This is a genomic window from Nitrosomonas sp. TNE100 (assembly GCF_055387135.1).
Map to the genome: position 1 here is coordinate 698,530 of NZ_AP040997.1, position 57,671 is coordinate 756,200.

Below are 57,671 nucleotides of genomic sequence, written 5' to 3' on the forward strand. Positions count from 1 at the left end.
CTATAGAAACCATAAATTCCGGCAGCATGTGGTGGTAGGAAATGTGCGAGCTATTGCAAGTGTGGATGCTTCTGTTTGACAGCAGATCAGTTTCTGCCTTTCGTATGTGAAAATTTCTATCTTTGTTTGTAGTATCCAGAAGGGTGCTGTAAGACAGAATTAGTTTAAAAATTATCTAACCTCGTGCGAGTGAAGATGAGTAGAGAGGCCAATAGTTAAAACGTGGAATAGAGCTGGTATTGTAGATTATTAATCTGGGATTCTGAATACGTTTACTGATAAATAGAGCGTTTTATCTTTGAATGGATCTTTTTGCAGGATGTACGAAAAAGCCCACCAGATTTGGTGGGCTTTTTGGCAGTGGAGCCTAACTTCTAATTATAGCAGCGGAATAATCAGTAGTGCTACGATATTGATAATTTTGATGAGTGGGTTAATAGCCGGGCCCGCAGTATCCTTGTAAGGATCACCAACCGTATCACCCGTTACAGCAGCTTTGTGGGCATCACTGCCTTTGCCACCATAATTTCCGTCTTCGATATATTTCTTTGCATTATCCCATGCTCCGCCACCAGCAGTCATGGAGATAGCAAGGAACAAGCCCGTAATGATTGAGCCCATCAATACACCTCCCAAAGCCTGCGGGCCGAGGAAAACTCCGACCAGCACTGGTATCAGTACAGGCAGCAAGGATGGAATGATCATTTCCCGAATCGCTGCCTTGGTCAGCATATCGACCGCACGGGAGTAATCAGGTTTACTCGTACCATCCATGATTCCCGGGATTTCTTTGAATTGGCGACGTACTTCAATCACAACGGAGCTTGCTGCACGACCAACCGCTTCCATCGACATTGCACCAAACAAGAAAGGGACCATGCCGCCAATAAATAACCCAATAATCACCAGGTGATTAGATAAATCAAAGGTAAGCAGTTTGTCAGCATGTTCTAGTCCGTGAGTATAATCGGCGAACAGCACCAGTGCAGCCAGGCCGGCCGAGCCAATCGCGTAGCCTTTGGTAACAGCCTTGGTGGTGTTGCCTACCGCATCCAGCGGGTCGGTAATGGCACGGACGGATTCGGGCATACCCGACATTTCAGCAATACCGCCAGCGTTGTCAGTAATCGGACCATAGGCATCCAGTGCTACGATGATCCCGGTCATGGATAACATGGCGGTTGCAGCGATCGCAATTCCATAAAGACCGGCGAGTGAATAGGCAATGATGATACTTGCACAGATTGCTAGCACAGGAGCTGCAGTAGCACGCATGCCCACGCCGAGCCCGGCGATGATATTGGTAGCGTGCCCGGTGGTGGAAGCATTGGCGATATGCTGTACTGGTGGATATTCGGTAGAAGTGTAGTATTCGGTGATGATAACTAATAGACCGGTTAGAGCCAGGCCAACGGCTGTACTGGCAAACAGACGCATGATCAACTCGCCGCCTCCGACTTCGACACCGCCCAGTGACAAGGTTGCTCCCCCCATAAACCATACGGTTATCGGCAAATAAGCGAAGAAAGCAATTCCACCGGCAACTGCCAGTCCGCGATACAGGGCGTTCATGATCTTGCCACCTTCACGCATCTTGACAAAATAGCAGCCGATAATTGAAGCAATGATGGATACTGCACCCAGTGCGAGTGGGTAGACTACTGCATTGCCAGTTTCGGTCTGGAACAATAAAGCACCCAACAACATTGTTGCAATGATTGTGACTGCATAGGTTTCAAAAAGATCAGCTGCCATCCCGGCACAGTCACCTACATTGTCGCCTACGTTGTCTGCAATCACTGCCGGATTGCGCGGATCATCTTCAGGGATTCCGGCTTCGACTTTACCGACCAGATCAGCGCCAACATCCGCGCCTTTCGTGAAAATACCACCACCCAGCCGTGCGAAAATTGAAATGAGTGAGCCACCAAAAGCAAAACCGATCAGTGGGTGGATGAGGTTGCTGATATTGCTACTTACATCTGCACCATTGACTAGCAACGCTGTATAACCGGCTACACCAAGCAAGCCGAGCCCCACAACCAGCATCCCGGTTACAGCACCGCCACGGAAGGCGATGGCCAACGCTTCGCTCAATCCGCTGCGTGCGGCTTCAGCTGTCCGAACGTTGGACTGAACCGAGACATTCATTCCCATGAAACCGGCCAGGCCGGAAAGTATAGCTCCCAGCGCAAAACCAAAGGCTGTATCCCAGGAAAGTGTCAAGCCGATAATTAGGAATAAAACCATACCTACCATACCAATGGTTAGATATTGTCGCTTGAGGTAAGCCGACGCACCTTCCTGTATGGCGGCTGCAATTTCCTGCATGTGCGCATTGCCCGCGGGTTGTGCGTAGATACGCCGAATCCACAGGCCACTAAAAATCAGGGCAAGTATCGCGCTGCAGATTGCAATCGTTAAACCGTTTGCCATAAAGAACTCCAGTTAAAATCAGACCATCCTAAATATGTACGGAGCCAGGCCTGATAGCCCCGCATCAATCTACAATCAAAATCGTGAACAGCTTGAGCATATATAGCTTAAACACATATTTTATATGCTCTTACTGCTAAAAAACAAAACAGATTAAATTTTGAACTCAGCCAGCTTTTTAGCAACTGCCGTATTTTTAAGCCGAATATAGTCGGGCAGTCCATTCTTGTAGGGTGGATAGTCTTCCCCCTCGATTAAAGGGCTGAGATATTCGCGGCATTTGTCGGTAATGCCAAAGCCATCTTCACTGATAAAGTCTGCTGGCATCATTTTTTCTACATTGGCAACTTTGAAAAGTTCAACCATACCGATTTTCCAGGTATAGGGCGAATTGGAGGTGCGTTCGATAGTCGGCATCACCGAATTGTATCCGGCAATTGCATATTCCACGGCAGCTTTGCCTGTGGCGTAGGCTTGCTCCACGTCTGTTCGGGAAGCAATATGCCGGGCAGCACGCTGCAGATAATCCGCGACTCCCCAATGATATTTTAATCCCAGGCCATTTCTGACCATATTTGCGATTACTGGCGCCACACCACCCAGCTGCGCATGTCCAAACGCATCGCGCAATCCCTGATCGGACAGAAATTTGCCGTCAGCTCCTTTCACTCCCTCTGATACCACCACCGTACAATAACCGTATTCCTTGACGTAACGATCCGTTTTGGCCAGGAATTTCTCTTCATCGAATGTAACTTCTGGAAACAGGATGATAATTGGGACATGGCGATCCTTGCTGGACGCCAACCCGCCTGCGGCTGCAATCCATCCAGCATGACGCCCCATCACTTCCAGAATGAACACTTTGGTTGAAGTCTTGGCCATACTGGCGACATCAAAACTGGCTTCCAGCATGGAAACAGCTACATATTTGGCAACTGAACCAAACCCTGGGCAACAATCTGTGACAGGCAGATCATTGTCAACTGTCTTGGGTATGTGAATTGCCTGGATTGGATAGCCGAGTGTATCGGCCAGCTGTGAGACTTTTAGGCAGGTATCGGCCGAATCGCCGCCACCGTTATAGAAAAAGTAGCCGATATTATGGGCCTTGAATACTTCTATCAGACGTTCGTATTCCCGTCGGTTATCTTCCAGACTTTTCAGTTTGTAGCGACAAGAGCCAAAAGCGCCGGATGGTGTGTGGCGCAATGCCCGGATTGCTTCGGGGGGCTCTGCGCCGGTATCAATTAAGTCTTCAGTGAGTGCCCCGATAATGCCATTGCGACCGGCATAAACGTTTCCAATTTTATCCGGGTGTGCACGTGCTGTTTCCAGTAAACCTGCCGCTGAAGCATTGATTACAGCCGTTACACCGCCAGATTGGGCATAGAATGCATTTTTTATAGTCATACTCCACTCCTGGTTGATCAAAACCTGTTTCTCGTCCGCGTATCGTGTAAATAAATGTCACGCAGCAGAAGTCTTTGAAAAACCAGCTGCCTGATCAGGTAGTTACAATCTGCCCGACGTTTACTTTAGTCATTTTTCAGCAAATGATCTGGTCTGGAACAGGGAACGGTTCAAAGAAGCGCTTGTCCTGTTTGTTTGAGCGCTGCGAGAATATTTTCCTGTATGGTTTCCACGCTGCCGGTTCCGGCAATTTTGACGTAACCTGGTGCATCGGGATCGCTACTGTTTGACCATTCAAGGTAGTATCCAGCCAATGGCTGAGTCTGCTCATGGTAGACCTGCAGACGTTTGCGCACGGTTTCTTCCCGGTCATCATCACGTAGAACCAGCGCTTCGCCAGTCACATCATCCCGATCAGCAACTGCTGGCGGGTTAAATTCAATATGGTAAATCCGACCCGAGGACGGGTGTACGCGGCGGCCTGATAAACGTTTTATGATCTCAGCATCAGGCACATCGATTTCGATGACATAGTCTATATGCACATTGGCCGTTCTAAGTGCATCGGCCTGAGGAATGGTGCGGGGGAAGCCATCAAACAAAAAGCCGTTAGTGCAATCAGGTTCTTTAATTCGGTGGCGGACCAGATCAATAATGATTTCATCCGAAACCAGGCCGCCAGATTCCATGATTTTTTTTGCCATTATGCCTAACTCGGTTCCTGCTTTTACAGCATTGCGGAGTATGTCGCCGGTGGAAATCTGTGGAATTGAAAAATGTTCGCGGATAAAACCTGCCTGTGTGCCTTTGCCCGCGCCTGGTGCGCCTAGTAAGATGATACGAATGATTGGCCTCCTTTATTTTTATCTGGATGTTAACCATCCTGAAGCTACGCGTGCCATAGATATCCTGTGAGTAATCGGTGTTAGACAAATCGGCATTCTGCTCTGTAGATTTTGCTGTGAATTATATCTCAGGCCAGCCAGTGGCTTGAAGTTTTTGGGGACATTTAGCGCGTCGGCATAGCAGTTGATGCTGGATGGCGTTTTTTACAGATTGAATATGCGATAATTTCAGCTGTCTTTTTCGGGGATAGCTATGGACGAAAACAAAAATAAGGCACTTACGGCTGCACTGGCGCAGATTGAAAAACAGTATGGCAAGGGCTCAATCATGCGGCTTGGTGATAGCGATGTGGCTAAAGATATCCAGGTGGTATCTACCGGTTCGCTGAGTTTGGATATTGCACTGGGTGTGGGCGGACTTCCGCGCGGGCGTATTATCGAGATTTACGGTCCGGAATCTTCAGGTAAAACTACTCTGACGCTGCAGGTGATAGCAGAAATGCAAAAGCTTGGTGGAACAGCCGCTTTTATTGATGCAGAACATGCACTGGATCCACAGTATGCTCAAAAAATCGGCGTTAACGTACAGGAATTGCTGATTTCCCAGCCAGATAACGGTGAACAGGCGCTGGAGATCACGGATATGCTGGTTCGATCCGGATCGGTTGATATTGTTGTAATCGATTCGGTTGCGGCACTGACGCCCCGCGCTGAAATAGAAGGAGAAATGGGCGAGCCGCAGATGGGGTTGCAGGCAAGGTTAATGTCGCAGGCCTTGCGTAAGCTGACCGCCAATATCAAGCGCACCAACACCACGGTAATTTTTATCAATCAGATACGCATGAAAATTGGTGTGATGTTTGGTAATCCGGAAACAACCACGGGTGGTAATGCGCTGAAATTTTATGCTTCCGTTCGCCTGGATATTCGTCGTACCGGATCAATTAAACGTGGTGAAGAAATAGTTGGTAATGAGACCCGTGTCAAGGTCGTTAAAAACAAGGTTGCCCCTCCCTTCAAACAGGCAGATTTCGCTATTTTGTACGGCGAAGGCATCTCGCGCGAGAGCGAGATTATAGAACTGGGTGTGTTGCATAAACTGATCGAGAAAGCCGGCGCTTGGTATTCCTATAATGGTGAGAAAATCGGGCAGGGCAGAGATAATGTGCGTGACTACCTGAAAGAGCACAAGGATCTTGCACATGAGATTGAACAGAAAATACGTGCGGCAGTTGACCTTGCTGAAACAAATAACCGGACTGTTCCACCTTCTCCTAGCGAATAAAGATGAATTTATATACGCGCGCGCTGGGATATCTTGCTCGACGGGAGTATTCGCGGCAGGAGCTGGAAAGAAAGCTATCGCGCCATGAGTGCACACTTGCAGAAATAAAAAATATTCTTGACAGACTTGAGCAGCAAAAACTACTGTCAGATGAAAGGGCAGCTGAGCAGATTCTCCATACGCGCAGTCGTAAATATGGAAGCAGGCGAATACGCTATGAGTTGCAAATGAAGGGAATTACCGATCATCTGATTGAAGCTGCCATGAAAGATTTTGAGCAAACAGAATTTTGCTGTGCACGAGCGCTTTGGTACAAAAAATTTGGCGGGGTTCCGTCTACTCCGGCGGAACGAGGGAAGCAAATTCGTTATTTGGCAGGAAAAGGCTTTCCTTCCGAAGTGATAAGCAGGGTTTTGTGTGATGCTCGGGAAATAGAGAATTGAGTCATGAGGTTTTCAGGATGAAAAGCAGTGAAATCAGGCAGAAATTTCTTGATTTTTTTGAGACACATGGGCATGTCGTCGTGCCATCCAGTCCGCTGGTGCCAGGGAATGACCCCACCTTGCTGTTTACCAATGCAGGTATGGTGCAATTCAAGGACGTGTTTCTTGGTCAGGATAAACGCCCTTACGTTCGTGCCGTCAGTGCCCAGCGTTGCGTGCGTGCAGGTGGCAAGCATAATGATCTGGAAAATGTAGGTTATACCGCGCGGCATCATACTTTTTTTGAAATGCTCGGTAATTTCAGCTTTGGAGATTATTTTAAGCGTAATGCTATTTTGTTTGCCTGGGAATTTCTGACCGGTCCGTTAAATATTCCCAAGGATAAGCTATGGGCAACTGTATATGCGGAGGATGATGAAGCAGCGGATATCTGGCTGAATGAGGTGAAGATTGCTCCTTCCCGGCTGGTGCGTATTGCAACATCAGATAATTTCTGGCAGATGGGGGAGACAGGGCCTTGTGGCCCCTGTTCCGAAATTTTTTATGATCATGGCCCGGAAGTGGCGGGTGGCCCACCCGGATCCGAGGATGCAGATGGTGATCGTTATGTCGAAATCTGGAATCTGGTATTCATGCAATATAACCGCGATACCAGTGGCGAGCTGCATCCTTTACCCAAACCATCGGTGGATACTGGCATGGGTCTGGAGCGTATTGCAGCTGTTATGCAACAGGTTCACAGCAATTATGAAATCGACCTGTTTCGCTGTTTGATTGAAGCGGCTGCCAGAGTGACCGGTGAACAGGATTTGTCAAACAACTCGCTCAAGGTTATTGCTGATCATATCCGTGCCTGTGCTTTCCTGATTACGGATGGTGTGATTCCAGGCAACGAAGGACGAGGTTATGTGTTGCGGCGTATCCTGCGTCGCGCCATTCGGCATGGATACCGGCTCGGACAGAAACAGTCCTTTTTTCATTTGCTGGTGGATGATCTGGTTGATGTCATGGGGCAGGCCTATCCGGAATTGATGACTGCCAAGAAGCATGTGATCGCTGTTATCAGGCAGGAAGAAGAACGTTTTGCTGAAACACTGGAGAATGGCATGGGAGTGCTGGAAGCAGCATTGGCTCGGGAAAGTAATATGCTTCCGGGCGATGTTGTTTTCCGTCTGTACGATACCTTCGGTTTTCCGGTTGATTTGACTGCGGATATTGCTCGTGAACGGGGAGGTGGAATTGATCTGGCCGGATTTGAGATGTGTATGGCCCAACAACGGGATCGCGCACGTGCCAGCGGCAAATTCACTATGCAGGCGGGTCTTGAATATGTTGGATTACCAACCGAGTTTCACGGCTATGAAACGTTGCAGCATGAAGCGCATATTTTGGTGTTGTATAAGGAAGGCAGCCATGTGGATTTCATAGAGGCCGGTGATGAAGCTGTGGTTGTGCTGGATCAGACTCCTTTTTATGCAGAATCAGGTGGCCAAGCCGGCGACAGCGGAGAACTTCTGTCAGGTAGCGGCACTTTTACCGTAAAAGATACTCAGAAAATTCAGGCCAAGGTATTTGGCCATGCCGGAATGCTGAGTAGTGGTCGGCTGGTGACAGGTGATCGGGTGATCGCCAGGGTTAATCCGATTGCTCGAATCAATACTGCCTACAATCATTCCGCGACACATTTGCTGCATGCTGCATTACGCCAGATATTGGGTAATCATGTCACGCAAAAAGGATCACTGGTTGATGCTGATAGGTTGCGCTTCGATTTTTCCCATAACAGCGCTATGCAGGCAAACGAGATTCGCCAGGTTGAAAATCTCGTCAATGCGCAAATCCGTAAGAACCATGAGGTGGCGACACAGTTGATGGCCTATGATGAGGCCGTCAAGCAAGGTGCCATGGCATTATTCGGTGAAAAATACAGTGATACGGTACGTGTTGTATCAATGGGCGATTTTTCAACCGAGCTATGTGGTGGTACTCATGTGCAACACAGTGGCGATATCGGTTTCTTCCGGATTGTTGCTGAATCTGGCGTGGCAGCGGGTATTCGCCGGATTGAAGCATTGACGGGTGAGGCTGCATTGGCTTACACACAGCAACAGGAGCAACAGTTGCAACAGGTTTCTGATGTGCTCAAGGCAGCACCACACGAAGCTGCTCTGAAGTTATCCCAAGTGCTGGATCATGTCAGACAAGTAGAGAAGGAAATCACAGTTTTGCGATCGAAGCTTGCTGGCATGCAAAGTTCTTCCCTGATTGAGCAGGCGCAGGAAATCAAGGGAATACGAGTGTTGGCGGCAGCGCTGGAAAATGTGAACGTTAGAACATTGCGTGAAACACTGGATAATTTCAAGAGTCGGTTGAAATCGTGTGTTGTCGTGCTGGGTACCATCGAAGACGATAAAGTAATGCTTATTGCCGGTGTAACCAATGATCTGACAGCAAAGCTCAAAGCAGGTGACCTGATCAACTTTGTTGCGCAACAGGTGGGCGGGAAAGGCGGCGGGCGTGCGGATATGGCGCAGGCCGGCGGGACGCTGCCAGACAAGCTACCGCAAGCTCTGACAAGTGTGGCGGGCTGGGTAGAACGCAATCTTTAACCTGTAATTAAAAATTATTCAAATACCTCTTATTCAATATGACAACAACCAGACATTGCAAATTACTCATTCTCGGATCCGGCCCAGCCGGCTATACAGCAGCCATTTATGCTGCACGGGCGAATCTCAATCCGGTGCTGATTACCGGGATGGCGCAAGGTGGGCAACTCACGACGACGACGGATGTGGATAACTGGCCGGCGGATGTTGCCGGGGTGCAGGGTCCAGAGTTGATGGAGCGCTTTCTGAAGCATGCTGAGCGTTTTCAGACTGAAATCATATTTGATCATATCCATACCGCCAAATTGTCAGGAAAGTCGTTTGAACTGACAGGCGACCAAGGAACCTACACCTGTGATGCACTGATTATTGCGACAGGCGCTTCGGCGAAATATCTCGGGCTGCCTTCAGAGGAAGCTTTTATGGGGAAAGGGGTTTCAGCCTGTGCAACTTGTGATGGGTTTTTCTATAAAAATCAGGATGTGGCTGTCATTGGGGGAGGGAATACCGCAGTAGAGGAAGCGTTGTATCTTTCTAATATTGCTCGTAAGGTAACTGTGGTACATCGTCGTGACAAGTTCCGTTCAGAAAAAATTCTGATCGACAAATTGATGGAAAAGGTACAAAGCGGCAAGATTGAGCTAGCGCTTGATCACGTTCTGGAAGAGGTGAAGGGTGATGACAGTGGCGTTACCGGAGTTCGCATTCGTCATGTCCGGGACGATACGGCACGTGATCTTGATTTGCAGGGTGTGTTCATCGCTATCGGGCATCATCCCAATACTGATCTATTCCAGGGACAGCTGGAAATGAAAAATGGCTACATTATTACGCAAGGTGGGAACGAGGGTAATGCAACAGCGACCAGTATCCCGGGTGTATTCGCGGCTGGTGACGTGCAGGATCATATTTATCGCCAGGCGGTTACCAGTGCCGGCAGTGGCTGTATGGCTGCTCTGGATGCGGAAAGATATCTTGAAAAATCCAGCTGAGTGCCATGAATTTTCTGTCCGCATATTTACGTATAGAGAAGGATAACCCGTCATCCAGTCAGGAGACTATCCATGATGCTGCTGCCTTGTTCCGCGAGGCTATGCAGGGAGTTAAACCGCTTGCCAAGACTGGGAGGAAAGTGATGCTTTCTCAATCAAAACGCCGGCTGTTTATTCAACCTCATGTACCAATCCTGCCTTGTGTTGACCATGACTTGCCCGGCGGTCATCAGCAAGAGATAGGAGAGGGTGATGAATGGTCGTTTGCCCGTCCTGGTCTGCAGCGATATACCTTGCGCAAGCTACGGCGTGGATATTGGTCTATTCAGGATGAACTTGATCTGCATGGATTAAATCGGGATGAGGCGTATCGGGTATTGATAACATTTCTGGAGGCTGTTATTTTGCAGGGATATCGCTGTGTACGTGTTATTCATGGCAGAGGACTCAGTTCAAAGAACCGCAGACCGGTACTAAAAATTCTGACAGGCAACTGGCTGATGCGCCATGATGATGTGCTCGCTTTTTGCCAGGCGCTGCCTGAACATGGGGGAAGTGGCGCTGTACTGGTTCTTTTGAGAAATGCGGATAAGTCACCCTGAAAATTGCAGTTGATCGTTTATCTGTTTCTGGAAGCCTGGAAATAACTCTGCCGCTTCGTCGCCCTTTGCCCGACATGCATCCAACATACAGAAATTTTTTACCTGTTTTTATAAAGTATTGAACCCTCCCCGAGCCTTGTATCGAACGATTCACAAATGGCTATCATCGTTTTTCTACATGCAGGAGTGATATTGAGAAACAGGTGAATTCCAAATGTGGTGCAGTCAAGGGCGCGTGCCACGGTATCAAACTGGGCAATCTGACTACTTTGCTGGATAACAAGGAAATTGCTTTGGAAGGTGGAATGTACGATGTGGATACAGGGATAGTTACGTTTTATGACAAGTAATCATCTTTAAGACGTAACTATCCCCCATTAGTTAGAAACTGCTTTTGTAATAATGATTTTAGAATCCCAATTTTGCCAGCAGATCATTAACCTGTGCCTGGTTGACGTAAACATCTTCTTGTTTTTTGGGTTAATTTCCGGGCCGTTTAATAGATTGTTACTCGGTTTGGTTGCTATTTCTTTGCTGGCCGGAGTATCTCCCAACAATTGTTGAGTTTCCCCTCTCAATTGTTTCAATTGTTTGCAAGATTCTCTGGACAAACTGGCCTGTCAGATCATGAAAGTTTTGTGCTGCCAGAATTTCTGTCAGATAGATTTGTGTGGCAGCCGTTTGATCCGGAACTTCATTCAGAAAATCAAGAGTCTGCTTGAGTGCACGATGTATAACAGGTTCGTTTGCTATGGTGGTTACGGTTTCTTCAGGTATCTGCTTCTATAATTTATGTAAACTTTCGGCGTTTGCAGACAGATTCTCAAGGATGGGCTTGGCATCCTCTACCGCGAACGGAGTAGATTTGGCAGATTGAGTTGTTTTGCTAATAATGTAATTTGTTGCAAACGCTGATCATGTCCAAGCTCGGCCAATCAACTGTATATCACTCTCGTAACCCATTTCAGATGATCTACAATTTTTTCATTAGTATCCAAGCTGCTGTTCATTTTTTGGCAATACCTATTGACTAATCAATAAAAACTCCAGGTTTACGCATGTACCGCCATATTCTGAAGAATTTTGTTCAGTTTCTCGTCGAGTGTGGCTGCAGTAAAAGGTTTGGCGATATACCTGCTTGCGCCGGCTTGAGCCGCGACAATAATGTTTTCTTTCTTGGCTTCGGCGGTGATCATTAGCACGGGGATGTCTTTCAATGCATCATCCGCACGGACATTTTGTAACATGGCTAATCCATCCATATTGGGTATGTTCCAGTCGGAAACAACAAAATCAAAACCACCATCGCGAAGTTTTTAGATAGTGTAGTCATGAGATTAAAAATTTGAGATTCTTTTAAAAAACAAAAGGATTTCATATGACACAATCACATCGCAGACATGATATTTCGGATAAGGTATGGACATTGCTGGAGGGTCATTTACCGGGGCGCGAAGGAGTATAGGGAGAGGTGGCTGCAGATAATCGTCGATTTTCAATGCTGTTTTCTGGATATAAGAACAGGCGCTCCATGGAGGGATTTACCGCCGGACTACGGAGGCTGGAGCAACACCCATCGCTGCTTTATTCGCTGGCGTGATAAGGGTATCTGGGAAAAGTTGCTGGAAATTCTGATTGATGACCCAGATTATGAATAGCTGATGATTGATGCCAGCCACTGCAAGGTTCACCCCCATGCCAGTGGAGCCAGAGGTGGTAATCAGGATATGAGTCGGACAAAAGGAAGCTCAACACCAAAATATATCTGGCTGTGGATGCGCATGGTATGCCGATCAGAATCCTTGTCACGCAAGATGCCACTGCTGATTGCACGCAAGCTGGCCACCTGATGAAGGAATCGATGTCGATTATCTATTGGCTGATTACGGTTATGACAGTAATGTTCATTATTGAACAGGCGAAAAAACAGAAGATGAACGTTGTTATTTCACCAAAAAAATAGGAAAATGCAAAGATCATTATGATAATGAATTGTATAAACTGAGGTATCTCTTTGAAAATACTTTCCTTCATCTAAAAAGATGGCGTGGTATTGCTACACGATATGCTAAAAATACCTCTTCCTTTCTTACTGCCGTGCAAATCAGGTGTATCGCTCTTGGGGCAAATATCTTGTGACTACACTGCCCGGGTAAAGCATAATTTTTTCTTATGTTCTAAATAAGAATTTCAAATTTTCATTATCCTTTGACTGCCTTTAGGATGGCATTGCCGATGCGAATGGATGGATAGGGTTCGCCTCGGTTCAGAAACGGGCGTCCAGTGCAATCCGGAAGAGCGGGTCCACATCTTGACGCATTTCTCTTTCCCTTTATCGAGGACATATCTGTCGTGAACGATTGGGTCGCGTTTTGTCTAGTGGCTTTGCCGGCCCTGCCGGTTCTTTCTGCCGTCGTCGCACCGTTGCTGTCTCGCTCCGCCAAGCATCTGGCGGCGCGGATCAGCACAGGTTTCATGGGATTGACTCTGCTGCTGGCGCTGGCCCTCTTGATTGCGGTACTGCAAATGCCGGCTGAACAGGTCCTGGTGTTGCGCGCCGGGCCGCTGGCCTTAATCCTTGATCACTTAGCCGTAGTCATGGCGATACTGGTCTCGGGCATTAGTTTGATCGTGCATATGTACGCGGTGCAGTATATGGCTGACGAGCCCAGCTATGCGCGGTTCTTCGCGTTGCTGGATCTGATGACGGCGAACATTTTGCTGCTGGTGTGCGCATCCGACTTGCTCACGCTGGTCATGTCCTGGTTCCTGGTGGGGGTGCTACTGTACTTCCTGCTGGGACACGACACCACGCGCGCGGCCAGCGGACGCTATGCGTTCTGGACTTTCATCACCTATCGCGCCGGCGACCTGCCTTTGCTCGGTGCGGCTCTTGTGCTTGGACACGCTTACGGCACGATGCAGTTGTCCGAACTGTTCGCGCGCATCGCGGCCAATCCCGACGTGACAGTCGCCGGCTGGCCGGCGACAAGCACTGCAGCGATGCTGGTGGCGTTGGCTGCGTTTGCGCGTTCCGCGCAGTTTCCGCTGCATTCCTGGTTGCCGTACACAATGGAGGGGCCAACCCCGGTGTCGGCACTGATGCATGCTGGTATCGTCAACGCCGGCGGCTTTTTGCTCAACCGTTTTGCCCCCTTGTTCGTACACACGTCGGACGTGCTGCACGTGGTGTTCACGGTTGGATTGTTGACCGCGCTGATTGGATCGGCACTGATGCTCACGCAAAACGATATCAAGAAATCGCTGGGTTACTCAACGATGGGTCAGATGGGTTTCATGGTGATGGAGTGCGGGCTCGGAGCGTTTTCGCTCGCAGTGTACCATCTTGTTGCCCACGGTCTGTTCAAGGCTACGCTGTTTCTCGGGTCGGGTGGTGTGATCAGCGATGCGCGCCGCAACGATGGCGTGCCTCCTGACGATATCTACACCTCGGTAGTCGAACGTAAGCCGTTGCGCTTGGTGCGCCTGCCCTGGTTGGTCGCATTGGCAGTGACAGTGCTAGTTCCGGCCTTCGTGCTCGGCTTTTCGCATCTGCTGGTGGCAGCTGATTTCGTGCATAAGCAAGGGGCGGTCATTCTGCTGTTTTTCGGCTGGATCACGGGTGCCCAGGTCTTTTTCTCGATTCACCGTTTGTCTACCGAGAATCCATGGCGGTTGATGGGAATGATCTTCCTGTCGTTTGTCATCGTCGTTGTGGGTTATACGATAATAGGGCATCTGTTCGAGCAGTTCCTCTATCCCGACGCAACTCTGGTAAATGCGATATATGCCGCAGCAGGAGTCGATCTGATTGTTTTCGATATCATCGTGGTGGTGCTGACCTTGATCTTGGTGGCAGCATGGCTCGTCATTTTGTACGCTGACTCATCGAATATGGGTGGACGTTCGAGGGTCAGGAATATCGTTTACCTCAATCTTTACGCTTTGTTCTCGCGCGAGTTCTACGTGGTTGATGTGTTTGCGCGTCTGGGGCGCATGCTACAAGACGGCTCCAAGCGCGTGAACGTATGGCTGCGCTGGGTTTGATTCATGGAGACGACACCGATGATGATCTCACTGATGGCATTGTTGGCAGTTTTTTTTCTGCCACTATTCCCGTTTAGCATGGTTTTCAACACCGTATTGCGTGCGGTGCGCTTGGTGTGGTTGCGCGCAGCCTTGCTGCTGATTTGGCCGCAAATCGGCGTGTGGCTGATTTCCGGAGCCAGCATGCATCTTTCACAGGCATGGACATCTGCCGTGCTTGCGTGGGCAACCGGCACATCTCTTTTCTACGCTTGGCGTATGCTGTCGACTCGCGATCTCGACATCTGGATCGGATTTTATGCGAGCTCGGCCTGGGCGCTGGCTTGGATCGGCGTCATTGGCGGGGCCGGCGCAATAGAGCTGAGCGCGGTAATGGCATGCCTATCTGTGACCGTGCTGGCGCTAGCTCTGGTCAGTCATTGCTTGTGCAACCGCTGGGGTGATGCCTACGTCGGCCTGCGGCCGGGCTTGGCGCGGGCGATGCCGCGTCTGGGTGCGGCAACCACGCTCTCAGTTCTCGCCGCCCTCGGCGCGCCGGTATTTCCTGTATTTTTCGCGATGATCTATTTGTTGAGCCTGAGTAATGCTGCGACCGTTGTCAGTGTTCTCATCGTTTGGCTGCTGTGGAGTTGGGCGGGAGCGCAGATATGGCAGGGATTTCTGTTTGGAGTGCCGCACGCTGAATATGTTTTCAAATCTGCAGTGCACGACATCCCGGTATTCTGGACTGTTCTGGCCGCGTTGCTGGCCGTGGCCGTGATTGTGGCCGCTTCTCTTTGGAGCATGACATGGTTGATGCATTGAACTTAGGCAAGATCTTGCGCGTGCATGCCACGGTCTATGTGGCTGCCGAGCCTGTACCGTTGTTCTGGCCGATGCGCACATTTATTTACAATAATCCCCTGCATGGGCTGGAAGGCTTGCCGTTCACAGAGGCGGTTCAGGCTGCGCGCGGGCTTTTCCATGCCCGCGTGTACCTTCCACGCACTACCTATCAGCATTATCTGCGCGAAGGCAAGGGCGATGTGCGCATGCTCGACGCGATTACCGCGCAGTTCGCGCAGACCGCACCCAGTATCGATGGCATCGACTGGCAGCGCTGGCTGAGCGCGGTGCGCAAAGCGCCGACCGACGCCTCGCCCTATGTGCCGCATGCCTCAGCCGAAGACGTCGCTGCAGTGCTGGCTGGCCAGGCTATCCCAAATGACGGCGCCATCGCAGCCGGTCTGGATGCTGCGATGCTTGCCGATCTGCCTCCTTGGCGGCCGCTGACCGAGTGTATCGATTCGCTGTGGGGAACCAATCTTGCTGCTGAGCTTGACGAGCTGGTGGTCAAAAGCTGTTTGGATTTTTTCGACGAAGATCAGTCATCGTGGCGCATGCCCGGTCGGAAGCAGGGTTTTTACGCTGCCTGGGCTGATGTTGCTCGGCGCAACGGCCGCATGTTTTTGCGCGGGTTGGCGATCAAGCGTATCCTCGATCAGGCGCCACGTGCAGATGCCGCGATTGTTCACGTCATGCAATCGTTAGGCATTGCCGAAGAGCATTGGCAAGCGTATTTTTCGCGCGAACTGTTACGGCTGCATGGTTGGGCCGGCTTTATCCGCTGGCGCTCGGGAGCCGAGCATTATCATTGGGGACGCAAGCACCCGGCCGATCTGGTCGATTTCCTTGCCGTGCGCTTGGTATTCGCGCTGGCGCTGATCGAGGAAAGCGCGCGGCATCGCAAAACACCCGCGAACCGACCTGCGTTCGACGCCTTTTTGCGCGAGCAGCGCGACTGTGCCCTATTGCGCTACGCGTTGCACGCAGGAGAGCTTTTACCTGGGTGGGCCCAACGTATCGATGATGCGCTGGAGCGATCCAGCGGGAATCGCATAGCTCGACTGGCCGAGGACTACGCGAAAGAATGGCGACGCGTACATGCGCAGCGGCAGGGCCAGATACTGCAAAAAATCGCGATGGAGGCTGGAACACCGGTGCAGACGCTGGCCGCGCTCGGAGCGCAGGGCGCCGCCGAAGTCCTTGAGGTGCTGCAGCGCTTTGCCGTGCAGGAAGGGTCGATGTGGCTGCGTGCACTTGAAGCGCGCGCCATCGACCATCTGCTGAGCCAGATCGTGACCCCGGACGAGCCGGCGGTGCCGAAGCGCGCTTTTGCACAGGCGCTGTTTTGCATTGATGCGCGTTCTGAGCGACTGCGGCGCAATCTGGAGAACGTCGGAGATTTCCTGACGTTCGGCATTGTTGGGTTCTTTGGCGTTCCCGTGGGCTTTTTGGGTTACGGCAAAGGAAGTGAAACCCATTTGTGTCCGGCGATAGTCACGCCAAAAAATCTCGTGCTCGAGATTTCCGCTGCAATCGACTTCGACGAAGAGGATTTTGTCTCGACCCTTGGCCATGTGCTGCACGATCTGAAGAGTTCGGTGATCTCTCCCTTTGTCACGGTTGAGGCCATTGGCGCGCTGTTCGGCTTCGATTTGATTGGCAAGACCATGGCGCCGTTGGCCTATCACCGTTGGCGCAGCCGGCTGGATGCACCGCATCCGTTCACCCATTTGCTGCTGGACAAGCTCAGCCGCGAACAAGCGGACTCCATTGTGCGTGCTCTGCAGAGAGCGATGATCGTCAATGCTTTGCGTATTGAGCTGGGCATCGAGCGGGAGCGCGTCAACGACGACATGATTCGCGAGCTGCGCGAAACGGCGCTGGGCCATTGCAGCGGCACCACGATACTGGTGCGCGAGTTTGGTCTTTCCTTGGAACGCGAAGCGCGATTCATCGAGCAAGTGCGCGAGGTTTACCGTGTCAATTCGTCATATGCGAATTACCAGATGCTGCGTTTGGGGCGGATTGGTTTTTCGCTCGACGAGCAGGTCAACTATGTCTGGACTGCGCTGACTTCGATTGGCCTGACCCGCAATTTCTCGCGTTTCGTGTTGCTCATCGGACACGGCAGCCATTCGGAAAACAATCCCTACGAATCGGCGCTCGATTGCGGCGCCTGCGGCGGCAGCAACGGGCTGGTCAGCGCCAGGGTGCTGGCGCAAATGGCCAATAAAGCCGAAGTACGGGCGAAACTTCGGACCATTGGGGTAGATATTCCCGCCGACACCTGGTTCGTTCCCGGGCTGCACACGACTACCACCGATACCGTTGAGTTATGCAATCTGGAGCTTTTGCCGCCGCGGTTACTGGTGTATCTGGAGCGTTTGCGGAACGGTCTGTATGCAGCGTCGCGGCTTTCTGCAGCCGAACGCGTTCCGACGCTGCTGCCGCAAGCAAAAACCTTGAAACCGGCTCAGGCTCATCGCATAGTACGTGTCATGTCGCACGACTGGTCGCAGGTGCGACCTGAGTGGGGATTGTCGGGCAATCTGTATTTCGTCGTGGGACGACGCGGTTTAACGCAGAAGGCCAATTTGCATGGACGTTCCTTTCTGCAATCCTATGACTGGCAGCTCGATCCCAAGGGACGCCTGCTGGAAAATATTCTTGCCGGCCCGGTGGTAGTGGGGCAGTGGATCAATATGGAGCACTACTTCTCCACCGTCGACAACACTCATTTTGGCAGCGGCAGCAAGGTTTATCACAACGTTGCCGGGCGCTTTGGCGTGATGACCGGCAATCTGTCCGATCTGCGCACCGGGCTGCCGGCGCAGACTGTGATGCGCCATGGTCAGCCTTATCACGAGCCCCTGCGCCTGATCGTGATGATTGAAGCGCCGCTGGACTTCGCGCGCCGCGCCATCGAGGCCGTAGCCAAGGTCAAGAGTCTGGTGCAGGGGCAATGGGTCCGTACCATTATCCTCGATCCGACGCAGGATATGCAGGCCTATGTTTTCGACGATGGCGAGTGGCAAGTACATTTCGTATCCGCATCCCAATCGACATACACCGAGGAGGTCGTCACAGCATGAGCACGTTCAAACTCTCTCCCCTGAAAAAACTAGAAATCATCCTCGCAGGCGAGCATCGCGAATTCGCTACCAGCTTGCTTGATCGCGCTGACGTAAAAGGTTACACCATTGTTGGCAATCTTTCGGGCAAGGGTAGCCAAGGTTTTTACGGAGGACACTTGATGTTCAACGAGGACGATGCGCTGATCATGATCATCGTCGCGGTGTCACCGAATCTTGTCGATGCATTGCTCGAAGGCTTTCAGCCGTTTTTCGAGGCTCATTCCGGAGTGATTTTCGTAAGCGATATCCAGGTTGGCCGTCCGGTCAAGTTCATGGCCTGAATTAGAATGTGTTAAGCACTTTGTCCAAGAGTTAGTTACTCTATTGAGATGATCAAACGTAAGCCCTATCCGACAGATGTATCAGATGAAGAATGGAACTTTGCCGTATAATCGGAAAGTGTGCGACGTTGAGCGCGATTTGCTGGGCCTGAGTAATGCTGCGACCGTTGTCAGCGTTCTCATCGTTTGGCTACTGTAGAGTTGGATGGGAGCGCAGATATGGCAGGGATTTCTGTTTGGAGTGCCGCACGCTGAATATGTTTTCAAATCTGCAGTGCACGACATCCCGGTATTCTGGACTGTTCTGGCCGCGTTGCTGGCCGTGGCCGTGATTGTGGCCGCTTCTCTTTGGAGCATGACATAGTTGATGCATTGAACTTAGGCAAGATCTTGCGCGTGCATGCCACGGTCTATGTGGCTGCCGAGCCTGTACCGTTGTTCTGGCCGATGCGCACATTTATTCACAACAATCCCCTGCATGGGCTGGAAGGCTTGCCGTTCACAGAGGCGGTTCAGGCTGCGCGCGGGCTTTTCCATGCCCGCGTGTACCTTCCACGCACTACCTATCAGCATTATCTGCGCGAAGGCAAGGGCGATGTGCGCATGCTCGACGCGATTACCGCGCAGTTCGCGCAGACCGCACCCAGTATCGATGGCATCGACTGGCAGCGCTGGCTGAGCGCGGTGCGCAAAGCGCCGACCGACGCCTCGCCCTATGTGCCGCATGCCTCAGCCGAAGACGTCGCTGCAGTGCTGGCTGGCCAGGCTATCCCAAATGACGGCGCCATCGCAGCCGGTCTGGATGCTGCGATGCTTGCCGATCTGCCTCCTTGGCGGCCGCTGACCGAGTGTATCGATTCGCTGTGGGGAACCAATCTTGCTGCTGAGCTTGACGAGCTGGTGGTCAAAAGCTGTTTGGATTTTTTCGACGAAGATCAGTCATCGTGGCGCATGCCCGGTCGGAAGCAGGGTTTTTACGCTGCCTGGGCTGATGTTGCTCGGCGCAACGGCCGCATGTTTTTGCGCGGGTTGGCGATCAAGCGTATCCTCGATCAGGCGCCACGTGCAGATGCCGCGATTGTTCACGTCATGCAATCGTTAGGCATTGCCGAAGAGCATTGGCAAGCGTATTTTTCGCGCGAACTGTTACGGCTGCATGGTTGGGCCGGCTTTATCCGCTGGCGCTCGGGAGCCGAGCATTATCATTGGGGACGCAAGCACCCGGCCGATCTGGTCGATTTCCTTGCCGTGCGCTTGGTATTCGCGCTGGCGCTGATCGAGGAAAGCGCGCGGCATCGCAAAACACCCGCGAACCGACCTGCGTTCGACGCCTTTTTGCGCGAGCAGCGCGACTGTGCCCTATTGCGCTACGCGTTGCACGCAGGAGAGCTTTTACCTGGGTGGGCCCAACGTATCGATGATGCGCTGGAGCGATCCAGCGGGAATCGCATAGCTCGACTGGCCGAGGACTACGCGAAAGAATGGCGACGCGTACATGCGCAGCGGCAGGGCCAGATACTGCAAAAAATCGCGATGGAGGCTGGAACACCGGTGCAGACGCTGGCCGCGCTCGGAGCGCAGGGCGCCGCCGAAGTCCTTGAGGTGCTGCAGCGCTTTGCCGTGCAGGAAGGGTCGATGTGGCTGCGTGCACTTGAAGCGCGCGCCATCGACCATCTGCTGAGCCAGATCGTGACCCCGGACGAGCCGGCGGTGCCGAAGCGCGCTTTTGCACAGGCGCTGTTTTGCATTGATGCGCGTTCTGAGCGACTGCGGCGCAATCTGGAGAACGTCGGAGATTTCCTGACGTTCGGCATTGTTGGGTTCTTTGGCGTTCCCGTGGGCTTTTTGGGTTACGGCAAAGGAAGTGAAACCCATTTGTGTCCGGCGATAGTCACGCCAAAAAATCTCGTGCTCGAGATTTCCGCTGCAATCGACTTCGACGAAGAGGATTTTGTCTCGACCCTTGGCCATGTGCTGCACGATCTGAAGAGTTCGGTGATCTCTCCCTTTGTCACGGTTGAGGCCATTGGCGCGCTGTTCGGCTTCGATTTGATTGGCAAGACCATGGCGCCGTTGGCCTATCACCGTTGGCGCAGCCGGCTGGATGCACCGCATCCGTTCACCCATTTGCTGCTGGACAAGCTCAGCCGCGAACAAGCGGACTCCATTGTGCGTGCTCTGCAGAGAGCGATGATCGTCAATGCTTTGCGTATTGAGCTGGGCATCGAGCGGGAGCGCGTCAACGACGACATGATTCGCGAGCTGCGCGAAACGGCGCTGGGCCATTGCAGCGGCACCACGATACTGGTGCGCGAGTTTGGTCTTTCCTTGGAACGCGAAGCGCGATTCATCGAGCAAGTGCGCGAGGTTTACCGTGTCAATTCGTCATATGCGAATTACCAGATGCTGCGTTTGGGGCGGATTGGTTTTTCGCTCGACGAGCAGGTCAACTATGTCTGGACTGCGCTGACTTCGATTGGCCTGACCCGCAATTTCTCGCGTTTCGTGTTGCTCATCGGACACGGCAGCCATTCGGAAAACAATCCCTACGAATCGGCGCTCGATTGCGGCGCCTGCGGCGGCAGCAACGGGCTGGTCAGCGCCAGGGTGCTGGCGCAAATGGCCAATAAAGCCGAAGTACGGGCGAAACTTCGGACCATTGGGGTAGATATTCCCGCCGACACCTGGTTCGTTCCCGGGCTGCACACGACTACCACCGATACCGTTGAGTTATGCAATCTGGAGCTTTTGCCGCCGCGGTTACTGGTGTATCTGGAGCGTTTGCGGAACGGTCTGTATGCAGCGTCGCGGCTTTCTGCAGCCGAACGCGTTCCGACGCTGCTGCCGCAAGCAAAAACCTTGAAACCGGCTCAGGCTCATCGCATAGTACGTGTCATGTCGCACGACTGGTCGCAGGTGCGACCTGAGTGGGGATTGTCGGGCAATCTGTATTTCGTCGTGGGACGACGCGGTTTAACGCAGAAGGCCAATTTGCATGGACGTTCCTTTCTGCAATCCTATGACTGGCAGCTCGATCCCAAGGGACGCCTGCTGGAAAATATTCTTGCCGGCCCGGTGGTAGTGGGGCAGTGGATCAATATGGAGCACTACTTCTCCACCGTCGACAACACTCATTTTGGCAGCGGCAGCAAGGTTTATCACAACGTTGCCGGGCGCTTTGGCGTGATGACCGGCAATCTGTCCGATCTGCGCACCGGGCTGCCGGCGCAGACTGTGATGCGCCATGGTCAGCCTTATCACGAGCCCCTGCGCCTGATCGTGATGATTGAAGCGCCGCTGGACTTCGCGCGCCGCGCCATCGAGGCCGTAGCCAAGGTCAAGAGTCTGGTGCAGGGGCAATGGGTCCGTACCATTATCCTCGATCCGACGCAGGATATGCAGGCCTATGTTTTCGACGATGGCGAGTGGCAAGTACATTTCGTATCCGCATCCCAATCGACATACACCGAGGAGGTCGTCACAGCATGAGCACGTTCAAACTCTCTCCCCTGAAAAAACTAGAAATCATCCTCGCAGGCGAGCATCGCGAATTCGCTACCAGCTTGCTTGATCGCGCTGACGTAAAAGGTTACACCATTGTTGGCAATCTTTCGGGCAAGGGTAGCCAAGGTTTTTACGGAGGACACTTGATGTTCAACGAGGACGATGCGCTGATCATGATCATCGTCGCGGTGTCACCGAATCTTGTCGATGCATTGCTCGAAGGCTTTCAGCCGTTTTTCGAGGCTCATTCCGGAGTGATTTTCGTAAGCGATATCCAGGTTGGCCGTCCGGTCAAGTTCATGGCCTGAATTAGGTGGTAGCAGGATCCTGGAGCGAAGCCAGATGTCTTGCCTCTCGAATCAGAAAGTCAAGAAAGGCTTGCGCTACGGTCGACAGCCGCTTGCCTTTGCGATGCACGATGAACCACTGCCGCATAATCGGAAAGCGTTCGACGTTGAGCATGGCCAGTCGCTGCATCGCCAGTTCGAGTTCGAGTGTATGCAAGGATAGGATGCCCAGGCCTAATTCGGCTTGCACCGCCTGCTTGATCGCCTCGTTGCTACTCATTTCCATTACCGAATGAAACTCTACTCCGTACCGGGAGAAATGCCGCTCAGCCGCTTTGCGCGTTCCTGAGCCAGGCTCGCGGGTGATGAAGGTTTCGCGCTCCAGGTGTTTGAGTGCGACCCGACTCTTGGCAGCTAGCGGATGGGTCGGTGCGGCAATTATGACCAGTGGATTGTCAAGAAAGGCTTGAGCGACTAATTCTGAGTTCTTCGGTGGCTGTCCCATGATCGCCAGATCCATGTTCGACGTGGTCAGCATGTCCAGAATCTGTTCCTGGTTCGACACTCGCAGTCGCACCTGCACTTTAGCGTGCTGTCTGCAGAATGCGGCAATCAACTTGGGCGCGAAGTAATTCGCGGTACTCGCCACCACTAGATCCAATTCGCCTCGGCGCAGGCCACTGAATTCTTCCATTGCGGCGCTGAGGTCCTGCATTTTCGCCGCAATGATAATCGCGTGGCGGTGCAGCTCGCGTCCGGCGTCGGTGGGTTGGATTTGTTTGCCGACCTGGTCGAACAAGGGTACACCGACTTGCTCTTCGAGCTGCCGCATCTGCATTGATACGGCAGGTTGCGTCAGATGTAGCACGTCAGCCGCGCGCGTGAAGCTCTGGCGACGCATGACAGCGTCGAAAATTTGTAGTTGGCGAAAAGTCAGATACATAATTTTCACATAAGTTTATCTAATGCATTCTATCAGAAGATTGAGTTGTATTTTATGATTACATTCGATACTATGTTTGCAAGCAAATCGATGAATCCATCCCTAAGACCAGGATTGATGCCTTGGTCGATTGTGCTGAACAAATTTTCCTTCGTCGTTTAGTTCTCGCGAGCAGCGAGCTTTAAGGAGTCGTCAAAACATGGCAATCAAAACCTATCAGGCCGGTGTCAAGGAGTACCGACAAACTTACTGGCAACCGGATTACGTGCCGCTAGACACTGACATTCTAGCGTGTTTTAAAATTACCCCACAGTCTGGCGTCGATCGCGAGGAGGCGGCGGCGGCGGTAGCCGCAGAGTCGTCCTGCGGTACTTGGACCACAGTGTGGACCGACCTGCTGACCGATCTCGATTACTACAAGGGTCGCGCCTATCGCATCGAGGATGTTCCCGGTGACGATGCTCGCTTCTATGCTTTCGTCGCGTACCCCATCGACTTGTTCGAAGAGGGTTCTGTGGTCAACGTGTTCACCTCTCTGGTGGGCAATGTATTCGGTTTCAAGGCGATTCGCGCCTTGCGTCTGGAAGACGTGCGTTTCCCGATCGCATACGTGAAGACCTGCGGCGGCCCTCCGAGCGGCATCCAGGTGGAGCGTGACAAGATGAACAAGTATGGTCGGCCGCTGCTGGGCTGCACCATCAAACCTAAGCTGGGCCTGTCGGCCAAGAACTACGGTCGTGCGGTGTATGAGTGTTTGCGCGGCAGCTTGGACTTCACCAAAGACGACGAGAACATTAATTCTCAGCCGTTCATGCGCTGGCGCGATCGTTTCGAGTTCGTGCAGGAGGCCACTCTGAAGGCTGAGGCCGAGACCGGCGAGCGTAAGGGTCACTATCTGAACGTCACCGCGCCAACGCCTGAAGAAATGTACAAGCGCGCAGAATTCGCCAAAGAGATCGGTGCGCCGATCATCATGCACGATTACCTCGCCGGTGGCCTTTGCGCTAACGCAGGTCTGGCGAACTGGTGCCGTAACAACGGGATGTTGCTGCACGTTCACCGCGCCATGCACGCCGTGCTCGACCGCAACCCGCATCACGGTATCCACTTCCGCGTGCTAACCAAGATTCTGCGCCTGTCCGGCGGAGATCACTTGCATACCGGTACCGTGGTGGGCAAGCTGGAAGGTGATCGCGCCTCCACTCTTGGTTGGATCGATCTGCTGCGCGAATCCTTCGTACCGGAAGACCGTTCGCGCGGTATCTTCTTTGATCAGGATTGGGGTTCGATGCCCGGCGCTTTCGCCGTCGCGTCCGGCGGTATCCACGTGTGGCACATGCCTGCGCTGGTTGCCATTTTCGGTGACGATTCGGTGTTGCAGTTCGGCGGCGGCACGCTCGGTCATCCTTGGGGCAACGCTGCAGGTGCACACGCTAACCGCGTTGCGCTCGAAGCCTGCGTACAGGCGCGTAATGAAGGCCGTCAGATCGAGAAAGAAGGTCGCGAGATCCTTACCGCCGCGGCTCAGCATTCGCCCGAACTGAAGATCGCCATGGAAACGTGGAAAGAGATCAAGTTCGAGTTTGACACGGTTGACAAGCTCGACATTGCCCACAAGTAATGTTTCAAACCAAATTCGATCGATCTGCGTTCCAGTGAGACTGCGGCGATCGGATTCGATTCCTAATTTTGAAAGGATATAGCTATGGCCATTCAAGCCTATCACTTAACAAAAAAATACGAAACCTTTTCGTATCTTCCCCAGATGACGCCCGAGCAGGTGCGCCGTCAGATCGCCTATGCCCTTGCTCAAGGCTGGAATCCTGCGGTTGAGCACGCTGTCAAAGGAACGTCTGCCAAGGAGAGTTTTTGGCATATGTGGAAGCTGCCGATGTTCGGCGAGCAATCGGTCGATGCTGTGCTGGCCGAGATTGAGGCCTGCCATCGCGAATTTCCTGATCAAATGGTACGTTTCATCGCTTATGATAACTACTCGCAAAGTCAGGGCGTGGCTTTTGTTGTTTACCGCTAAAACGAGCGGATCCATCCCAGGGGCGGGTTCTGGTTGCATGAAATCAAACTACTCAGTGCGACCAGCGGCCGCCTAAAATGAACTCAAGTGCTGAGGTTCTTATGACAATCGCTGAATCAAGTTATGCCAATGCGAACATGTCCGGGCGCGCACTGGCGCTCCAGCGTCGCCAGGCGATGGCCCGTCAAGGCAAAACCGCCATTACCAAAACGTCTGTGCTGCGCAGCAGGGCAGACGTCGCCATGAATGCAGATAAGGTTGCTACTGCCTGGCACGGTTCGCAGGCTCCTGTTGCTGCGGCAGTATCGGCTGCGCAGGTCTTGACGCGCACTGAGCCTTTGTCGGCAGCAGTCGTATCGGCTGCGCGAGCGCGGCGACAAGCGCTTGCCAGCGTTGGCAAGGCAGCGTTGCAAACTGCTTCAAAAAATTATACTCGTCCGAGTGCACATTTGCGTCCAGCTGTACAGCCGTTTGCCACAATCAGGTGCGATTGCGATGCGCAGTGCGAATGCCAGACTCGGCACAGGGCAGTCGCCGAAATGCCGGTGGCCGGGGTTGCGGTGCAAGAAAGCGTTCAGCGTGCGACAATCGTCGCCGAGCAGGCGACCGGGCGCGCGCTGGCCAAGATGCGTCGCGCAGCGTTGACACAAGATGGCAAAGCCGGGCTCAAGCGGGTTGCCCAGGCGACCAAGATTGCTGCTGCGATGCCGGGGCAGGATTGGCAAGCTGCGATGGTCAAAGGCGCTACCGGAAGACAGATCGCGGAGCAGCATCGTCGCGTGCAGTCACTCGCGGGGCGCGCCGGTCTGTCGAACAGCGCTGCTTCTGCTTCCAGGCCAAGCGGACGGGTCAAGACGCGCGATGCCAAGCAAGTGCCGATGAAGGTCGAGGAAGGGCATACTTTGTCCGGTCAAGCCGTGACTGGTACCATGGTCGAGCGCAGCATCAAAGTCACCGGCAACGAATCGGGATCCTGCCGCAGTATCACCGGCACCGAATATATTGGCGCGGAACAGTTTCAAACTATCTGCGGTGTACGCGCCGAACCAGGCGTGTCCAAGGTTGAGATGAGCCACACCTTGCGCGAGCAAAAGATCACAGGCATAGCGCTCGGTCGCTCGACCAAGGCCACGGGTGACGAAGCGGGTGTTTGTCATCCCGTGACCGGCACCGAATATCTGTCCGCCGAGCGCTTCCAGCAGTTTTGCGGCACACGCCCGGCGCCCTCGCCGGAGAAAGTCGCACTGGCTTTCACCAACAAGGACATGGCCGTGTCTGGCTCCCTGGTCGATCGGCCGCGCAAAATCACCGGCGCAGAGTACGGTGCTGATCGATCGATCACCGGTACCTGCTACGGCCGTCCGCCAGAAAACGACAATGCACCGGACAAGGTTGCAATTACGCACACCGGTTCGGGCAAGACTATCACGGGCACCCTGGTAGGCCGTAGCGAACACCTCACTGGCGACGAAGCCGGTAGCTGCCGTGCGATCACAGGCACCGAATATCTCTCCGCCGAACAGTTTCGCGACTTGTGCCATACCAATGCGCCGGCAGCGCCGCGCAAGGTCAGCGTGATGTCAACACGCGGTGCGCAAGCCATCTCGGGTGCTGCCGTCGACCGTTCGTCCAAGGTAACCGGCAACGAGACAGGTTCCTGCCGAGCGATCACCGGAAGCCAGTATTACACTACGGCCGATTTTGCGGGGCTTTGCGATGCGTCCGGGCCGAACAAAGTCAATACGATGCATACCCTCGCTGGTCATACCATTACTGGTTCGGAGGTTGCTCCCGGCCCAAAGTTGACGGGTGACGAATCTTACGGGTGCAAATCCGTCACCGGCACCGACTATATCGGCACCCAACAACTTGCAGCTGTTTGCCCGCCAGGGCAATCATCTACAGTACAACCCGTGAATAAGGTCGTCTTCGACAGTACATTGCAAGGCCAACCAGTTTCCGGCAGCTATCCGGGCCGTGCTGCCAACGTCACCGGCAACGAAGCCGGCACCTGCGCCCCCATCAGCGGCGTACAGTATGCAGGAATGTCGCAAATTCAGGAATTTTGCCCGGCTCCGAGCCTCGATGCTCAGGCGGCGCGCGTACGCGACAGCGCCGTGATTCCAGCCAGCGTCGTGACCGGTGACCGTCCAGGTGCAGGCGGGTCGCGCATGACCGGCGATGAGCGCGGCGCTTGCGAGCCGATTTCGGGCACACCATATCTTGGGCTGGATAATATGCCTGACCAATGCGCAACTAGCAGTCGTTTCGTTGCGCGCGGACGCACTTTTGATGTCGCGCCACGGCCGCCTGCACCGAAGGATTTCAGCATTGTGCCGCCGTCGCGTCAGCGCCAGATCCAGAGTCCGGGGCGTGAGTGCCAGGGAGATAATCTCACCGGCAGTGTGCTGAGCAATTTACGCATAACCGGGACGATCAACAAGGCCGATGGTCTGATTACCGGAACGCCGGAGTTCCGGCATAGCGACACGTCTCGTAGCCAGGTGCAACTGGATGAAGTCGTCGCTGCTGCGCAGCGACTGAGCGGTGAAGGTAGTCAGCAGGGAGTGCGTATTTCGGGTGATGCTTGGAATGCAAACCCTCGAGTTACCGGTACCGAGGGCTCGTCCAGTCTGGTACGCAACCCTTCGATGCGCGGCCAACCGCGTGGCGTCGGTGTCAACGCAGTGAAATTCCGCGAGCTCGAGCGTCTTGAAGTGCCTGAATCGGTCATTACTGGTTCGTCCGGCAATACCGATAGAGGCGCAACCATTACCATTTCGGGCGGAGCGCGCGGCTGAGGATACGAAGATGAATACACGACAACGTATGCAGGCATTGCGACGCAGTAGCGTTGGGCCGATCGATGTGGCCAATGAGAGCGGTATCGCAGAGGTGCTCGAACATCCTGCTTGCGTGATCAGTAGCGGGCAGATCTGCGAACACTCGCTTGTCGACCGCGACCTTAATCGCCTATTGTTCGACTATGAGCGGACGGTACGCTCGCGCTTCACCCGTATCGTCGAGGTGCTCAAACGCATCTCCATGCATCAGCACGACGAGGATTTCACCGAGCGCGCGCAGCAGCTCGCCCACGAACAACTCGGTTTTGATCTGCCGTCGAAGATGTTTGAGGATGCTTGGGTGTGCGGGTTGGATTTATCGGCCCTGCATTCGCACTGCATATTCAGCGTCCTGAAGTCGTGCGTCGATAATGCGCGAACCGAGCAGGCTGGCTGGCGTCAGCGCATACCGCTCGATGAAAACTTCTTGCGATCCTGCGGTTATCACACAGTGGATATCAGCCCCTGTTCGGATGGTCGGTTGCAGGGTATGAGCCCTTATGTGTTGCGCATTTTACCTGGGCCTAATGTGCAGGTGAAGGCTTATGCGGGCGCGCTGTTCGACATTGAAGCCGATGTATGCGATTGGGCGCAGCGCGAAGTCGAGCGACTGTCAGGCGCGATGGTCGATGGCGAGCGTCTGGACTATCTCAAGATCGCCGTCTACCACTTCAGCAGCTCCTCGCATAACGGTGACGGTTGCGCCGCGCATGGCAGCAACGATCGCCAAGCCACCGAGGCGGCACTCGGCCGCCTGGATGAACTACGTGAGGCGATCGATCGCAGTTTCGGCATCGGCGCCGCGCCCGACGTGCTGTTGATCGGAGTCGATACCGATCTAGACGCTTTGCGCATTCATCTTCCCGATGCGTACGGCGACGTCAATTCGCATCGCTACATCGAAACCGTGAAGATCTACCGCGAGACGCTTGGGCTATCCGCCGAGGTGGCGCGCGCGCGCGTCGCCGAGATAATCGCCGACGTCGAGAATACCGGCGGTTGGGGCCAAGGCCAAGGGCGGATGAATGATGGCATGCGCCGTTTGGTGTCTGCGCTGGCCGAAGCTAATCTGTCGCAGATCGAATACGTCATCAAGCATCATACCGGTCGCTACGCGACTATCGGGCACGACGAGGAGTGCATCGTCGCTGGCGACGCGGTTCGGTCGTTAAAATTGCGCAACCTGTTTTATTTCGCCCATCTCGACACCATCGAGGAAGGGGCGCCCGATATGGATGTCGGGATCGATATCTTCGCCAAGCTCAATGTCGCACACGGTCTGCCGGTCCCAGTGCTGGTGCATTTCGAATATGATGCCCGGATTCCCGAATCGCGCGCGCGCGCGGTTGAGCGCGGTCGGCGGGTGCGTGATGCGATCGAGGCGCGCTATCCCGATCTGGTTGCCAAGGGTCTACTTAATTGCGCGATCGCGGTGAGTGAGCGCGCTGGCGACGAGCGCTGCGACTTTGTGGCTGACGAAGTTGCAGCGAACCATTGAGTATTGAGGACTAAAACGCTATGCGAATCATGCGAGTCGAAAAAACCCTGGTGTCGACCAACCGCATCGACGGCTTTGGACATCGCCCGTTGCTGGTCGTGCAGGACAAACCCGGCGGAACGCGCAGTGTAGCCGTCGATGCGGTGGGCTGCATCCCGGGAGACTGGGTAATCTGTGTCGGTTCTTCAGCAGCTAGAGATGCGGCTGGTGCCAAGGATTTTCCCTCCGATCTAACGATCGTTGGCATCATCGACCACTGGAATCCGGAGGCGATCTGATGGAGATCTGGCGCGTCGTCGGTGAACTGGTTTGCACTCGGCGTGTTCCGGGACTCGGTTCGACATCGCTGCGCGTACTAAAAGGGCAGAAGGGTGAAATCATGGTGGCGTCCGACGCGGTCGGCGCCCCACCGGGAAAATGGGTGTTTACTACGCTGGGCAGCGCCGCTAGGTATGCGATGCCAGACCAGAGGACGACGACTGATCTCACGATCTGCGGCATCATCGAAGGCTGGGACGAAGCGTGAACAGACGTGTATATATTACGCGTATAGAGCAAAAGGCGCACGCATGGCGGGCGCTTGAGTGCAGAGAAGTGGCAGTTTAACCAATTTTTTGACTAAAGGAGTAAGAAAATGGCAGAAATAATGGGCATTGCCCTGGGAATGATTGAAACCCGCGGTCTGGTTCCCGCGATTGAAGCGGCCGATGCGATGACCAAGGCTGCTGAAGTACGTCTGATCTCGCGTCAGTTCGTCGGCGGCGGCTACGTTACCGTGATGGTGCGTGGCGAAACCGGCGCGGTCAACGCCGCAGTTCGTGCAGGCGCTGATGCTTGCGAGCGTGTGGGTGACGGCTTAGTGGCTGCGCACATTATTGCTCGCGTGCACAGTGAAGTTGAGGGCATATTGCCCAGGACTCCGAGTGCCTAAGAACCCCCTACCTTTTTTGAAACAACTACGAGGACAGTAACATGGCTAACGTAAACGGCATTGCCCTGGGAATGATTGAAACCCGCGGTTTGGTTCCCGCGATCGAAGCGGCCGATGCGATGACCAAGGCAGCGGAGGTGCGTCTGATTGGCCGGCAGTTCGTCGGCGGCGGCTACGTCACTGTGCTGGTGCGTGGCGAAACCGGCGCGGTCAACGCCGCAGTTCGTGCAGGCGCTGATGCTTGCGAACGTGTGGGTGACGGCTTGGTGGCTGCGCACATTATTGCTCGCGTGCACAGTGAAGTTGAAGGCATACTGCCGACCAAGCCAGACGTCAGCGGTGGCGGTGGCGGCGGCCGCGATGCCGAGATCACTTCCACGCTTAGTTGATCGACGAATCGTTTCCTGCCATGGCTGTCGATCCGAGAACCTTAGGGTGGCTGGCACGCGCTCTCAACCACGAGATGGGAGCAGTCCAGCAATACCTCGCACAAAGCGTGCTCGCGCGTCTTTGGGGAGATGTGGAACTTGCAGCACACCTGCGCGCCGAAGCCATGGAAGAGCTGGAACACGCTGAACTTTTGATTGAGCGTCAGATCCTACTTGGCGTGGCTCCTTGTGGTGGACAGTTACCCGTTGTGCGCTTGGGCCACAATGCACAGGAACTATTCGCTCACGATCAACAAATGGAAGTGCAGGCCGTCCAACTCTATGTCAATGCGCTAATGCATGCACAGCGCTTGCGTGATCAGGATTCGATAGCACTGTTCCAATCGTTGTTAGCGCAGGAGCAGGAGCATCTAGAACACATTACGCATACTAAATCCGGATGAACTTCGACATGAGTGACGAATTGCAAGGCTGGGAGCGGCGCGACAAGCCGCCGACGTTGTATAGGCGCTTTTCCTTCGAGCGTTATGCCCAGACGCGCGCATTTCTCGATGCCTTGTCGGTTCTGTGCGATGAGTTCAAGCGACATCCACAGAATATCAGTTTCGGTACCACCTACGTTAACGTCACGCTCGAACCAACCGACGACAAGGTCTTCGCGTCGCAGGATGAAACTTTTGCCGCACGCATCTCAGCGCTGGCTGAACAGGGGAAGTGATCGTGGTTGACATGCGTGTCATCGCGATCACCAACCAAAAGGGTGGTGTCGGTAAGACTACGGTGGCGATGAACCTCGCCGCTGGGCTGGCGCGGCGGGCATCAGTAGTAGTGGTCGATCTTGACCCGCAGTCCTCGGCCACGCAATGGGCGACGGCCGGCACTAAGGCCTTTCCTGCTACGGTCAAGCAGCTTCGGCTAGGCGTTGTCCTGCCTGATTTGCGCAAGGAATTCCGCGCCTTCGACTATATCGTGCTTGACTGCCCGCCATCGGTCGACACCCGCGCCGCTATGTTTGCGCTCCTGACTTGTGATATCGCGCTGATTCCGATCCTGCCTTCGCCTGTGGACCTGTGGGCCAGCTTGCGCTTGCCGCAGGAGATCGACGAGGTGCGCAAACGCTGTTCAAATCTGCGAGCCTTTCTGCTACTCAATCAAATTGAAGCGCGCAGCGCGCTATCGGCGGCGATGCAAGAAGCTCTGGCTGAGTTCGGACTGCCAGTGCTGCAAACCTCGGTACGTCGGCGTAGCATCTACAAAACGGCTGCGCTCGAAGGCGTATCTGTGTTTCAAATGGGTGCGCGCGGGCAGGCTGCCGCCGCAGAAATTGAAGCCATCATTCAGGAGATTGTTACATCATGACCAACATAAAAGACAAGCTTACCAGCAGTGTGCGCCAGGCAAAGTCTACCACGCCTACCAAGGCTGTTGCGCCGCGTGTGGCAGCTGAAGACACCAAGCAAACAAATATACAAGCCAAGCCGGTTCGCCAAACTGCTGAGCCGGTTTCGAGCGCTCAGGCGCTTTTTCCCGATCGCGTGTGGCCGGACTAAACCCGGTCGAACCGAAGAATTCTGGATATCATTATGAGTAACGAAAACCTGACGCGAACCTATATGCCCCGGTGGAATGCATCCTACCGTTCCACGACTTCAACCCAGGAGGCGCAAGCGATGTCGTTGCCGGCAACGGCCGTCGTTGCGCCGACATCGAGTTCACTCGACAGCTATCGTGTGACCCGCGAACCGTACTATCGCGCCACCGGCGATGAAGTTGCGCTGTACGAGGCAGCGTACTCGGTGCGTATGCCCATGATGCTCAAAGGACCCACCGGCTGCGGCAAGACCCGTTTTGTCGAATACATGGCGTGGAAGCTCGGCAAACCGTTGATCACTGTGGCATGCAACGAAGACATGACTGCCTCCGACTTGGTCGGCCGCTTCTTGCTCGACACCAGCGGTACGCGCTGGCAGGACGGACCGCTGGCGCTGGCGGCGCGTTATGGTGCGATCTGCTATCTAGACGAGGTGGTCGAGGCACGGCAAGATACCACGGTTGTGATTCATCCACTGACCGATACGCGGCGCATTCTGCCATTGGAGAAAAAAGGTGAGATCATCGAGGCGCACCCCGATTTCCAAGTCGTTATCTCGTATAACCCGGGTTACCAGTCCCTGATGAAAGATCTCAAACAATCAACCAAGCAGCGTTTCGGCGCCTTAGATTTTAACTATCCGGAACATGAAGTTGAGGCCGAGATCATTGCGCATGAAAGCGGCGTGAGTATGGACGTGGCGAAAAACCTGGTGCATATTGCTGAGCGTGCGCGCAACCTGAAAGGACACGGGCTCGACGAAGGCATTTCTACCCGCATGCTGATCTATGCCGGCCGTTTGATCGCGCAGGGCGTGGCGCCGCTGGCAGCGTGCCGCGTCGCCCTGGTGCGACCGATCACCGACGACCCTGACATGCGCGATGCGCTTGATGCGGCTGTAACCACCTACTTCTGATGGGCGACATGGGTCTCGCATTATGGCTATTCATCTTGAAGAATTCCAGAGTTTGCTCGACGAGCTACCCGGCAGTGCGCAGGAACTGCTGCGCGCGTCTTGGAACGAGGCGGCGCGCGCACTCACGCCGCGTGGCTTAGATAACTACCTCAAAGGAGCGGTCGCGTTGCATCACCTCGGCCGTGGGGAGGACCTTGTGGTCGGTTTCATCCAATCCATGCCCGAGTTGGCGCGCGGAGTGGGTGAGGAAGTACTACCTGACCTAGTCAACTTCCTTCTTGGCATGGCATCCAAGACCTCGGGCCATGTGCTTGCGCTGATCGTCGGCACTGCGCCATTAGCGGCACAGCGCTTGAGCGATGCCGGCCTATTCGTCAGTTATCTGAAGGTGCTCGAGATCATGCTGGCCCAGGCACCTCGCGGCCTGCGACCGATGCTAGAAAACTTGGACCGTCTGCTTACCCAGCTCACTCTGGGCGGCTTGCGGCGCTGGGTGCAGTGGGGTGCACAGGCGTATCGCAGCGATTTAGACGGTCAGGTCGCGTACTTTTCTCTGCAAAGCGCCGACGCGCTGGCTGTGCTGCAGCAGGAGCGCAAGGGCACGCTGTTCGTCGACATTCAGCGTCGTTTGAACATCTATCAGCGCGCAATGTGGGGACGTGATTTTTTCCTGCGCCCTACTTCCGGCGATTACGAAAGCCGTGAAGAGTTGAAGCCCTACATTGAGCATTATGTCATTCATATTGCCGATGCCTACGACGATTACAAGCCACTGGGCCCCGATACGCCGCCCGAGCAATGCGTGCCGGCACTAGAGATCTACCGCGCCGCAGTTAACCATTGTGCTGCGCATCTGGTGTTCACTCAACAGCCGCTGTCCATGCAGATGTTGCATCCAGCGCAAATGGCGGTGATTGAGGTATTCGAAGATGCGCGGGTCGAGGAGCTGTCAATCCGGCAGTTTCCGAACATGCGCGAAGCTTGGCTGATGCTGCATCCGGTGTTCGATTACTCTCGTGAGCCGCAGAGCATCGGCGAACTGCTCGACCGCCTGGGCCGCGCCCTGCTTGAAGAGCAGAGCCACGATCCTCATCCGTGGGTGCGTAAGGCCGTGGTGGCGTTTCGCGCGCAGGCCGATCTTTCGACCAATCAGACAAGCTGGAACCTCGGCATAGACTTGTCGCACAAGCTGTTCGAGTTGCCGCTGCCCGAGTTCAACAACCGTACCGACCACCGCTTGAGCGCGATCTACCGAGACGACAACCGAGCGGTATGGCAGCTTGAAGAGTACGATGAGGCACAGGCATTGGAAGCTACTTGGCAGACGCGGCAGCAGGTACGCAAAAAAGTCAACCTGATGGAAATGGTCAACGAGGTGGATAACGAGTTTGCCGGTGATGACGCGCAGGAAGTCTGGGAACTGCCGACCGAATATCTGTTCGATGACGGCGTCAGCATCAACGAACTCGAAGGTCGACCACCGATTTCCGAGCCTTTCCATTATCCCGAGTGGGACTATAAGATTCAACTCGAACGCCCGAACTGGGTCACCGTGCTCGAACACCATCCACCCGTGGGCGAACTCGCAATTATCGAGAACATCATCATCGAAAATAAGCCAGTGATCTCACGGCTGAAATTCCTGATCGAATCGATGGTGCCACAAGGCATGCAGCGCATCAGGCACGTCGAGGACGGCGACGATCTCGATATCAACGCCGCAGTGCGCGCGATGATCGACATCCGCATGGGCCAACCACCGGACCCGCGCATCATGATGCGGTACAAGCGCACGCTGCGCGAGCTTGCAGTGATGGTACTGCTGGATATGTCCGAATCGTCCAACGACAAGGTGCGCGGACACGACTACACGATAATGGATCTCACCCGCGCAGCCACAGTGTTATTCGCCGACGCACTCGATCGCATCGGCGACCCATTTGCGATCCATGGCTTTTGCTCCGATGGACGGCACGACGTGCATTATCATCGTTTCAAAGATTTCGACCAGCCGTATGGTGACATCGCCAAGGCTCGCTTAGCCGGCATGAAGGGCCATTTTTCTACACGCATGGGCGCAGCGCTGCGTCACGCTGGATATTATCTGGCGCAGCAGCCCAAATCCAAGCGGGTAATTTTTGTCATCACCGACGGCGAACCGGCCGACAACGACGTGCACGACCCGCAATATCTGCGCTATGATACTAAACATGCAGTCGAAGAACTCGCGCGTAAGGGCATTACGGTGTATGCGTTATCCCTCGATCCGCATGCTGACCAATATGTGTCGCGTATTTTTGGAGCTAAGAACTTCACCGTCATTGACGAAGTCGAGCGCCTGCCGGAGAAATTGCCGATGCTCTACATGAGCCTCACACGTTAAGGGCGCCATGCAATGAAAATCAGCTTGCGTACCTTCGTATTTCTCGACGCACTGCAACCGCAGCTCGCATCTTATCTCGCCACCTCGTCGCAAGGCTTTCTGCCGGTGTCGGGCGACGCCTGCATGTGGATCGAAGTTGCTCCCGGCATGGCGGTCCATCACCTTTCAGATATCGCGCTGAAAAAAACCAATGTGCGCATGGGCGAGCAGGTGGTGGAGCGCGCGTTCGGATCGATGGAACTCCATTACCGTAATCAAAGCGAAGTGCTTGCCGCCGGAGATGCGGTCCTGCAGCAACTTGGCATTACAATGGAATCGCGGCTGCGCTGCAAAATCGCCTGGAACGAGATCATCCGCGCCATCACTCCTGATCACGCTACGCTGATCAATCGTCAGCTGCGCAAGGGCTCGATGCTGTTACCGGGAAAGAGCATGTTCATCCTAGAAGTAGAGCCAGCTGGATACATCATTTATGCCGCGAATGAAGCTGAAAAGGCTGCGCATGTCACATTGGTGGATGTCAAACCCTTCGGCAGCTTCGGCCGACTGACCATGATGGGGTCTGAGGCTGAGGCCGAGGCTGCGCAGCATGCCGCAGTAGCGGCGATAGAGCAACTGAACCAGCGCGCCGCCGCCCATCCCTGAGTCGGCGCGACGCTACCGAACCACCTATATAGTGTATATGTATTATGGAAATCGACTCAATCGCCAAGCGTCTGCTGTTTTGCACAGTGCGCGTGGACTCCGAACTCGAAGACGGCAGCGCTGGCTCGGGAACCGCGTTCATTATCACCCACAGTCATGCCAATGGCACGACGCCGTTCATCGTTACCAACCGGCATCTGGTCGAGGGAGTGCGCCGGGGTGGGCTGGTGTTCACGCAGGCGCGTGACGGCAAACCTGCGTTCGGCGAGCGTTTTCAACTCAACATCGACGACTTTACAGCAGCCTGGTTTTTCCACCCCGACCCCGAGGTCGACCTGGCCATCGTGCCGTTGCGCCCATTAGAGCGCGCTGCGCGGGAGCTGGGTATAGAGCTGTACTACCACGCCATCGACAGCGCCAGCATTCCCGATGCCGCCGCCACACGTGGCTTCGACGCACTTGAGGAAGTGCTATTCGTCGGCTATCCTAGCGGCATGTGGGATGTGGTCAACCTGATGCCTATTTTGCGCAGAGGTACCACTGCTACGCCGCTGGAACTCAATTTTGAGGGCCAGAAACAATTTTTGATCGATGCCGCAGTGTACCCGGGATCGAGCGGCAGTCCGGTATTTGTGGTGCGCGACGATCCGTTGCGCCCGCGCGGAGACGGCGCACGCTCGATTTGGTTTGCAGGCGTCGTCGCTGCAGTGTTTTTCCACGAAGAAACCAACCAGATCATCCCCGGCCCGGTGCCGGCGCACAATACGGGGCAATCGGTAGCTTCCGAGATGATCGACTTGGGCCTGGTGGTCAAGTCCGAGTCAGTGCGCGAAGTCATCGACGCTTTTGTGCAGCGCTGGCTTAGCTGATTAGAACTCGTTTCACCAATAGCAGCGTGTGCGAAAGATCTCATTAGGATGCAGCCAAGGTATCGTCGCGCCGCACAGCCGCATTACTGGAGCAAGTATAGAAAAGATTATCTATTCCGGATCAAACCGGATTCGCATGGCATCACTCAGCTCGATCACACACAGGTCCCAATGCTGATCAATGTAGGCGTTTCTTTCTTCAGTTCGTGGTCGAGCGGCGCCGCCTGGGCGAAAAAAGCATTGGCTGTCTTTAGAATCTCATTGGCACGGCGCAGCTCCTTGATCTCACGCTCCATGGCTTTGATACGTTCACGTTCACCGGATGTTACACCGTCACGCTACATCACTACGCTTGACCCAATCCAGCAATGTAGATGGCACACAGCCAATCCTGGGTGGAATCGATTCAACCGCTGCCTACAGTGAGGAATATTCCTGACGATGCTCCTGCACCAACCGGACTGCCCGTTCTTTTACTTCCAGGGAAAGCTGATTTTGTTTATTCATGGCTCTATTCTCTCAAAGGTTAGAGCATCCTCAAAACCCGAGGTGATTCAGGATGATAACCAGATATACCAGTATATTGGTGTAGTTTGCTCATGAAATCATGGCCAAGAAGATACCGTTCAATCAGAACGGATGTGCTGACAGCTTCTTATCGTGACGATAGAGTGGGATTACAAGATTCGGTTAGAACGACTTGAATGGTCAACGATTCAGGAAAAACGTCCAAAGCCAGGAGATATTCAGGTTATTGACGACATTGCTACTCAGTATAAAAAGGAAATTCATCGCATGAAATTCTTGCTTGATGCGATGCAACCTCAAGGTGTACAACGTATTTGCAAGCTGGAGGATGGGGATGAAATCGATATTAATGCAGCGATTTCTTTGTTCACCGATATACGTATGGGATAGCATCCAGATCCGTGCGTCATGATGCGTGCCGTGGTAAAGTGCGTGATATATCAGTATTAGTATTGCTAGATTTGTCGGAATCCACTAACAACAAGGTGAATGGTCATGAATATTCCGTACTGGATTTGACTAGACAGGCAACCGTGCTATTGGCAGGTGCCATTAACCGGTCGGGGGATCCTTTCGCAATCCATGGTTTTTGTTCGGATGGCCGACATGATGTTCAGTATTACCGTTTCAAGGATTTTGATCAGCCATACGATCAAATTCCCAAGATGCGGATTGCCGGCATGACCGGCCAGCTATCTACCCGTATGGGAGCGGCTATACACCACGCGAGCTATTTCTTAAAAATGCAGCACTCTGCCAAGAAGTTACTGTTCGTTATTACTGATGGTGAACTGGCGGACGTCGATGTGCGTGCCCCGCAATATCTGCGGTTCGATACCAAAAAGGCAGTAGAGGAAGCAGGGCGTTCTGGGATATTAGCCTTTTGCATGAGCCTTGATTCGCATGCTGATCAATATGTATCCAGAATATTTGGGATGCGCAACTATATGGTAGTGGATCATGTTATACGGTTGCCGGAGAGGCTGCCTATGTTGTATGCGGGATTGACTCGTTAATCTGACTGAGGATAGTTTATGAGAGAGAAAGGTTACTCGGGAGTGGATCAGGATGCAGCTGGAGGACTGACTCCCTTGGGGCGTATCGTAATTGATGCGTGGGTTTTTGGTATATTGCCCGAGAGTGAAACCTGTACGGGATGGAATATGTCTCGGATGCAGGTTCTTTATGAAGAAGTTTACGCTGCATGGGAGCCTTACTCACATCTTCCCAGCCTCTTGCCGCCAGAATTGCAGCAGCGACATTCTGTTTTATATGAACAGAGAATAGCTATTGCAAGGAATAGCGGATGGGATACGGATCTTAGTGATGAATCTTGATCGGGTTATTGGGTATGTTCTGCGGGAGGAAGGCATTGGAGTTTTTCTGAAACCGAGCCCTTTTACTCGTGATGTCTGCTAGAAATATTCCAGGGATACACTGTTTTTTATCTCTTTGTATCTATCAAGTATTGATTTTGAACAGATACCGTGAGTGTTGTATAACCTTTATCGTTTGGAAACGATTCAGTAAATGGCCAAATTGTGCAATTTTTTGTTCGATTTGGGCGACTGAAATTTCAGGGAAACGATGGTTGTGATAAGAAAGCCGGTTTGGTCCCGGGCGGCGCATATATAACTGGGTTAATGTTGTTTTCAGATTGGCAAGCGCCCAACCCACCATGTATTTTGCAATAGAGCTTGCTGCTGGCTGAGATCGAGCATAGCCACTGTCCTCCAGTACATCCACGATACGCTCGCATGCCAGGCGATCTTGTTGTGCTGTCAAATAATAATCAATAAGTTTCTTGCGTTCTTCTCCATCTGCAACACCCAATTCACCACGCAAAATCCGGGATAAGGTCTCTTCAAGTTCGTCGAAGTTAAACGACGGATAACTAAGTTTGGTAGGCAATCCCTGGAAATCATAGTCGTAGTATTATTCATTGAAAGCAGCCAGATAAGAAATGGCAGGTACACCTAGGGCATAAGCTTCTAGTCCGGTTGTACAGCCATTGTGTATCATTGTTTTCGAAGCCAGAAGCCAGGGGATGACATTACCTTTATTTGCAACCTTTACCCGGCGACATTGGGCAGCAATATTGTGATAAACCTGTAAATTTTCACTTGGGTGAGGGCGGACAACAATAGTTACATCAGGAAAAGCGCGCTCCAATGCTGGGATAAGCTGCTTGAAACTCTCCAGTATGGCTTTCTTGTGGTGCCACAACCCTTCGGCAAATTCGTCACTTAAGCCGATCCCACCCTGTCCGCGCCGGGATGTTTTTTCTCCATTTTTACCCGAAATGAACATTCCGATACTGGGGATAAAAGGATTAACACTGGAAAAATTGGTATTGATCAGGATAAAGTTGCCATAAGTTTCACGTAAGTGCTCTACCTTTGCTGAAAAATAGGCGCGTATTTCTGGTCGCAAGATGTCGCCTCGCGGATTCCCGGTTATGTGAATGGGTAAATTTTCCGGAAGTTGCGGATATTGTTTGATGAGATCAGAATTCTCCTGACCCCAGGCAAAGAAATGAGAAACATTTTTCATCGTAACGGGAGATAACCGTAGCGAGAAATAGGTATCTGCCGGAGGATGAACCAGTGCTTCCTCTTCCCAAGCAACAATTTCGTGGCCAAGCATGCGAAGGATCCGGAATATGGAATTACTCAACCTGCGCATACTTTTTGCAAGATATATGCCGCGTGGTAGCGAAGCAACTTCAAAATGAATGTAGGCACGAGAACCGATAACAACCGGGAATCCGCGTTCGGCAGCCACGCAAGATAACAGGAGTTTTGCATCCAGTTCACGAACCTGGTTCTCAACAGGTATGATCAGTGTCGACGCGGTAGTAGCCATGTTCCGAAGTTTCTATTAAAAAACCATTATTTAATAATCATACATTAGTCGCGCGCCTAATGTTTTTATGTCATCTGCCTTTTGTTCAAGCACATGCCAGGGATGATGCAGCAACCGCTGCGGCACATAGTAAAATACGCAACTGACAAGTTGTAGTTTTATATGCTTGACGGCATGAATATATATTTTAGGAATACTTTCTCACTGTAAATATTCCCTGCTTTTATCACTAAGCGTTATCTGTAGAAACTTTGGGTCGGAACTTGATTATTTTTGCCGGGTTGTGAGGGGTTTGTTTTGCCATCATTGCATACAAAGCAAGTGGAAATTCTCTTTGCAGGCGGCGCATAACCGCTGTTTGATCTTCCTGATAATAAACTGCTTCATATTCAATGGGTTGATCAAGTGATTCACGTTCATGTGAATGGAAATTTTGCCAAGCAATATCTACCCAGCATTTGCGCTGGCCATCAATAAATACAAATTCCTCACGATCAATAATAGCTAAATATTGCATACTTCGGATAGGTATGAATAGATTTTTTGCTCCGCAGCGAGCAAATAACTGGATAGCCAGGTTATAGGTGGTTGCTGGTAACGTCCTTTTTTCCCGTTTGATTTCAGGATCGCGATAACAAGTGATTTCCATTTCCAATATCCTCAATTAAATAGTTAATCGTCACCTAATTAATTTAGGGATGGTGACAATTCTTCAGCGGATATCGTGGAATTCCTAAATATGCCGGACAAAAATCCGCGTTTACTTTTTGAGTTTTAACCCCTTATCTGTTTGTTTTGCAGAAGATAATCAGGTGGGAGATTCTTCTACTAAAACCTTAATAGTCAATGTCAATGCCTTTAACAATTATCAGATCTTCAAAAAATTGTATCGCGATTTCAGATTGTTTTGGCAGAGACTTGTTTTGGCAGAGACTTGTTTTGGAAGGAATCATTTAAACGCAAGCGCCAAACCTTATATTGTGCAAATCACGTATGAAAGATTTGGCGTGCTGTGGCGTTGACGACATTTTTGCTGCTTTCACGACTTGCAAGGCATATTTGATTTACTCAGGAACCTGATAACGATACTGTGGATCATGTCAACATTGCGTCTGGTAGTAAACTGTGATTTTCGGGTCGAGTTGCAAGCTTATTTGGTCGGGGTGAGAGGATTTGAACCTCCGGCTCCTGCGTCCCGAACGCAGTACTCTACCAGGCTGAGCTACACCCCGAATGAAATAGTTTATCGAAAACAGCACTAGCAAGGAAATATTTAGGATTTCCAGTGATAATTGCTGAAGCTGGCAATTCTGGTAAAAATTAGTAATTTCTCGAAACAGCGAACTCCGCCAATTCTAGCAAACATTGTTTATAGATAGAATCACGGAGCGTAGAGATTACGGAAGTGGCCATGTTGGCTTCTTTCTGCGCGCATTGCTTTGCGTAATCCAGCGCACCAGTTTTCTGGATGATTTCGAGTACTGGTCCAAACCCGTCTTTTCCACCAGATTCAATAGCATGACGGACCGTATTTGCTTGGTCGGTCGTGCCAGCCCGCATGGCGAAGATCAGTGGCAGAGTCGGCTTTCCTTCTGCCAGATCGTCACCCAGATTTTTACCAGTGTCATGATCATTACCCGAATAATCCAGCAAATCATCCACCAGCTGGAATGCTGTGCCCAGATGCATGCCATAAGCAGCCAGTGCTTCTTCTTCAGCCGGAGTGGCTCCGCCCAGTATCGCTCCCAGCCGGCCAGCAGCTTCAAAAAGCTTGGCGGTTTTGAAACGGATAACCTGCAGGTAATTTTCCTCTTCAACGTCTGGGTCACGGCAGTTAAGTAATTGCAGTACCTCACCCTCGGCAATGGTGTTGGTTGCGTCGGCCAGCACCTCCATAACTCGCATGTTATCGACTTCCACCATCATCTGGAAAGCACGCGAGTACAGAAAATCACCCACCAACACACTGGCAGCGTTGCCAAATAAAGCATTGGCTGTGGCCTGATTGCGGCGCAGTTGGGATTCATCCACTACGTCATCGTGTAATAGTGTTGCGGTATGGATAAATTCGACAACAGCAGCGAGATTATAGTGATGCGTACCCTTGTAATCGTATAACCCTGCGGCAAGGATGACTAATGCTGGCCGTAACCTTTTTCCGCCGCTATGGATGATGTATTCGCTGACCTGTCGAACAAGAACAACTTGAGAATGAAGCTTTTGCTGGATAACGTTATCCACCTCGCCCATATCTTTGGCGATAACGTTTCTGATTGACTCGATTGACACAATGACTCCCTGAAGAAACCGCTATGGTAGAAATGTCCCTGCCCGGGTGTCAAGGATTCCTGCAGGCAAAACAGCCGAGATACATATTGTGCGGCGTATCGCCATGGAACTTCCATTGATTGGGGCGGTATAACTTCCGTTATAATTAGCCAATTTTGAATTGGCGTCATCAGGATATTTTTCATGCAACTTTTTGCCTTTGGTGTTAACCATCATACTGCACCTTTAGATATACGCGAACATGTGGCTTTTACGGAAGAGTCGATGCAACATGCGCTTCATGATCTGGTGGGTCACCAGCTGGTTAAAGAAGCGGCTATAATCTCAACGTGCAATCGTACTGAAATATACTGCAATACTGATACACCCGATAAAGCTGTCGGGTGGCTAGCTGATTTTCATCATCTCCATTCTGGAGATCTTGAGCCCTACCTTTACAAATTGTTGCGGGAGCAGGCTGTAAAGCATGCATTTCGCGTTGCCAGCGGACTGGATTCCATGGTGTTGGGTGAGGCACAGATACTGGGGCAGATGAAGAACGCAGTGAAATCAGCTGAACAAGCGGGAACGCTGGGATTGTTATTACATAAAATGTTTCAGCATACATTTTTTGTAGCGAAGGAAGTGCGTACCTCTACAGAAATAGGTGCCTGTTCAGTTTCAATGGCTGCTGCTGCTGCACGTCTTGCCGAAAGAATTTTTGGCAATATTAGTGAACAAAAAGTGCTGTTTATCGGTGCCGGCGAAATGATTGAGTTGTGCGCTGCTCATTTCGTTGCCAAACGCCCCGTGCATGTAACGGTTGCAAATCGTACTGTAGAGCGAGCGGAAGCGCTGTCGCGACGTTTTAATGCGCACCCCATCTCTTTGGGTGAATTGCCGGATCAACTGGCATTGCATGACATTGTTGTCACCTCAACGGCAAGCCCGCTGCCGATACTTGGCAAAGGAATGCTGGAACGAGCCATCAAGTTGCGCAAGCATCGCCCGATTTTCATTGTTGATCTGGCTGTGCCACGAGATGTTGAGCCGGAAGTAGCTGAGCTGGATGATGTATTTCTATATTATGTGGATGATTTGGCTGATATTGTCAGGGAAGGACTGGATAGTCGTCAGGGGGCAGTAACTCAGGCAGAAACAATTATTGATTCAAATGTTATGGACTTTATGCATTGGGTCGCCACACGGCGGTCTGTTCCAACTATTCGCGCACTGCGCGACCAGGCCGAGCAATTTCGTCAGCATGAGCTGAGCCGCGCCCATAAATTACTGGCGAAGGGGGAAGATCCTGTAAAAGTGCTGGAATCACTTAGTAGTGGATTGACCAATAAATTTCTCCATTCTCCTTCTTCCGCTCTCAACCAGGTATCCAATGATGAGCGTGAGCAACTTGTTGAGCTTGTCAATCGGTTGTATCAGTTGCGTTATCCACGATGAATAAGGGAATTGTGGATCAGCTTACCCGGCTGAGTATACGACTGGAGGAATTGGACAAGCTGTTGAGCAATGAAAAGATCACGGCTGATCTGGATAATTATCGGAAACTTTCTCGTGAACGATCTGAAATTGAGCCGGTAACCAGGTTTTATCATACTTACCAGCAGGTTGAGCAAGATTTGGCTACCGCTATGGAAATGAGTGTGGATCCGCAATTCCGGGATTTTGCTGAAGCCGAGATTGATGCAGATAAGCAGAAGCTGGCGGATATTGAAACCGAGATACTCAAGCAGCTGTTGCCCAGGGATCCGAATGATGAGCGCAACATTTTCCTGGAAATACGGGCCGGTACGGGAGGGGATGAATCTGCTCTGTTTGCAGGTGACTTGTTTCGCATGTATAGCCGCTATGCGGAGCGTGAGGGATGGCAAGTAGAAATTGTTTCCCAGAATCCTTCTGAAGTGGGCGGATACAAGGAGATTATTGCCCGGATTATTGGCCACGGTGCCTATTCTAGACTTAAATTTGAATCGGGTGCACATCGGGTGCAGCGTGTTCCGGCGACTGAAACACAGGGGCGTGTGCATACTTCAACCTGTACTGTTGCTGTGCTTCCGGAAGCAGATGAAATTTCTGGCGTAACTCTGAATCCGGCTGATTTAAGAATCGATACATTCCGCGCTTCCGGCGCGGGCGGGCAGCATATTAATAAAACAGATTCGGCTGTACGGATTACCCATTTGCCGACAGGAATTGTGGCTGAGTGTCAGGAAGGGCGTTCCCAGCATAAGAATAAGGCACAGGCAATGAGTGTGTTGATTTCCCGTATTCTCGACAAGCAGGTGCGTGCGCAACAGGCTGAACAGGCAGCTGCCAGGAAATCGCTGGTTGGCAGCGGTGAACGTTCAGAGCGGATCCGGACCTATAATTTTCCACAAGGGAGAATTACTGATCACAGAATTAACCTGACACTCTATAAAATAGAGCAGATTATGGACGGTGAGTTAGATGAATTATGCTCTACTTTGGCAGCCGAACATCAGGCCGCACAGCTGGCTGCCATGATCGAAAGATGATAGGAAATATGCTTTCCTCGGAACAACAGCAAGGTATAAACACGCCCGCTACAATTGGTGAACTCTTGCAGAATGCAGCAAGTGTTGTAGATCGGATTGATGCGCGTTGGCTATTGCAAAGTGTACTGAACGTGGATGCGGCTTTTCTGATTACACATGCAGAATTGTTACTCGGTATGGAGCAGATTGTACATTTCCAGCAATTGCTTGCGAGGCGCATGGCGGGGGAACCTGTTGCATATCTGACGGGCGAAAGAGGGTTTTACGATCTGGTTTTTGACGTGACGCCAGATGTTTTGATTCCTCGCCCCGAAACGGAACTATTAGTGGAAATGGCATTGTCTAAAATTCCACCAGATCGGTGCTGTAACATTCTTGATTTGGGCACCGGAAGCGGTGCTATTGCCATTACAATCGCCAGACATCGTCCTGATGTTTATGTGACAGCAGTTGATCTTTCTCCTCTGGCACTGGCAGTGGCGCGCAGAAATGCTAAAAGATGTTCTGTAGAAAATGTGGTATTTATTAAAGCAGACTGGTTTTCGGGTTTTATCAGTGAAAAGTTTGATGTGATTGTGGCTAATCCGCCTTATATAGTCGAGGGAGATCCGCATCTTGAAGCCGATGGCCTGCGTTTTGAACCCACTATCGCACTGGTGGCCCAGAATAACGGCCTGGATTGTATTCGTAGAATAGTTGATCAGGCTCCGGATTATCTGGAACATTCCGGATGGTTAATGCTTGAACATGGATACGACCAGGCTGATGTCTGCCGCAGATTGCTGGATAAAACCGGTTTTTCCCATATATTCACCAGATCAGATCTTGCTGGGATAGATAGGGTAACGGGGGGACAGTATGGATTGGTTCCGGCATAGAAGTTTATATCACCATCTGGAAATTATTCTGGATATAAAGATTCAAACAGGATGAGTAGTATTAACCAAGGTTTTGTATAAATTTGTTCCAGTTGAAGTGTTTGCTGTTCAGGAAACAAGTAGCTGCTTTATAAATTTAAAGAGGAAATTAAATATGGATATCGCTGATTCTATTGAGCAACAGGTATCAACGCACCCGGTGGTTTTATATATGAAAGGTACTCCACAGCAGCCACAATGCGGTTTTTCCGCTAATGCTGTACAAATATTGAGTGCTTGTGGCGTTGAGGATTTTTTCGCTGTAAATGTATTGGCTGATCCGGAAATACGACAGGGTATCAAGGATTATTCCAGCTGGCCCACCATCCCTCAGCTGTATGTCAACGGGGAGTTTGTTGGTGGATCGGATATCATGGCTGAGATGTTTCAGAATGGTGAACTGAAAAAACTGCTGGAAAAGTAAATTCGATTGCTTGTGAATTTCTAACTGATTGCTGCAGCGATTACCCAGTAGCGTGCAAATTTTCCGATAGCAATAAAAAATGCTGCGGAGGCCCAGTTGATCCGCAGCCATCCGGCAGCCACACATAATATGTCGCCGATGAGTGGCAACCAGGACAGGAATAGTATGGGTGCTCCACGGCGACGTGTCCATTCCAGCCCATGAACATGGCGGCCAAGCTTTTTTGACAAAGCCTGCTCATCGGGCAGAAAACGACCAATCACGTAAGAACTCAGTCCTCCTAATGTATTTCCCAGCGTGGCAACATTCAGCGCTGGCCAGAACAGATCCGGGTAGGCGATCAATACCCCGACAAGCACAGCCTCGGATCCTCCGGGTAATAACGTTGCGGCAAGAAAACTGCTGGTAAAAAGTGCTAACAAGCTGGCGCTTTCATCCATATAGACAGTAGTGTGGTTTCTTTGTAACAGATGGTTGATCTGAAGGCATTACAGTAAATATCTGCAAGCTACATACTTACTATTGCATCAGTTTACCATCGCGGTTGCCGTTATTCTTCACTGGTGACAAATACTGATGCTGTTAAAAACGTCCTTCAGCGCGGGGGAAGATAAGAATGCTTTAGATGTCGTCATTAGGTTAAGTGGCAGTTAATTTATTATGTTCTTAGCTGCTCTTCCATGCCACGTATTCTAGTTGCATAATTGTATATACTTGATAGTAAGAGTTGAGGGACTGCAAGCCGCCGATACCGGCCAGGGGAAAATGAAAAATTTTGACTTGATGAGATTAAATATTTACTGATAAGACATTCTCACGTGAGTAATAATGAACAGGATGCACACTTTTACCCTTGAAATTGCAGTGACTTCAATAACGGAGTTGATCTATGCTGATCTATGATGCTCATAGCCCTGCGCCACGCTGTCTGCGAATGTTTTTGTTGGAAAAGCGATTACAGTTACCGGCAGTAACAATTGATGTCATGACAGGAGAAAATCGTCAGTCAACGTATCTGGCTATTAATCCGACGGGCCAGACCCCGGCTTTGCGTTTGGATGACGGCAGTATGCTTACGGAGGCTGTTGCTATTGCAGAATACCTTGAAGAGCGCTACCCCTCACCCAGTTTGGTCGGAAACTCACCCGAGCAGCGTGCACAAACCCGTCAATGGTGGCGGCGAGTAGAGCTTAATATCACTGAATTCATACACAATGCCTACCATTATGCTGAAGGATTGGCTCGGTTTGAATCGCGCATTCCAGTCGTGCCTGAAGCAGCTGATGGAATGAAGCGCGTGGCGCAGGATCGTTTGAACTGGTTGGATGGTATGTTCGGAACAGGTCCATATCTATGTGGTGAACGCTTTACTGCGGCTGATATCTGGCTGTATGTGTGGCTGGACTTTGGTCAGTCGGTCAACCAGCCGTTTGATCGCAACCTGCCGAATATAAACCCGTGGTTCGAACGTATCGCGGCGCGGCCCAGTGCTGAGCTTAGTAAGGCATTATTGAAGACATAGAGCAGCACCTCTATGTGCTGTATTTTTCAGGTTTAGAGGATGCAGTGCAGGAAATGTGAAACCTGACCTGAATGGGTAGCTGGTCAAGTGCAAGCAAAATGTCGCCGCATATTGTAACTGCAAAACTGGTTTAAGTTTCGGCCCGTATTACATTTGATTTATTTTTGTAATGTAATACAAACCGAACTGGGTTGCTCGTTGTTTCTCCCGGAGCAGTGAGTAAAAGTGTGTAGTAATGTGTGTTTGTTTTTTTATTAAGGAGACGAGTGGTATGGATAAGAAAAGAATGGTATCAATGCTGGTATTGGTAGGTGCTTGTGCAGGTTTGTCCGCTTGTGCGACGACAGGTGATGTTGATGCACTCAGATCCCGTGTGGATGCACTGGAATCCAATGTGTCTGCAGTACAGTCAGATGCAGCGGCTGCCAGGGCAACTGCTAACGATGCAGTAAATATTGCGAATCAGGCAATGGATAAGGCTAACGAAGCCAATGCACGCTCGATTGATACTGAGACAAAAATTGATCGCATGTTTAAACGTGCAATGCACAAATAAAGTAATTGTTTTGTAATTACCTCGGGTTTTGCTTGTTCATTTGTGATATTGGCTCTTACGCTTATCCATGTGAAACAAAGTAAGGCCCGAGGTGATTCTGGTGTCTGTTTCGGTTAGCAGATTCTTGAAAAGATTACAGTATTGCTGACGCTTGTAAGAATTCAGGAGTACTTCAGAGTTATCTATAGCTGGCAGTGATACCACTCGTGTCAAGGGTATCTATCTCACATTGTATTCGCCCAAAATATTCGGAAGCAGTTTGTGGCTACTTGAAAAACGAATGTTCAATATTAACAATATGCTTTACCACAGAAAGGTCAGGAAATGAGTGGGCGGGAACAATACGAGATGCACAAAGACCATATCCGATCAAATGGACTGGATAAGGTTATAAATTTTCAAGAAAACATCGACTACAAAGATAGCGCGTTTGATGCTGTCTCTGGGAAATAAAAAATCCCATTCCCGCCAAAAACTGATGATTTAGTTCGCTTGCACAAGTTAATCAGGCATAGAAGGCCCTTTACAGTCCTTGAATTTGGGCTTGGGTATTCAACTGTGATCATGGCGGATGCTTTGGAGAAAAATCAGAAAAAATGGGAAAATCGGCGTAAGAAACCTGATATACGGAACAGATTTATGTTTCAGTTATTTGTGGTGGATGCTTCCAGTGAATGGATTCAAAATGTAGAAGACCGGTTTCCAGCGCATTTGCTTTCACGTGTGCATTTCCAGCATAGCAATGTTGAAATAGGTACATTTAATGGCCAGCTCTGTCATTATTATAAGAATCTGCCTGACGTTATCGCTGAATTTATTTACCTTGATGGGCCATCCCCCAAAGATGTACAAGGAAGTATTAATGGCTTGAGCTTCAATTGCGACGAACGAACAGTGATATCTGGTGACCTGCTGCTAATGGAATCAACTTTTCTTCCCGGTACACATTCATTCTTGTTGATGGGAGAATCAATAACACACGGTTTCTCCAGAGAAATTTTACAAGAAACTATGATGTGAAGTATGACAAAGAGGGGGATATCACTACGTTTGAATTATTGGAAGAAAGGCTGGGCAGATACAACTTATTAGGATTGGATTTTTTTAATAGCCTGCTGGATCTGATGTTGGCCTGATATATTCACTTTTTAACCTGTCCCAGCAGCGTGCAAAGGACTCAAAAATAGCAGGATTGCTGGAAATGGCAGCAATCTCATGATTCAACCAGAACGATGGCTTGGTCCAATTAAAGCTCCCGAAGATTGACCAGGCACAATTGCCATCCTCAACCAGTACAAATTTGAGGTGCATGGGCAGGGAGTCGGAATGCCGGATGCGTTTAAAACGGACTCCGGCGCTGGTTAATTGCTGCTCCACCTGTGGAGTGACGCGCCTGAGCGTCGATTCTGCCAATATTTCCAGGTCAACGCCCTGCCTTGCCAGCTTGGTCATAATATCAACTGCGCGACCCATCCTTATATGCGAAGCCGCAACCCGAACACGGCCGCTGTTAACATTATGCAGGAATCGCACGATAGGATGAGTATCGACCCGGGGCCAGAAATAGATATCGGTGTCTGCGCTGTGGATACTACTGCTTATGCTCTTGGTAAAACGATAGAAAAGCCCTGGTGGTGACTGGTGTAGCTGTCGTGCATGCTCGGTCAGTTTCTCGACCAGTGTTGGATCCCTAAATCCAACTAAAACGTTATAACCACGATCCTGATCACCGATTTCTAGAATGATATTGGGATCGTCTTCCGAACCGTTTCCGGACGGATTGAATGAACCGATAAAGGCAACCGGTTCAGGGTGTGAAAAACAGTATAGTTTCTCATGCAGCTGGGGTTTCCATGGTTTTGTCGCAGGCGATGGCAACCCGGGGATGGTAATAACGCGTAGTGCATTGCCTATTCCATCTGGCCCTGAGAGCAGGGTAATTACTTCGTCGTTAGCATAGGGAATACGCGGCCTGCCTTCCAGGCTTAGTGTGACACGGACACCACGTTGATGCGCCCGAATGAGTGCTTTCGCCAGACAGATATCACGGAAATAATACGTCACCCAATCAATGGTTCCCCCAGCAGGGACGGCAGCAATTCGGGCTTCCAGCAAATTGCGCAGCTGGCCAACAGGCTGGTTTGGGCCACCAAAATGGACTTCAGGAGAAGAAATTGCTCTGGCTTGTGGTGCCAGAGCTTTGTTCAATGAAATCCACATAACGCTTTAATCTGACCCCATACTGAGTGGGATTCCTTTTGTTTATCTGTTTCGCCAGCTTCTTCTGTTTTCATCCGCCTGGCCTGCTCTTCCAGCAGAGCGACGTAACGCGGCAAAACATCGGCGCCCCCAACGTGCAGCATTTCATTAATGAAGCGCTGGCGATGTGCCTCGATATAAAAATTGTCACAGCCAGTGGTTAAGAATCTATCAATCAGTTTGTATACATCATCGCGGCATTTCAGTTCCGTTTCGGGCATGAAATGCGCGAGCGCAGATCGGCCGGCATGCAAATAATCAGCAGCCAGTACGGGTTTTTTGGCTTTGACCGCTTCAAATACCACTGAAGTGGCCAGGTCGATAATGACATTTGCCCAATTCATCAAGGAAATGGAATGAACACTGTCTTTCGCTATGCTGACGTTTGGAAGGTGGCGCAGGGAGGTGCTACCAGTCAGTGGTTGTCTCCAGCCGCCGCGTGTGTGCGGTTTGATTACCAGTTCTACCCCGGGGAATGCAGCAATCATATTCACAATGATATTAACCTCTTCCCAGAATGTGGTGAATTCACGCTTTCTCAAGAACATGACGATTCTAAGCCGGGTATCTGAGTTGGTACTTAGCTGGTGGGGAGGTGACAGCTTGGCCAGTTTATTCAGCCATTCGTCACAATAGCGCGGTGAACCCAGCACGGCGATTGCCTGATTGTTCAGAAATGGTCGGAAACGGATCGCACATAACTCATTCGGAACCACGAGTTTGTCAAATATTTTTGCATCCGCATACAGGGTATTCGGTTGTATAGCTCGTTCATGATAGCGTATCAGCTGGTTGGCATGAGGGCTGTCGCCATGTGGTAGCGATACCGCACCGAGCCCCTTTGTTTTCGCCATTGTAACAATGGTTTCGATCCACTCGATGGGGATGGGCGAGACGCTAGTGACCCAATCAAACACAATCACACCTTCATCGGTATCAGTAAAAGTGCGTTTCAATAGCTGTTTAGCCGTACTTTGCCAGATCGGATCGCGCTTTCGGGCATCATATTTCCTGGCCAGCACTTCTGCGAGTTTACCAATCAGGAAGATACGTCTTACGCCTCTGATCAGCAAGAATGTCTGTAGACGCCATTGCAAAAACTCCAACGGGGAGAGTAGTTCCCGGATATGCGCTATGCGAACATGGTCGAGGCTACCTAAATATTTAATGCGGTAATCATTCAGGAATTTTTCATGTCCCAGCAGAACCACATCTCCATGATGACCTGATTCAGACCATTTTGAAACAACTGGAGTAATATGATCTATATCGTTGTAGTGACGAAGAAAAAATAGGGCTTTCATAATGAATTATTGCTGAACGCTGGCGGGCGTAAGCAAGTAAAATTTCGTCATTGGTAAATTTATAATCAGAGCAGAGACTGATGTTTAGTCCCACTTTGTGTGGTGGTATGGATTAATGGTTACCTTGAAAACCCCTGTTTTTGAAAATATATTGCTCGTAAAATCAATGTGTTACATACAAATCTTTTCGGAATTTATAGGTTTTTCGAGGTGCCCTAATGATAAATTGCTCTGGTTCATTTTGCCAGCATTTAATGATGTGTTCATAAGATGTGAATCCTAGCAGGACTAAATAGCTACGTTTGGCGATTTGTATTGTCACAAATACTCCCGGGATTTCGCACACTCACCTGGGTGGAAGGTTTACCCACATAGACGCTGTCGCACAGCAAATTTTGTACCTACTGCTGCTCCTGTTTGCAACGACGCAGCGCCAGCAAAGCCCCCGGCCTATCAACTCAGCCGTACTATACGTCTGGGACAGGTCTTCTTGCACGCACTCTCCGGCAACGACTTGCTAATTGCAAATCGTTCAGGATCAATATCGCTCGGATAACTTTTTCTCATGCCCTAAGCTCCTCACATTTCCAGAGACTTTCAACGGTTTCTTAGCCGTTGAGGTTTACCTGGATTGATATTCAGCGCTTGCGGCGACGAGAGGGTGATGATGGCTGTTTAGAAAAACTGTCCAGAAAATCATCCAGCATCTGCAACTCATCAAACTCGTCGGGCTCGTTATCCACCTGATAATGCTTGATAAAAGCAGCAAGCTGTTTGCCATCCTGAAACGCAACCAGATCAATATCAACCTGCCGCAAATTCATCTCCAAACGTGCAACTTCAGCATCTACCGCTTTATCCACACGATCCGGCTTAAGTTTTGGGGTCAACGGTACCAGCGCCCGATAAGGAGCCAATAACGATGCCAGTTCCGCCTTGAGCTTCGCCTGTTGTTCACGTAACACCTGGATATAATGGTCAATCTGTTCAACCGGCAAGTTGGTAAGATAGTCGGTATCAATTTGTTCAATTTCAAGTTGAATATTCAATAGTTCAAGCAAATCGCCTTTATCATAAGCTTGATTGACGCGCTGCATCAGGACGGTTTTTTCATCTGCTGTCAGATTGGCGCTTGTGCGATCAGGATGCAGGCTGCTGGCCAGTTTACGATAGACTTCACGCACTGACTGGATGATCTCTTTTTTTGCCGCAGCACGCTTCTCTTCGGCGGCTGTCTGTTTGGCTGATTTTCGCCGGTGCGAGCTTTGTTTAGCTTCACTTCTGGTTTCTTCCTCCTGCTGTTTGCGCATGGCTTTTGCAAGCATTTCTTCCATGCTGCCATCCGTATCGTCATCATCCAGGTGCACACCAAACAGATTTTCAACTATATTTTGCGAGAATGCCTTATCAAGCTCAGTCTGTTCATCATAAGTGAGATCACTGTATCTATCGTACAGTGCCACAATGTCTTCATCGTGCTGTTCAAGCAATAATTCATGTGCCAGATCAAGCATGATGTCGCGCAACTTGGCACGCTGCTGTCTGCCGCGAACTACATCACGCTGATGAAATTGCGTATCAAACAGATGCAACATGGCGATACGTTTTTCACGCAACTGTGCAAGCAGGGGCATCAATTCACTACCTATGCGCTGATTGTAACGCCCGCCGTAAATGTGCCACTCTGCAACCTGGGTACGTTGCTCGTCAATTTGCTGGATCAAGCGCTGGAAAGCGGCTTGCTGTTTAGTTTGCGGTTTTGTGTGCACCACAACATCGGTAACAGTGAGTTCGTTGCTATTGACAGGATCGAGTAATGATTCCTGACGAGGGATACAGGGCATAGTAAAAATTCCAGAATATGGAAGTCAAAAAATTCATTCAACGCTATTTCCAACAAAATTTCCAGTTTTTTTCAGCATTAGCAAGGTGGTGAAAAGCATTGGTGACGTTGCGAATACCTCGGCATGAAGCAATCCAGTAGTTAAGAGGATGAAGGCACTGGATTGCTTCGCACCAATGTGCTCGCAAAGATGGTGTTTTTTGTGCTCTTCTCCAAATACAAGTGCCACCATACTCCACCCTGTGTTTGCAAGGTGGCTGCAGGCTGACGTGACAATCCAGCACTATTATCTCTGCACTGCAAGATTATTGCCTCGTACTGCTACGTTAGTAAAAACAGGATAAAGCAAATAATATCGCCACACACCATTCAAAAGGAGTTGTTTTTTGTACGTTCAAGTGCGCTGCGGATGCTATTCAGTGCCTGCCTGATCCGGTGGCGGGGAGCTCCAATATTCATGCGCATGAAGCCGCTGCCTTCCCTGCCATAGGAAATACCAGCGTTTAGCCCGATTCCAGCTTCAAATATGAAAAAGTGCTTGAGTTCATCATCAGTCATACCCAGCTCGCGACAATCAAGCCACAACAGGTAGGTTCCCTGTGAAGGAATCAGCCGGATTTGTGGCAAATACTCAGCCAGATAGTGCTGAACCATCTCACGCGAAGATTCCAGATAGGCCATCAGTGCATCCAGCCATTCACCGCCTGCACGATAAGCTGCTTCAAACGCCACTATGCTGAACGGATTGGCGGCACTGATATGCATTATCTCCAGTTGATCGCGAATGGCTGCCCGGTGTTGCGGATCAGGAATAATCAGTGCAGACAAATTGAGCCCCGGAATATTGAACGTTTTACTAGGTGCTACCGCAGTGATAATTGCTTCCGATGAATCTGCCAGGTCAGCCAATATGTGATGCTTGTTACCCGGATAAATCAGATCCGCATGGATTTCATCCGAGACAACAATCAGGTTATATTGCCTGCTAATGTCCAGCAGCTTTTCCAGTTCCGATCTGCTCCACACCCGGCCAACCGGATTATGCGGGGAACAAAATAACAGCATGCGCGCAGAAGCCGCCTGCCGGGCCAGATCAGCAAAATCCATACCGTAGCTCCCCTGTGCCTGTTGCAAGGCATTGTTCAGCAGCTTTCTGCCGGTTCTTTTGACCACCGAGAAAAACGGGTAATACACCGGCGGCTGAACTATGACAGCTTCACCCGGTTTACTCAACGCAAGAACAGATGCACTCAGCGAGGGTACTACACCCGGACAGAAAACGATCCATTCGCGTGCTATCTGCCAGCCATGACGTGATTTCAGCCAATAGATTAGTGATTCATACAGACTGTCAGGAAATTGTGTGTAGCCATAAACAGGGTGAGTGGCGCGCTTGACCAGCGCTTCGGTGACGGCAGGCGGAGCGGCAAAATCCATATCGGCCACCCACAGCGGTATGACATCCGGGCGATTGAACGTTATCTCACGGCCATCATATTTGGTGCTGAATGTCCCGTCCCGGCCGATTTCACGATCAAAATCGTAACTCAAGTGAGTTTCTCCCAGAGAGTCACTTCTGACAACGTATGTTGGAATTTACGTCGTGTTTCACGAATGACAAATGGTACCTGTTGCGGTTCTCCAAGCAAACGGAAATGGCTGCCGAGCATTTCTTTCAGTCCATCCAGCGTGGTGAAATTTTCACCATCGCGCTTGAAACCGCCCACCCAGTGCTCCCGTTTGGTGTGTTCCTCCAGCCAGGTATAAGGTGAGGCCAGCAACAACAACCCGCCCTGATTCAGCCGTTCATGCACCATGGTCAGGAATTTGGCAGGTTCATACAAACGATCAATTAGGTTGGCTGCCATAATCAGATCATAGCCAGTCAATATCGGCTTGAGATTACAGGCATCCCCCTGGAAGAACTCAACCTTGTGCCTGAGCTCTTTCAGGCCGAGCCCGGCAAGGGTGCATTCCCGGTAAGAAACCAGCTCCCCTTCATCTGTCAGGGTATAACGCAGGATGCCACGCCCCGCCAGCATCACACCCTGATTAATAAAGCGTGCAGAAAAATCAACGCCGGTGACATGATCAAAATGGTGCGCCAGCTCGAATGTTGCTCGGCCGGAAGCACACCCCAGATCAAGCGCTTTATGCGCGGGGCGATTTCCCATTGCAGCAATGGCCAGTTTTGCCAATGCCGTCGGGAAATTGGGCACATCAAAATAAGTATTGCCATAGTGAAATTCTGCATACTCCGACAGCAGCTTGTCCGTTTCGTAATGTGAGCTGTGGTGCACAGCAGATGCAGCAGAAATCACATAGCGAAAGCCGGCATGCTGAAAAAAATGTCTGCGGAACGCATAGCGTGATGTGCGAATGGATTCATTTCCGCATGCAATCCATGACCCCCCCTTGATGAGATTATGCTGATCATCAAAAGTGGGTGTGGTGAAATCATCGTACAGTGGGTGGACTTCAAAGCCGGGAAATGGATGCATAGGCGTTTCTGTCCATTGCCAGACATTGCCGATCACATCAAAAAATTCACCGTGCTGGAATTTATCCACCGGGCAGCTGGAGGCATGGTAATCAAGATGGATATTGCCTTGTGCTCGTTCAGTACGGGGTACTTCGCTCAATCCAGCAACATCATATAAACGATACCATTCATCTTCAGTGGGTAAACGCACCGGCTGCCCAGTTGTTTTCGCTTTCCAGTTACAGAATGCCTTGGCTTCATGGTAATTGACCTCTACCGGCCAGTTCCACGGCATCGGTACCTCTTCCGTCATCAGGCGCAATAACCATTGATCCCCCTGCTGCACCCAGAACGTTGGATGAATCGCAGCGCTAAATTTTCGCCATGCCAGCCCTTCCTCTTCCCAGTGATCATCTGTTTTGTAGC

The 57,671-nt window shown here is 51.4% G+C and carries 54 protein-coding genes, 1 tRNA gene and 6 pseudogenes (2 of these 61 only partly in view); 40 read left to right on the top strand and 21 right to left on the bottom strand.

Features of this window, described 5'->3' with window-relative positions; genetic code table 11:
• Positions 1-6: the end of a DUF192 domain-containing protein gene (locus ACZ5EJ_RS03410; protein ID WP_242500200.1), read on the top strand. 339 nt of this gene lie to the left of the window's left edge; 6 of the gene's 345 nt are visible here — the last part of the coding sequence; its start codon lies off the left edge, out of view; its stop codon occupies positions 4-6.
• 372 nt (positions 7-378) lie between these two features.
• On the opposite strand, the gene ACZ5EJ_RS03415 is transcribed toward ACZ5EJ_RS03410, so the two are convergent.
• From ACZ5EJ_RS03415 to adk, 3 genes are all read right to left on the bottom strand, one after another.
• Entirely contained in the window at positions 379-2,436 is a 2,058-nt protein-coding gene (locus ACZ5EJ_RS03415; RefSeq protein ID WP_464557485.1) for a sodium-translocating pyrophosphatase, read from the bottom strand.
• 153 nt (positions 2,437-2,589) lie between these two features.
• Entirely contained in the window at positions 2,590-3,849 is a 1,260-nt protein-coding gene (locus tag ACZ5EJ_RS03420) for a 6-phosphofructokinase (protein ID WP_464557487.1), read from the bottom strand.
• A 170-nt stretch (positions 3,850-4,019) separates the two neighbouring features.
• On the bottom strand, positions 4,020-4,694 hold the full coding sequence (gene adk, locus ACZ5EJ_RS03425) for an adenylate kinase (RefSeq protein ID WP_074455546.1): 675 nt from the start codon (positions 4,692-4,694) through the stop codon (positions 4,020-4,022).
• 253 nt (positions 4,695-4,947) lie between these two features.
• Here adk and recA point away from each other — a divergent pair, with 253 nt between their 5' ends.
• The 6 genes from recA (at position 4,948) to ACZ5EJ_RS03455 (ending at position 10,975) form a co-directional block, all read left to right on the top strand.
• Positions 4,948-5,979, top strand: coding sequence for a recombinase RecA (gene recA / locus ACZ5EJ_RS03430; RefSeq protein WP_011633883.1), 1,032 nt, complete (start codon positions 4,948-4,950; stop codon positions 5,977-5,979).
• 2 nt (positions 5,980-5,981) lie between these two features.
• Positions 5,982-6,422 carry a recombination regulator RecX gene (recX, locus tag ACZ5EJ_RS03435; protein ID WP_011633884.1) on the top strand — a complete coding sequence of 147 codons (441 nt, stop codon included), beginning with the start codon at positions 5,982-5,984 and terminating at the stop codon, positions 6,420-6,422.
• A 17-nt stretch (positions 6,423-6,439) separates the two neighbouring features.
• Positions 6,440-9,031: an alanine--tRNA ligase gene (alaS, locus tag ACZ5EJ_RS03440; protein WP_074455545.1), complete on the top strand. Its 2,592-nt coding sequence runs from the start codon at positions 6,440-6,442 to the stop codon at positions 9,029-9,031.
• A 38-nt stretch (positions 9,032-9,069) separates the two neighbouring features.
• Entirely contained in the window at positions 9,070-10,023 is a 954-nt protein-coding gene (trxB, locus tag ACZ5EJ_RS03445) for a thioredoxin-disulfide reductase (RefSeq protein WP_011633886.1), read from the top strand.
• A 5-nt stretch (positions 10,024-10,028) separates the two neighbouring features.
• Entirely contained in the window at positions 10,029-10,625 is a 597-nt protein-coding gene (locus ACZ5EJ_RS03450; RefSeq protein ID WP_256328246.1) for a Smr/MutS family protein, read from the top strand.
• Between the two features lie 203 nt (positions 10,626-10,828).
• Positions 10,829-10,975 (top strand): hypothetical protein, encoded by a 147-nt coding sequence (locus ACZ5EJ_RS03455; RefSeq protein WP_011633888.1) that lies wholly within the window; start codon positions 10,829-10,831, stop codon positions 10,973-10,975.
• 157 nt (positions 10,976-11,132) lie between these two features.
• Here ACZ5EJ_RS03455 and ACZ5EJ_RS03460 read toward each other — a convergent pair whose 3' ends face one another.
• Together ACZ5EJ_RS03460 and ACZ5EJ_RS03465 are read right to left on the bottom strand one after the other, a co-directional pair.
• Positions 11,133-11,402, bottom strand: a complete 270-nt coding sequence (locus tag ACZ5EJ_RS03460) for a protein phosphatase CheZ (protein WP_464557707.1) — start codon at positions 11,400-11,402, stop codon at positions 11,133-11,135.
• Positions 11,403-11,677: 275 nt separating this feature from the next.
• Positions 11,678-11,941 (bottom strand): annotated as a pseudogene (locus ACZ5EJ_RS03465) (response regulator); the annotation flags it as partial.
• A gap of 62 nt (positions 11,942-12,003) precedes the next feature.
• On the opposite strand from ACZ5EJ_RS03465, the pseudogene ACZ5EJ_RS03470 reads away from it, so the two are divergent.
• The 8 genes and pseudogenes from ACZ5EJ_RS03470 to ACZ5EJ_RS03505 all read left to right on the top strand — a co-directional run bounded on the left by ACZ5EJ_RS03470 (position 12,004) and on the right by ACZ5EJ_RS03505 (position 22,724).
• Positions 12,004-12,764 (top strand): annotated as a pseudogene (locus tag ACZ5EJ_RS03470) (IS5 family transposase).
• A 213-nt stretch (positions 12,765-12,977) separates the two neighbouring features.
• A complete protein-coding gene (locus tag ACZ5EJ_RS03475) occupies positions 12,978-14,672 on the top strand; it encodes an NADH-quinone oxidoreductase subunit 5 family protein (RefSeq protein ID WP_074455569.1) in 1,695 nt (564 codons plus the stop codon).
• A gap of 3 nt (positions 14,673-14,675) precedes the next feature.
• Positions 14,676-15,476, top strand: coding sequence for a hypothetical protein (locus ACZ5EJ_RS03480; RefSeq protein WP_143000368.1), 801 nt, complete (start codon positions 14,676-14,678; stop codon positions 15,474-15,476).
• A complete protein-coding gene (locus tag ACZ5EJ_RS03485; RefSeq protein ID WP_107818335.1) occupies positions 15,461-18,589 on the top strand; it encodes a DUF2309 domain-containing protein in 3,129 nt (1,042 codons plus the stop codon). Before ACZ5EJ_RS03480 ends, ACZ5EJ_RS03485 begins: the two co-directional genes overlap by 16 nt.
• The gene (locus ACZ5EJ_RS03490) at positions 18,586-18,912 is read left to right on the top strand and encodes a P-II family nitrogen regulator (RefSeq protein WP_011633894.1); all 327 of its coding nucleotides are present in this window, start codon (positions 18,586-18,588) and stop codon (positions 18,910-18,912) included. Before ACZ5EJ_RS03485 ends, ACZ5EJ_RS03490 begins: the two co-directional genes overlap by 4 nt.
• Positions 18,913-19,117: 205 nt before the next feature.
• Positions 19,118-19,276, top strand: coding sequence for a hypothetical protein (locus ACZ5EJ_RS03495; protein WP_176752568.1), 159 nt, complete (start codon positions 19,118-19,120; stop codon positions 19,274-19,276).
• Positions 19,277-19,308: 32 nt separating this feature from the next.
• Positions 19,309-22,401, top strand: a complete 3,093-nt coding sequence (locus ACZ5EJ_RS03500) for a DUF2309 domain-containing protein (RefSeq protein WP_464557491.1) — start codon at positions 19,309-19,311, stop codon at positions 22,399-22,401.
• On the top strand, positions 22,398-22,724 hold the full coding sequence (locus ACZ5EJ_RS03505; RefSeq protein WP_011633894.1) for a P-II family nitrogen regulator: 327 nt from the start codon (positions 22,398-22,400) through the stop codon (positions 22,722-22,724). Before ACZ5EJ_RS03500 ends, ACZ5EJ_RS03505 begins: the two co-directional genes overlap by 4 nt.
• A 1-nt stretch (position 22,725) precedes the next feature.
• Here the strand turns inward: ACZ5EJ_RS03505 and ACZ5EJ_RS03510 are convergent, their stop codons facing one another.
• On the bottom strand, positions 22,726-23,646 hold the full coding sequence (locus ACZ5EJ_RS03510) for a LysR family transcriptional regulator (protein WP_011633895.1): 921 nt from the start codon (positions 23,644-23,646) through the stop codon (positions 22,726-22,728).
• Between the two features lie 199 nt (positions 23,647-23,845).
• Between ACZ5EJ_RS03510 and ACZ5EJ_RS03515 the strand changes: the two genes are divergently transcribed.
• From ACZ5EJ_RS03515 to ACZ5EJ_RS03590, 16 genes are all read left to right on the top strand, one after another.
• Positions 23,846-25,267 (top strand): form I ribulose bisphosphate carboxylase large subunit, encoded by a 1,422-nt coding sequence (locus tag ACZ5EJ_RS03515; RefSeq protein ID WP_011633896.1) that lies wholly within the window; start codon positions 23,846-23,848, stop codon positions 25,265-25,267.
• 84 nt (positions 25,268-25,351) lie between these two features.
• The gene (locus ACZ5EJ_RS03520; RefSeq protein ID WP_011633897.1) at positions 25,352-25,678 is read left to right on the top strand and encodes a ribulose bisphosphate carboxylase small subunit; all 327 of its coding nucleotides are present in this window, start codon (positions 25,352-25,354) and stop codon (positions 25,676-25,678) included.
• Between the two features lie 77 nt (positions 25,679-25,755).
• Positions 25,756-28,479, top strand: coding sequence for a CsoS2 family carboxysome shell protein (locus ACZ5EJ_RS03525; RefSeq protein ID WP_256201550.1), 2,724 nt, complete (start codon positions 25,756-25,758; stop codon positions 28,477-28,479).
• Between the two features lie 10 nt (positions 28,480-28,489).
• Positions 28,490-30,019, top strand: a complete 1,530-nt coding sequence (locus tag ACZ5EJ_RS03530; protein WP_074455542.1) for a carboxysome shell carbonic anhydrase — start codon at positions 28,490-28,492, stop codon at positions 30,017-30,019.
• Between the two features lie 29 nt (positions 30,020-30,048).
• Positions 30,049-30,297, top strand: a complete 249-nt coding sequence (locus ACZ5EJ_RS03535) for a carboxysome peptide A (protein ID WP_242500201.1) — start codon at positions 30,049-30,051, stop codon at positions 30,295-30,297.
• Positions 30,297-30,545, top strand: a complete 249-nt coding sequence (locus ACZ5EJ_RS03540; protein WP_011633901.1) for a carboxysome peptide B — start codon at positions 30,297-30,299, stop codon at positions 30,543-30,545. Before ACZ5EJ_RS03535 ends, ACZ5EJ_RS03540 begins: the two co-directional genes overlap by 1 nt.
• Positions 30,546-30,653: 108 nt before the next feature.
• Positions 30,654-30,950 (top strand): BMC domain-containing protein, encoded by a 297-nt coding sequence (locus ACZ5EJ_RS03545; RefSeq protein WP_011633902.1) that lies wholly within the window; start codon positions 30,654-30,656, stop codon positions 30,948-30,950.
• A 41-nt stretch (positions 30,951-30,991) separates the two neighbouring features.
• A complete protein-coding gene (locus tag ACZ5EJ_RS03550) occupies positions 30,992-31,339 on the top strand; it encodes a BMC domain-containing protein (RefSeq protein ID WP_011633903.1) in 348 nt (115 codons plus the stop codon).
• Positions 31,340-31,359: 20 nt separating this feature from the next.
• A complete protein-coding gene (locus ACZ5EJ_RS03555) occupies positions 31,360-31,782 on the top strand; it encodes a ferritin-like domain-containing protein (RefSeq protein ID WP_074455565.1) in 423 nt (140 codons plus the stop codon).
• A gap of 8 nt (positions 31,783-31,790) precedes the next feature.
• A complete protein-coding gene (locus tag ACZ5EJ_RS03560; RefSeq protein WP_074455566.1) occupies positions 31,791-32,057 on the top strand; it encodes a 4a-hydroxytetrahydrobiopterin dehydratase in 267 nt (88 codons plus the stop codon).
• Between the two features lie 11 nt (positions 32,058-32,068).
• Positions 32,069-32,698: a ParA family partition ATPase gene (parA, locus tag ACZ5EJ_RS03565; RefSeq protein WP_074455564.1), complete on the top strand. Its 630-nt coding sequence runs from the start codon at positions 32,069-32,071 to the stop codon at positions 32,696-32,698.
• Entirely contained in the window at positions 32,695-32,889 is a 195-nt protein-coding gene (locus ACZ5EJ_RS03570) for a hypothetical protein (protein ID WP_074455541.1), read from the top strand. The genes parA and ACZ5EJ_RS03570 overlap by 4 nt, the downstream gene beginning before the upstream one ends.
• 120 nt (positions 32,890-33,009) lie before the next feature.
• Positions 33,010-33,846, top strand: a complete 837-nt coding sequence (locus tag ACZ5EJ_RS03575) for a CbbQ/NirQ/NorQ/GpvN family protein (protein WP_011633907.1) — start codon at positions 33,010-33,012, stop codon at positions 33,844-33,846.
• Positions 33,847-33,868: 22 nt separating this feature from the next.
• Entirely contained in the window at positions 33,869-36,229 is a 2,361-nt protein-coding gene (locus tag ACZ5EJ_RS03580) for a nitric oxide reductase activation protein NorD (protein WP_074455540.1), read from the top strand.
• Positions 36,230-36,241: 12 nt separating this feature from the next.
• A complete protein-coding gene (locus ACZ5EJ_RS03585) occupies positions 36,242-36,874 on the top strand; it encodes a BMC domain-containing protein (RefSeq protein WP_011633909.1) in 633 nt (210 codons plus the stop codon).
• 44 nt (positions 36,875-36,918) lie between these two features.
• Positions 36,919-37,743 carry a S1 family peptidase gene (locus ACZ5EJ_RS03590; RefSeq protein ID WP_074455539.1) on the top strand — a complete coding sequence of 275 codons (825 nt, stop codon included), beginning with the start codon at positions 36,919-36,921 and terminating at the stop codon, positions 37,741-37,743.
• A gap of 150 nt (positions 37,744-37,893) precedes the next feature.
• On the opposite strand, the pseudogene ACZ5EJ_RS03595 reads toward ACZ5EJ_RS03590, so the two are convergent.
• Positions 37,894-38,250: pseudogene (locus ACZ5EJ_RS03595) on the bottom strand (transposase); the annotation flags it as partial.
• A 162-nt stretch (positions 38,251-38,412) separates the two neighbouring features.
• Here ACZ5EJ_RS03595 and ACZ5EJ_RS03600 point away from each other — a divergent pair.
• Both ACZ5EJ_RS03600 and ACZ5EJ_RS03605 read left to right on the top strand, forming a co-directional pair.
• Positions 38,413-39,287 (top strand): annotated as a pseudogene (locus tag ACZ5EJ_RS03600) (nitric oxide reductase activation protein NorD); the annotation flags it as partial.
• An 18-nt stretch (positions 39,288-39,305) separates the two neighbouring features.
• Positions 39,306-39,608 carry a hypothetical protein gene (locus ACZ5EJ_RS03605; RefSeq protein WP_011633911.1) on the top strand — a complete coding sequence of 101 codons (303 nt, stop codon included), beginning with the start codon at positions 39,306-39,308 and terminating at the stop codon, positions 39,606-39,608.
• A 124-nt stretch (positions 39,609-39,732) separates the two neighbouring features.
• Here the strand turns inward: ACZ5EJ_RS03605 and ACZ5EJ_RS03610 are convergent, their stop codons facing one another.
• From ACZ5EJ_RS03610 to ispB, 5 genes are all read right to left on the bottom strand, one after another.
• The gene (locus tag ACZ5EJ_RS03610; protein WP_240142295.1) at positions 39,733-40,182 is read right to left on the bottom strand and encodes a hypothetical protein; all 450 of its coding nucleotides are present in this window, start codon (positions 40,180-40,182) and stop codon (positions 39,733-39,735) included.
• 24 nt (positions 40,183-40,206) lie between these two features.
• On the bottom strand, positions 40,207-41,136 hold the full coding sequence (locus tag ACZ5EJ_RS03615) for a surface carbohydrate biosynthesis protein (RefSeq protein WP_240142296.1): 930 nt from the start codon (positions 41,134-41,136) through the stop codon (positions 40,207-40,209).
• Between the two features lie 229 nt (positions 41,137-41,365).
• A complete protein-coding gene (locus ACZ5EJ_RS03620; RefSeq protein ID WP_011633912.1) occupies positions 41,366-41,785 on the bottom strand; it encodes a hypothetical protein in 420 nt (139 codons plus the stop codon).
• A gap of 506 nt (positions 41,786-42,291) precedes the next feature.
• A tRNA-Pro gene (locus ACZ5EJ_RS03625) sits at positions 42,292-42,368 on the bottom strand.
• Positions 42,369-42,456: 88 nt separating this feature from the next.
• Positions 42,457-43,425 carry an octaprenyl diphosphate synthase gene (gene ispB / locus ACZ5EJ_RS03630; RefSeq protein WP_011633914.1) on the bottom strand — a complete coding sequence of 323 codons (969 nt, stop codon included), beginning with the start codon at positions 43,423-43,425 and terminating at the stop codon, positions 42,457-42,459.
• A gap of 183 nt (positions 43,426-43,608) precedes the next feature.
• Between ispB and hemA the strand changes: the two genes are divergently transcribed.
• The 4 genes from hemA to grxD all read left to right on the top strand — a co-directional run bounded on the left by hemA (position 43,609) and on the right by grxD (position 47,279).
• Complete coding sequence (gene hemA, locus ACZ5EJ_RS03635) at positions 43,609-44,862, top strand: glutamyl-tRNA reductase (RefSeq protein WP_011633915.1); 1,254 nt, start codon at positions 43,609-43,611, stop codon at positions 44,860-44,862.
• Positions 44,859-45,938 (top strand): peptide chain release factor 1, encoded by a 1,080-nt coding sequence (prfA, locus tag ACZ5EJ_RS03640; RefSeq protein WP_011633916.1) that lies wholly within the window; start codon positions 44,859-44,861, stop codon positions 45,936-45,938. The genes hemA and prfA overlap by 4 nt, the downstream gene beginning before the upstream one ends.
• The gene (gene prmC / locus ACZ5EJ_RS03645; protein WP_464557498.1) at positions 45,935-46,816 is read left to right on the top strand and encodes a peptide chain release factor N(5)-glutamine methyltransferase; all 882 of its coding nucleotides are present in this window, start codon (positions 45,935-45,937) and stop codon (positions 46,814-46,816) included. Before prfA ends, prmC begins: the two co-directional genes overlap by 4 nt.
• Positions 46,817-46,970: 154 nt before the next feature.
• Positions 46,971-47,279 carry a Grx4 family monothiol glutaredoxin gene (grxD, locus tag ACZ5EJ_RS03650; RefSeq protein ID WP_011633918.1) on the top strand — a complete coding sequence of 103 codons (309 nt, stop codon included), beginning with the start codon at positions 46,971-46,973 and terminating at the stop codon, positions 47,277-47,279.
• Between the two features lie 20 nt (positions 47,280-47,299).
• Here the strand turns inward: grxD and ACZ5EJ_RS03655 are convergent, their stop codons facing one another.
• Positions 47,300-47,719 (bottom strand): YqaA family protein, encoded by a 420-nt coding sequence (locus ACZ5EJ_RS03655; protein ID WP_011633919.1) that lies wholly within the window; start codon positions 47,717-47,719, stop codon positions 47,300-47,302.
• 449 nt (positions 47,720-48,168) lie between these two features.
• Between ACZ5EJ_RS03655 and ACZ5EJ_RS03660 the strand changes: the two genes are divergently transcribed.
• From ACZ5EJ_RS03660 to ACZ5EJ_RS03670, 3 genes are all read left to right on the top strand, one after another.
• Entirely contained in the window at positions 48,169-48,801 is a 633-nt protein-coding gene (locus tag ACZ5EJ_RS03660) for a glutathione S-transferase family protein (RefSeq protein WP_011633920.1), read from the top strand.
• A gap of 271 nt (positions 48,802-49,072) precedes the next feature.
• The gene (locus tag ACZ5EJ_RS03665; protein ID WP_011633921.1) at positions 49,073-49,357 is read left to right on the top strand and encodes an Lpp/OprI family alanine-zipper lipoprotein; all 285 of its coding nucleotides are present in this window, start codon (positions 49,073-49,075) and stop codon (positions 49,355-49,357) included.
• Between the two features lie 564 nt (positions 49,358-49,921).
• Entirely contained in the window at positions 49,922-50,377 is a 456-nt protein-coding gene (locus ACZ5EJ_RS03670; RefSeq protein ID WP_464557502.1) for a hypothetical protein, read from the top strand.
• 84 nt (positions 50,378-50,461) lie between these two features.
• On the opposite strand, the gene ACZ5EJ_RS03675 is transcribed toward ACZ5EJ_RS03670, so the two are convergent.
• From ACZ5EJ_RS03675 to ovoA, 8 genes and pseudogenes are all read right to left on the bottom strand, one after another.
• On the bottom strand, positions 50,462-51,565 hold the full coding sequence (locus ACZ5EJ_RS03675) for a phospholipase D-like domain-containing protein (RefSeq protein WP_256201548.1): 1,104 nt from the start codon (positions 51,563-51,565) through the stop codon (positions 50,462-50,464).
• Positions 51,562-52,920, bottom strand: a complete 1,359-nt coding sequence (locus tag ACZ5EJ_RS03680) for a hypothetical protein (protein ID WP_011633924.1) — start codon at positions 52,918-52,920, stop codon at positions 51,562-51,564. Before ACZ5EJ_RS03680 ends, ACZ5EJ_RS03675 begins: the two co-directional genes overlap by 4 nt.
• 289 nt (positions 52,921-53,209) lie before the next feature.
• Positions 53,210-53,375, bottom strand: a pseudogene (locus ACZ5EJ_RS03685) (IS5/IS1182 family transposase); the annotation flags it as partial.
• Positions 53,376-53,388: 13 nt separating this feature from the next.
• Positions 53,389-53,487 (bottom strand): annotated as a pseudogene (locus ACZ5EJ_RS03690) (IS5/IS1182 family transposase); the annotation flags it as partial.
• 71 nt (positions 53,488-53,558) lie between these two features.
• Complete coding sequence (locus ACZ5EJ_RS03695) at positions 53,559-54,764, bottom strand: J domain-containing protein (protein WP_074455537.1); 1,206 nt, start codon at positions 54,762-54,764, stop codon at positions 53,559-53,561.
• Between the two features lie 33 nt (positions 54,765-54,797).
• Positions 54,798-54,995 (bottom strand): hypothetical protein, encoded by a 198-nt coding sequence (locus tag ACZ5EJ_RS03700; protein ID WP_464557503.1) that lies wholly within the window; start codon positions 54,993-54,995, stop codon positions 54,798-54,800.
• 137 nt (positions 54,996-55,132) lie between these two features.
• Positions 55,133-56,314, bottom strand: a complete 1,182-nt coding sequence (locus ACZ5EJ_RS03705; RefSeq protein ID WP_011633926.1) for a pyridoxal phosphate-dependent aminotransferase — start codon at positions 56,312-56,314, stop codon at positions 55,133-55,135.
• A protein-coding gene (ovoA, locus tag ACZ5EJ_RS03710) for a 5-histidylcysteine sulfoxide synthase (protein ID WP_464557505.1) crosses the window boundary here: on the bottom strand, positions 56,311-57,671 show its 3' portion. It continues 757 nt past the right edge of the window; 1,361 of the gene's 2,118 nt are visible here — the last part of the coding sequence; its start codon lies off the right edge, out of view; the stop codon is at positions 56,311-56,313. The genes ACZ5EJ_RS03705 and ovoA overlap by 4 nt, the downstream gene beginning before the upstream one ends.

Excerpts from the sequence above, each read along its gene's own strand:
- ACZ5EJ_RS03520 (WP_011633897.1), top strand. The coding sequence starts at position 25,352 with ATGGCCATTCAAGCCTATCACTTAACAAAAAAATACGAAACCTTTTCG.
- ACZ5EJ_RS03505 (WP_011633894.1), top strand. The coding sequence starts at position 22,398 with ATGAGCACGTTCAAACTCTCTCCCCTGAAAAAACTAGAAATCATCCTC.
- parA (WP_074455564.1), top strand. The coding sequence starts at position 32,069 with ATGCGTGTCATCGCGATCACCAACCAAAAGGGTGGTGTCGGTAAGACT.
- prmC (WP_464557498.1), top strand. The coding sequence starts at position 45,935 with ATGATAGGAAATATGCTTTCCTCGGAACAACAGCAAGGTATAAACACG.
- ACZ5EJ_RS03670 (WP_464557502.1), top strand. The coding sequence starts at position 49,922 with ATGGCGGATGCTTTGGAGAAAAATCAGAAAAAATGGGAAAATCGGCGT.
- ACZ5EJ_RS03580 (WP_074455540.1), top strand. The coding sequence starts at position 33,869 with ATGGCTATTCATCTTGAAGAATTCCAGAGTTTGCTCGACGAGCTACCC.
- ACZ5EJ_RS03420 (WP_464557487.1), bottom strand. The coding sequence starts at position 3,849 with ATGACTATAAAAAATGCATTCTATGCCCAATCTGGCGGTGTAACGGCT.
- ACZ5EJ_RS03525 (WP_256201550.1), top strand. The coding sequence starts at position 25,756 with ATGAACTCAAGTGCTGAGGTTCTTATGACAATCGCTGAATCAAGTTAT.
- recX (WP_011633884.1), top strand. The coding sequence starts at position 5,982 with ATGAATTTATATACGCGCGCGCTGGGATATCTTGCTCGACGGGAGTAT.
- ACZ5EJ_RS03700 (WP_464557503.1), bottom strand. The coding sequence starts at position 54,995 with ATGGTGGCACTTGTATTTGGAGAAGAGCACAAAAAACACCATCTTTGC.
- ACZ5EJ_RS03485 (WP_107818335.1), top strand. The coding sequence starts at position 15,461 with ATGGTTGATGCATTGAACTTAGGCAAGATCTTGCGCGTGCATGCCACG.
- ACZ5EJ_RS03545 (WP_011633902.1), top strand. The coding sequence starts at position 30,654 with ATGGCAGAAATAATGGGCATTGCCCTGGGAATGATTGAAACCCGCGGT.
- ACZ5EJ_RS03620 (WP_011633912.1), bottom strand. The coding sequence starts at position 41,785 with ATGGAAATCACTTGTTATCGCGATCCTGAAATCAAACGGGAAAAAAGG.
- ACZ5EJ_RS03535 (WP_242500201.1), top strand. The coding sequence starts at position 30,049 with ATGCGAGTCGAAAAAACCCTGGTGTCGACCAACCGCATCGACGGCTTT.
- ACZ5EJ_RS03540 (WP_011633901.1), top strand. The coding sequence starts at position 30,297 with ATGGAGATCTGGCGCGTCGTCGGTGAACTGGTTTGCACTCGGCGTGTT.
- prfA (WP_011633916.1), top strand. The coding sequence starts at position 44,859 with ATGAATAAGGGAATTGTGGATCAGCTTACCCGGCTGAGTATACGACTG.
- ACZ5EJ_RS03590 (WP_074455539.1), top strand. The coding sequence starts at position 36,919 with ATGGAAATCGACTCAATCGCCAAGCGTCTGCTGTTTTGCACAGTGCGC.
- ACZ5EJ_RS03655 (WP_011633919.1), bottom strand. The coding sequence starts at position 47,719 with ATGGATGAAAGCGCCAGCTTGTTAGCACTTTTTACCAGCAGTTTTCTT.
- ACZ5EJ_RS03660 (WP_011633920.1), top strand. The coding sequence starts at position 48,169 with ATGCTGATCTATGATGCTCATAGCCCTGCGCCACGCTGTCTGCGAATG.
- ACZ5EJ_RS03415 (WP_464557485.1), bottom strand. The coding sequence starts at position 2,436 with ATGGCAAACGGTTTAACGATTGCAATCTGCAGCGCGATACTTGCCCTG.
- ACZ5EJ_RS03530 (WP_074455542.1), top strand. The coding sequence starts at position 28,490 with ATGAATACACGACAACGTATGCAGGCATTGCGACGCAGTAGCGTTGGG.
- ACZ5EJ_RS03490 (WP_011633894.1), top strand. The coding sequence starts at position 18,586 with ATGAGCACGTTCAAACTCTCTCCCCTGAAAAAACTAGAAATCATCCTC.
- ACZ5EJ_RS03480 (WP_143000368.1), top strand. The coding sequence starts at position 14,676 with ATGGAGACGACACCGATGATGATCTCACTGATGGCATTGTTGGCAGTT.
- ACZ5EJ_RS03560 (WP_074455566.1), top strand. The coding sequence starts at position 31,791 with ATGAGTGACGAATTGCAAGGCTGGGAGCGGCGCGACAAGCCGCCGACG.
- ACZ5EJ_RS03510 (WP_011633895.1), bottom strand. The coding sequence starts at position 23,646 with ATGTATCTGACTTTTCGCCAACTACAAATTTTCGACGCTGTCATGCGT.
- ACZ5EJ_RS03695 (WP_074455537.1), bottom strand. The coding sequence starts at position 54,764 with ATGCCCTGTATCCCTCGTCAGGAATCATTACTCGATCCTGTCAATAGC.
- ACZ5EJ_RS03570 (WP_074455541.1), top strand. The coding sequence starts at position 32,695 with ATGACCAACATAAAAGACAAGCTTACCAGCAGTGTGCGCCAGGCAAAG.
- ACZ5EJ_RS03665 (WP_011633921.1), top strand. The coding sequence starts at position 49,073 with ATGGATAAGAAAAGAATGGTATCAATGCTGGTATTGGTAGGTGCTTGT.
- ACZ5EJ_RS03575 (WP_011633907.1), top strand. The coding sequence starts at position 33,010 with ATGTCGTTGCCGGCAACGGCCGTCGTTGCGCCGACATCGAGTTCACTC.
- ACZ5EJ_RS03495 (WP_176752568.1), top strand. The coding sequence starts at position 19,118 with ATGGGAGCGCAGATATGGCAGGGATTTCTGTTTGGAGTGCCGCACGCT.
- ACZ5EJ_RS03585 (WP_011633909.1), top strand. The coding sequence starts at position 36,242 with ATGAAAATCAGCTTGCGTACCTTCGTATTTCTCGACGCACTGCAACCG.
- ACZ5EJ_RS03555 (WP_074455565.1), top strand. The coding sequence starts at position 31,360 with ATGGCTGTCGATCCGAGAACCTTAGGGTGGCTGGCACGCGCTCTCAAC.
- trxB (WP_011633886.1), top strand. The coding sequence starts at position 9,070 with ATGACAACAACCAGACATTGCAAATTACTCATTCTCGGATCCGGCCCA.
- ACZ5EJ_RS03550 (WP_011633903.1), top strand. The coding sequence starts at position 30,992 with ATGGCTAACGTAAACGGCATTGCCCTGGGAATGATTGAAACCCGCGGT.
- hemA (WP_011633915.1), top strand. The coding sequence starts at position 43,609 with ATGCAACTTTTTGCCTTTGGTGTTAACCATCATACTGCACCTTTAGAT.
- ACZ5EJ_RS03605 (WP_011633911.1), top strand. The coding sequence starts at position 39,306 with ATGAGAGAGAAAGGTTACTCGGGAGTGGATCAGGATGCAGCTGGAGGA.
- ACZ5EJ_RS03615 (WP_240142296.1), bottom strand. The coding sequence starts at position 41,136 with ATGGCTACTACCGCGTCGACACTGATCATACCTGTTGAGAACCAGGTT.
- recA (WP_011633883.1), top strand. The coding sequence starts at position 4,948 with ATGGACGAAAACAAAAATAAGGCACTTACGGCTGCACTGGCGCAGATT.
- ACZ5EJ_RS03515 (WP_011633896.1), top strand. The coding sequence starts at position 23,846 with ATGGCAATCAAAACCTATCAGGCCGGTGTCAAGGAGTACCGACAAACT.
- ACZ5EJ_RS03680 (WP_011633924.1), bottom strand. The coding sequence starts at position 52,920 with ATGAAAGCCCTATTTTTTCTTCGTCACTACAACGATATAGATCATATT.
- ACZ5EJ_RS03450 (WP_256328246.1), top strand. The coding sequence starts at position 10,029 with ATGAATTTTCTGTCCGCATATTTACGTATAGAGAAGGATAACCCGTCA.
- alaS (WP_074455545.1), top strand. The coding sequence starts at position 6,440 with ATGAAAAGCAGTGAAATCAGGCAGAAATTTCTTGATTTTTTTGAGACA.
- grxD (WP_011633918.1), top strand. The coding sequence starts at position 46,971 with ATGGATATCGCTGATTCTATTGAGCAACAGGTATCAACGCACCCGGTG.